At 62.9% G+C, this 56283-nt stretch carries 54 protein-coding genes, 1 tRNA gene and 2 pseudogenes (1 of these 57 running past the window's edge); 28 read left to right on the forward strand and 29 right to left on the reverse strand.

Annotation, left to right across the window (positions count from 1 at the left end; translation table 11 throughout):
* Nucleotides 1-292: 292 nt before the first annotated feature.
* Nucleotides 293-1324, reverse strand: a complete 1032-nt coding sequence (locus tag EAF64_RS21155; RefSeq protein ID WP_193767748.1) for a hypothetical protein — start codon at nt 1322-1324, stop codon at nt 293-295.
* A gap of 307 nt (nt 1325-1631) precedes the next feature.
* Between EAF64_RS21155 and EAF64_RS17630 the strand changes: the two genes are divergently transcribed.
* Genes EAF64_RS17630 through EAF64_RS17640 form a run of 3 tightly spaced genes read left to right on the forward strand, consistent with a single transcriptional unit; the run spans nt 1632 to nt 5781 of the window.
* Nucleotides 1632-4535, forward strand: a complete 2904-nt coding sequence (locus tag EAF64_RS17630) for a glycosyltransferase (protein WP_129070298.1) — start codon at nt 1632-1634, stop codon at nt 4533-4535.
* Nucleotides 4532-5296: a glycosyltransferase gene (locus EAF64_RS17635; protein ID WP_129070299.1), complete on the forward strand. Its 765-nt coding sequence runs from the start codon at nt 4532-4534 to the stop codon at nt 5294-5296. The genes EAF64_RS17630 and EAF64_RS17635 overlap by 4 nt, the downstream gene beginning before the upstream one ends.
* Complete coding sequence (locus EAF64_RS17640) at nt 5293-5781, forward strand: GtrA family protein (protein WP_129070300.1); 489 nt, start codon at nt 5293-5295, stop codon at nt 5779-5781. Before EAF64_RS17635 ends, EAF64_RS17640 begins: the two co-directional genes overlap by 4 nt.
* Nucleotides 5782-5786: 5 nt before the next feature.
* On the opposite strand, the gene EAF64_RS17645 is transcribed toward EAF64_RS17640, so the two are convergent.
* Nucleotides 5787-6728: a glycoside hydrolase family 5 protein gene (locus EAF64_RS17645; RefSeq protein ID WP_193767749.1), complete on the reverse strand. Its 942-nt coding sequence runs from the start codon at nt 6726-6728 to the stop codon at nt 5787-5789.
* Nucleotides 6729-6771: 43 nt separating this feature from the next.
* Entirely contained in the window at nt 6772-6948 is a 177-nt protein-coding gene (locus tag EAF64_RS21160) for a hypothetical protein (RefSeq protein ID WP_193767750.1), read from the reverse strand.
* Nucleotides 6949-6984: 36 nt separating this feature from the next.
* On the opposite strand from EAF64_RS21160, the gene EAF64_RS17650 reads away from it, so the two are divergent.
* Together EAF64_RS17650 and EAF64_RS17655 are read left to right on the forward strand one after the other, a co-directional pair.
* On the forward strand, nt 6985-7821 hold the full coding sequence (locus EAF64_RS17650; RefSeq protein ID WP_129070302.1) for a deoxyribonuclease IV: 837 nt from the start codon (nt 6985-6987) through the stop codon (nt 7819-7821).
* Between the two features lie 81 nt (nt 7822-7902).
* Nucleotides 7903-8697: a class I SAM-dependent methyltransferase gene (locus EAF64_RS17655; protein ID WP_129070303.1), complete on the forward strand. Its 795-nt coding sequence runs from the start codon at nt 7903-7905 to the stop codon at nt 8695-8697.
* A gap of 192 nt (nt 8698-8889) precedes the next feature.
* Here the strand turns inward: EAF64_RS17655 and EAF64_RS21165 are convergent, their stop codons facing one another.
* From EAF64_RS21165 to EAF64_RS17670, 3 genes are all read right to left on the reverse strand, one after another.
* Nucleotides 8890-9072 carry a hypothetical protein gene (locus tag EAF64_RS21165; RefSeq protein ID WP_193767751.1) on the reverse strand — a complete coding sequence of 61 codons (183 nt, stop codon included), beginning with the start codon at nt 9070-9072 and terminating at the stop codon, nt 8890-8892.
* A gap of 62 nt (nt 9073-9134) precedes the next feature.
* A complete protein-coding gene (locus tag EAF64_RS17665) occupies nt 9135-9626 on the reverse strand; it encodes a hypothetical protein (RefSeq protein ID WP_129070305.1) in 492 nt (163 codons plus the stop codon).
* Between the two features lie 37 nt (nt 9627-9663).
* The gene (locus tag EAF64_RS17670; protein WP_129070306.1) at nt 9664-10317 is read right to left on the reverse strand and encodes a DUF7095 family protein; all 654 of its coding nucleotides are present in this window, start codon (nt 10315-10317) and stop codon (nt 9664-9666) included.
* Nucleotides 10318-10411: 94 nt separating this feature from the next.
* Between EAF64_RS17670 and EAF64_RS17675 the strand changes: the two genes are divergently transcribed.
* A complete protein-coding gene (locus tag EAF64_RS17675; RefSeq protein WP_129070307.1) occupies nt 10412-11113 on the forward strand; it encodes an alpha/beta hydrolase in 702 nt (233 codons plus the stop codon).
* Here EAF64_RS17675 and EAF64_RS17680 read toward each other — a convergent pair whose 3' ends face one another.
* Complete coding sequence (locus EAF64_RS17680) at nt 11114-11581, reverse strand: DUF4442 domain-containing protein (RefSeq protein WP_129070308.1); 468 nt, start codon at nt 11579-11581, stop codon at nt 11114-11116.
* A gap of 103 nt (nt 11582-11684) precedes the next feature.
* On the opposite strand from EAF64_RS17680, the gene ncsA reads away from it, so the two are divergent.
* Nucleotides 11685-12695: a tRNA 2-thiolation protein NcsA gene (gene ncsA / locus EAF64_RS17685; protein WP_129070309.1), complete on the forward strand. Its 1011-nt coding sequence runs from the start codon at nt 11685-11687 to the stop codon at nt 12693-12695.
* Nucleotides 12696-12868: 173 nt separating this feature from the next.
* On the opposite strand, the gene ftsZ is transcribed toward ncsA, so the two are convergent.
* The 3 genes from ftsZ to EAF64_RS17700 form a co-directional block, all read right to left on the reverse strand.
* The gene (ftsZ, locus tag EAF64_RS17690; RefSeq protein ID WP_129070310.1) at nt 12869-14086 is read right to left on the reverse strand and encodes a cell division protein FtsZ; all 1218 of its coding nucleotides are present in this window, start codon (nt 14084-14086) and stop codon (nt 12869-12871) included.
* 3 nt (nt 14087-14089) lie between these two features.
* Nucleotides 14090-14272 carry a ribbon-helix-helix domain-containing protein gene (locus tag EAF64_RS17695; RefSeq protein ID WP_129070311.1) on the reverse strand — a complete coding sequence of 61 codons (183 nt, stop codon included), beginning with the start codon at nt 14270-14272 and terminating at the stop codon, nt 14090-14092.
* A 231-nt stretch (nt 14273-14503) separates the two neighbouring features.
* A complete protein-coding gene (locus EAF64_RS17700) occupies nt 14504-15061 on the reverse strand; it encodes a double zinc ribbon domain-containing protein (RefSeq protein WP_129070312.1) in 558 nt (185 codons plus the stop codon).
* 150 nt (nt 15062-15211) lie between these two features.
* Here EAF64_RS17700 and EAF64_RS17705 point away from each other — a divergent pair.
* Together EAF64_RS17705 and EAF64_RS17710 are read left to right on the forward strand one after the other, a co-directional pair.
* Nucleotides 15212-15285: transfer RNA gene (locus tag EAF64_RS17705), tRNA-Tyr, on the forward strand.
* A gap of 139 nt (nt 15286-15424) precedes the next feature.
* Complete coding sequence (locus tag EAF64_RS17710) at nt 15425-15949, forward strand: halocyanin domain-containing protein (RefSeq protein WP_129070313.1); 525 nt, start codon at nt 15425-15427, stop codon at nt 15947-15949.
* Nucleotides 15950-16032: 83 nt separating this feature from the next.
* On the opposite strand, the gene EAF64_RS17715 is transcribed toward EAF64_RS17710, so the two are convergent.
* Nucleotides 16033-16854, reverse strand: a complete 822-nt coding sequence (locus tag EAF64_RS17715) for a winged helix-turn-helix domain-containing protein (protein ID WP_227739041.1) — start codon at nt 16852-16854, stop codon at nt 16033-16035.
* A 183-nt stretch (nt 16855-17037) separates the two neighbouring features.
* On the opposite strand from EAF64_RS17715, the gene EAF64_RS17720 reads away from it, so the two are divergent.
* Nucleotides 17038-17340, forward strand: coding sequence for a HalOD1 output domain-containing protein (locus tag EAF64_RS17720; protein ID WP_129070314.1), 303 nt, complete (start codon nt 17038-17040; stop codon nt 17338-17340).
* 1 nt (nt 17341) lies between these two features.
* Here the strand turns inward: EAF64_RS17720 and EAF64_RS17725 are convergent, their stop codons facing one another.
* The gene (locus tag EAF64_RS17725) at nt 17342-17530 is read right to left on the reverse strand and encodes a hypothetical protein (protein WP_129070315.1); all 189 of its coding nucleotides are present in this window, start codon (nt 17528-17530) and stop codon (nt 17342-17344) included.
* Between the two features lie 298 nt (nt 17531-17828).
* On the opposite strand from EAF64_RS17725, the gene EAF64_RS17730 reads away from it, so the two are divergent.
* Genes EAF64_RS17730 through EAF64_RS17750 form a run of 5 tightly spaced genes read left to right on the forward strand, consistent with a single transcriptional unit; the run spans nt 17829 to nt 21963 of the window.
* Nucleotides 17829-18488 carry an HAD family hydrolase gene (locus tag EAF64_RS17730; RefSeq protein ID WP_129070316.1) on the forward strand — a complete coding sequence of 220 codons (660 nt, stop codon included), beginning with the start codon at nt 17829-17831 and terminating at the stop codon, nt 18486-18488.
* A 16-nt stretch (nt 18489-18504) separates the two neighbouring features.
* Complete coding sequence (gene cbiB, locus EAF64_RS17735) at nt 18505-19413, forward strand: adenosylcobinamide-phosphate synthase CbiB (RefSeq protein WP_227739042.1); 909 nt, start codon at nt 18505-18507, stop codon at nt 19411-19413.
* Nucleotide 19414: 1 nt separating this feature from the next.
* Nucleotides 19415-20299 (forward strand): adenosylcobinamide-GDP ribazoletransferase, encoded by an 885-nt coding sequence (cobS, locus tag EAF64_RS17740; RefSeq protein ID WP_227739043.1) that lies wholly within the window; start codon nt 19415-19417, stop codon nt 20297-20299.
* Nucleotides 20284-20874: an NTP transferase domain-containing protein gene (locus EAF64_RS17745; RefSeq protein ID WP_129070317.1), complete on the forward strand. Its 591-nt coding sequence runs from the start codon at nt 20284-20286 to the stop codon at nt 20872-20874. The genes cobS and EAF64_RS17745 overlap by 16 nt, the downstream gene beginning before the upstream one ends.
* 36 nt (nt 20875-20910) lie before the next feature.
* Nucleotides 20911-21963, forward strand: a complete 1053-nt coding sequence (locus EAF64_RS17750; protein ID WP_129070318.1) for a threonine-phosphate decarboxylase — start codon at nt 20911-20913, stop codon at nt 21961-21963.
* Nucleotides 21964-21994: 31 nt separating this feature from the next.
* On the opposite strand, the gene EAF64_RS17755 is transcribed toward EAF64_RS17750, so the two are convergent.
* Nucleotides 21995-23263 carry an RNA-guided endonuclease TnpB family protein gene (locus EAF64_RS17755; protein WP_129070319.1) on the reverse strand — a complete coding sequence of 423 codons (1269 nt, stop codon included), beginning with the start codon at nt 23261-23263 and terminating at the stop codon, nt 21995-21997.
* 57 nt (nt 23264-23320) lie between these two features.
* On the opposite strand from EAF64_RS17755, the gene EAF64_RS21170 reads away from it, so the two are divergent.
* The 3 genes from EAF64_RS21170 (at nt 23321) to EAF64_RS17765 (ending at nt 24933) form a co-directional block, all read left to right on the forward strand.
* The gene (locus tag EAF64_RS21170) at nt 23321-23458 is read left to right on the forward strand and encodes a hypothetical protein (RefSeq protein ID WP_193767752.1); all 138 of its coding nucleotides are present in this window, start codon (nt 23321-23323) and stop codon (nt 23456-23458) included.
* A gap of 67 nt (nt 23459-23525) precedes the next feature.
* Nucleotides 23526-24242, forward strand: coding sequence for an adenosylcobinamide amidohydrolase (locus EAF64_RS17760; protein ID WP_129070320.1), 717 nt, complete (start codon nt 23526-23528; stop codon nt 24240-24242).
* Nucleotides 24243-24270: 28 nt separating this feature from the next.
* On the forward strand, nt 24271-24933 hold the full coding sequence (locus EAF64_RS17765; protein ID WP_129070321.1) for a cob(I)yrinic acid a,c-diamide adenosyltransferase: 663 nt from the start codon (nt 24271-24273) through the stop codon (nt 24931-24933).
* Nucleotides 24934-25057: 124 nt separating this feature from the next.
* On the opposite strand, the gene EAF64_RS17770 is transcribed toward EAF64_RS17765, so the two are convergent.
* Nucleotides 25058-25990, reverse strand: coding sequence for a sodium:calcium antiporter (locus tag EAF64_RS17770; protein ID WP_129070322.1), 933 nt, complete (start codon nt 25988-25990; stop codon nt 25058-25060).
* A 131-nt stretch (nt 25991-26121) separates the two neighbouring features.
* Here EAF64_RS17770 and EAF64_RS17775 point away from each other — a divergent pair, with 131 nt between their 5' ends.
* Complete coding sequence (locus tag EAF64_RS17775; protein WP_129070323.1) at nt 26122-27660, forward strand: cobyric acid synthase; 1539 nt, start codon at nt 26122-26124, stop codon at nt 27658-27660.
* On the opposite strand, the gene EAF64_RS17780 is transcribed toward EAF64_RS17775, so the two are convergent.
* Nucleotides 27657-29891: a histidine kinase N-terminal 7TM domain-containing protein gene (locus EAF64_RS17780; RefSeq protein WP_193767753.1), complete on the reverse strand. Its 2235-nt coding sequence runs from the start codon at nt 29889-29891 to the stop codon at nt 27657-27659. The genes EAF64_RS17775 and EAF64_RS17780 overlap by 4 nt on opposite strands.
* Nucleotides 29892-30116: 225 nt before the next feature.
* On the opposite strand from EAF64_RS17780, the gene EAF64_RS17785 reads away from it, so the two are divergent.
* The gene (locus tag EAF64_RS17785) at nt 30117-30887 is read left to right on the forward strand and encodes a nucleotide-binding protein (RefSeq protein ID WP_129070325.1); all 771 of its coding nucleotides are present in this window, start codon (nt 30117-30119) and stop codon (nt 30885-30887) included.
* 11 nt (nt 30888-30898) lie between these two features.
* On the opposite strand, the gene EAF64_RS17790 is transcribed toward EAF64_RS17785, so the two are convergent.
* The 5 genes from EAF64_RS17790 to EAF64_RS21175 form a co-directional block, all read right to left on the reverse strand.
* Nucleotides 30899-32146: an RNA-guided endonuclease InsQ/TnpB family protein gene (locus EAF64_RS17790; protein ID WP_129070326.1), complete on the reverse strand. Its 1248-nt coding sequence runs from the start codon at nt 32144-32146 to the stop codon at nt 30899-30901.
* Nucleotides 32147-32501: 355 nt separating this feature from the next.
* Entirely contained in the window at nt 32502-32738 is a 237-nt protein-coding gene (locus tag EAF64_RS17795) for an HTH domain-containing protein (protein ID WP_129070327.1), read from the reverse strand.
* Between the two features lie 46 nt (nt 32739-32784).
* Nucleotides 32785-32973 (reverse strand): hypothetical protein, encoded by a 189-nt coding sequence (locus tag EAF64_RS17800; protein WP_129070328.1) that lies wholly within the window; start codon nt 32971-32973, stop codon nt 32785-32787.
* A gap of 1438 nt (nt 32974-34411) precedes the next feature.
* On the reverse strand, nt 34412-35017 hold the full coding sequence (locus EAF64_RS17805; RefSeq protein WP_129070329.1) for a hypothetical protein: 606 nt from the start codon (nt 35015-35017) through the stop codon (nt 34412-34414).
* A 1218-nt stretch (nt 35018-36235) separates the two neighbouring features.
* Nucleotides 36236-36391 carry a DUF7837 family putative zinc-binding protein gene (locus EAF64_RS21175; protein WP_193767754.1) on the reverse strand — a complete coding sequence of 52 codons (156 nt, stop codon included), beginning with the start codon at nt 36389-36391 and terminating at the stop codon, nt 36236-36238.
* A gap of 416 nt (nt 36392-36807) precedes the next feature.
* On the opposite strand from EAF64_RS21175, the gene EAF64_RS17810 reads away from it, so the two are divergent.
* From EAF64_RS17810 to EAF64_RS17820, 3 genes are all read left to right on the forward strand, one after another.
* Nucleotides 36808-37659: a hypothetical protein gene (locus tag EAF64_RS17810; RefSeq protein WP_129070330.1), complete on the forward strand. Its 852-nt coding sequence runs from the start codon at nt 36808-36810 to the stop codon at nt 37657-37659.
* A gap of 112 nt (nt 37660-37771) precedes the next feature.
* On the forward strand, nt 37772-38074 hold the full coding sequence (locus EAF64_RS17815) for a hypothetical protein (protein WP_129070331.1): 303 nt from the start codon (nt 37772-37774) through the stop codon (nt 38072-38074).
* A 44-nt stretch (nt 38075-38118) separates the two neighbouring features.
* On the forward strand, nt 38119-38550 hold the full coding sequence (locus tag EAF64_RS17820; RefSeq protein WP_129070332.1) for a hypothetical protein: 432 nt from the start codon (nt 38119-38121) through the stop codon (nt 38548-38550).
* A gap of 33 nt (nt 38551-38583) precedes the next feature.
* Here the strand turns inward: EAF64_RS17820 and EAF64_RS17825 are convergent, their stop codons facing one another.
* Complete coding sequence (locus EAF64_RS17825; RefSeq protein ID WP_129070333.1) at nt 38584-38955, reverse strand: rhodanese-like domain-containing protein; 372 nt, start codon at nt 38953-38955, stop codon at nt 38584-38586.
* Nucleotides 38952-39512: a class I SAM-dependent methyltransferase gene (locus EAF64_RS17830; protein WP_129070334.1), complete on the reverse strand. Its 561-nt coding sequence runs from the start codon at nt 39510-39512 to the stop codon at nt 38952-38954. Before EAF64_RS17830 ends, EAF64_RS17825 begins: the two co-directional genes overlap by 4 nt.
* Nucleotides 39513-39719: 207 nt before the next feature.
* On the opposite strand from EAF64_RS17830, the pseudogene EAF64_RS17835 reads away from it, so the two are divergent.
* Nucleotides 39720-40046, forward strand: a pseudogene (locus EAF64_RS17835) (rhodanese-like domain-containing protein); the annotation flags it as partial.
* A 210-nt stretch (nt 40047-40256) separates the two neighbouring features.
* Here the strand turns inward: EAF64_RS17835 and EAF64_RS17840 are convergent.
* A complete protein-coding gene (locus tag EAF64_RS17840) occupies nt 40257-40613 on the reverse strand; it encodes a hypothetical protein (protein ID WP_129070336.1) in 357 nt (118 codons plus the stop codon).
* A gap of 101 nt (nt 40614-40714) precedes the next feature.
* On the opposite strand from EAF64_RS17840, the gene EAF64_RS17845 reads away from it, so the two are divergent.
* Nucleotides 40715-42463, forward strand: coding sequence for a cation:proton antiporter (locus EAF64_RS17845; protein ID WP_129070337.1), 1749 nt, complete (start codon nt 40715-40717; stop codon nt 42461-42463).
* 96 nt (nt 42464-42559) lie between these two features.
* Nucleotides 42560-43600, forward strand: coding sequence for a zinc-dependent alcohol dehydrogenase family protein (locus EAF64_RS17850; protein WP_129070338.1), 1041 nt, complete (start codon nt 42560-42562; stop codon nt 43598-43600).
* 75 nt (nt 43601-43675) lie between these two features.
* On the opposite strand, the gene EAF64_RS17855 is transcribed toward EAF64_RS17850, so the two are convergent.
* The 5 genes and pseudogenes from EAF64_RS17855 to EAF64_RS17875 all read right to left on the reverse strand — a co-directional run bounded on the left by EAF64_RS17855 (nt 43676) and on the right by EAF64_RS17875 (nt 50571).
* Nucleotides 43676-44002 (reverse strand): hypothetical protein, encoded by a 327-nt coding sequence (locus EAF64_RS17855; protein ID WP_129070339.1) that lies wholly within the window; start codon nt 44000-44002, stop codon nt 43676-43678.
* A gap of 314 nt (nt 44003-44316) precedes the next feature.
* Nucleotides 44317-44921, reverse strand: a pseudogene (locus EAF64_RS17860) (alpha/beta hydrolase).
* Between the two features lie 53 nt (nt 44922-44974).
* Nucleotides 44975-45955, reverse strand: coding sequence for a VOC family protein (locus EAF64_RS17865; protein WP_129070384.1), 981 nt, complete (start codon nt 45953-45955; stop codon nt 44975-44977).
* 58 nt (nt 45956-46013) lie between these two features.
* Nucleotides 46014-47309: a hypothetical protein gene (locus tag EAF64_RS17870; RefSeq protein ID WP_129070340.1), complete on the reverse strand. Its 1296-nt coding sequence runs from the start codon at nt 47307-47309 to the stop codon at nt 46014-46016.
* A gap of 1468 nt (nt 47310-48777) precedes the next feature.
* Nucleotides 48778-50571 carry a globin-coupled sensor protein gene (locus EAF64_RS17875; protein ID WP_129070341.1) on the reverse strand — a complete coding sequence of 598 codons (1794 nt, stop codon included), beginning with the start codon at nt 50569-50571 and terminating at the stop codon, nt 48778-48780.
* A gap of 384 nt (nt 50572-50955) precedes the next feature.
* On the opposite strand from EAF64_RS17875, the gene EAF64_RS17880 reads away from it, so the two are divergent.
* Nucleotides 50956-51918, forward strand: a complete 963-nt coding sequence (locus EAF64_RS17880; RefSeq protein ID WP_129070342.1) for a dienelactone hydrolase family protein — start codon at nt 50956-50958, stop codon at nt 51916-51918.
* 145 nt (nt 51919-52063) lie between these two features.
* Here the strand turns inward: EAF64_RS17880 and EAF64_RS17885 are convergent, their stop codons facing one another.
* Nucleotides 52064-55582, reverse strand: coding sequence for an ATP-binding protein (locus EAF64_RS17885; RefSeq protein WP_129070343.1), 3519 nt, complete (start codon nt 55580-55582; stop codon nt 52064-52066).
* A 672-nt stretch (nt 55583-56254) separates the two neighbouring features.
* On the opposite strand from EAF64_RS17885, the gene EAF64_RS17890 reads away from it, so the two are divergent.
* A protein-coding gene (locus EAF64_RS17890; RefSeq protein WP_129070344.1) for a winged helix-turn-helix domain-containing protein crosses the window boundary here: on the forward strand, nt 56255-56283 show its 5' portion. It continues 499 nt past the right edge of the window; 29 of the gene's 528 nt are visible here — the first part of the coding sequence; the start codon lies at nt 56255-56257; its stop codon lies off the right edge, out of view.

The raw sequence follows: 56283 nt of genomic DNA on the forward strand, positions 1-56283 counted from the left end.
ATACAACAGAAAACAACACGATGGCTCGGATAACATTCTCCGTGACTGAACCCCCTACTTTTCACCCAGTTCGGTATCGAACTGCGGGTCTGCTCGTGTAACTCGACATGGCGACCAACGATCTCTTTGCGGACGAAGAAGCGACAGACCTGCCCTTCGACGAGTGGGAGACTCCCGGGGCGACCGACGGAGACACGAACACGGAGAGCGAGTCCACGCAGGAGACAACGACACAGACCGACGGCTCGGTTCCGTTCAACACGTGGGATACCTTGGAAGATACAGCAGGTGATCAGGTCGGTGTCACGCGCCGAGAAGCATTGCAGCTCGGGGGGTTCGTCGCAGGTACGCTTGGGTTGCTGTTCGGATACAACGCTTGGGACGGCGGATCCGATCCCGTGACATCGAACTCGAAACAGGCAGCCCCCAAGTACGGATACGGAGGGGCACCAGTTGCGACGACTACGACTGACCAACCCGATGGCCCACCGACGCCGACGGTCGAGCCAGCGACGCCGGTCCCGTCCGGGCTCCAGGCGACGATCGACGAGACGAGTGAGTCTGCAGATACGGCGACGCCAACCACCCGAAGACAGACGACTACCCAACCCACGTCGACCTCGACATCGACTCCGACGGCGACGCCAACTGCGACAGAGACCACGACCGCGACACCGACGGAAACGACACAAGAAAGCGCAGTTTCTGGAGGCGGGTTCACCGGCGGTGGAGGCGGCGGTGGTGGCGGTGGCGGTGGCAGTGGCGGTGGCAGTGGCGGTGGCAGTGGCGGTGGCAGTGGCGGTAGTGGTGGAGCCAGCAGTGGTACCTCCACCAGCACACCGACGCCAACGGACACGCCGACTCCGACGCCAACCCCGACGCCAACGGACACACCGTCCTCGACGCCAACGGACACACCGTCCTCGACGCCGACTCCGACGCCAACCCCGACACCAACGGACACACCGTCCTCGACGCCAACGGACACACCGTCCTCGACGCCAACGGACACACCGTCCTCGACGCCAACGGACACACCGTCCTCGACGCCAACGGACACACCGTCCTCGACGCCAACGGACACACCGTCCTCGACGCCAACCCCGACGCCGACGGACACACCGACCGCAACGCCGACTTCGACGCCAACCTCCGAACCGTCGAACTCTCCCGAGGAGTTGCCGGAGGAGGTGTACGGACGCCAGGGATACGGCCAGGAAGGATACGGTGGCGTTGCGCTCAACAGTTCGTAGCAAGCGCGTCCGACGACACTCGCCTGTGCGACCGAGAGAGAGACAGCGTCGATTATCCATACCGATCTCATATCGGCCGATCAGTCGACCCTCTCGTGACATTCAGCTATACCCTATTATTGAGACAATATCTGTTAAGAGTAAAATTATAATTAATTAATTATACAGAAGACTTATCTTAAAACTATACTTTCGCACGAACGTGAACGTGGTTGGACTGTTCAACTGCGCAGCAGGAAACGTGCGGTGTGTGATTCCGAATATCCCACCGGCGAACGGGAATCAAATACGCTGTTCGGTGAGGAATTACTCGGCTAGATGCGATCTGACGTCGGGCCAGCAGCGTCTGTCGAAGGCCTATCACGGCCCGCGAAGCAAATGAATGGGATCACCTTCACCGGCGTGCTGTCGGTCATCGCGGTGTTTTTCGGCACGGTCTGGACGGTCACGAACTTCTACAACTACTACCCGGTGGTCCAGTCGGCCGTGACGACACTGCTGACCGGAACGCGGACACGCGAGGCGGCGTTCGTCGGAACCGACGATATCGGCCTCGAGGAGTATCCGGAGGTCGACGTGCTCGTCCCGGCTTACCGGGAGGAGACGGTGATCCATCACGCGCTTCGTTCAGTTCGAAGCGCGGACTATCCACACGAGCGTCTCACCCTGACCGTCCTGCTCGAACCGGGCGACGATGCGACCCGAGAGGCCGTCGAGTCCGTCGCCGCCGACGTCGAGCTGGACGTGCTCACGGTCCCGTCAGCGTATCCCGGCTCGCCGAACAAACCGCGTGCGCTCAACTACGGGTTCGAGCGAACCGACGCCGAGATCGTCGGTGTGATCGACGCGGAAAACGTGGTCGAGACGGACCTGTTCGACCGGGTCGCGCGGGCCATCGTCGGCGGGAACCGCGATTACGTGCAGGGGATCGTCGATATGGCCAACGAGGACGACGGGTGGAAGAACCTCATCTTCCGGGCGGAATACGGCTACTGGTACCGATTCCTCGTGCCGGCGTTCAAGCGCCTCGGATTCCCGATTCCGCTCAGCGGGACGACCTGTTTCTTCAGACGATCCGTACTCGAAGACGCGTCGACGCGACGACGCGAACGCAAGGGCAGCCCCTGGGAGGAAGGCGACGAGTCCTGGCTCACCGAACACGGCTTCTCGGGTGTGACGCCGTGGGACCCGGACAACGTCACCGAGGACTTCGAGCTCGGCCTGTCTCTGTGGCTCACCGATCACGAGTTCGGACTCGTCGACTCGGTCACCAAAGAGGAGTCGCCACAGACGCTCGACAACTGGATTCAGCAGCGTACCCGCTGGCAGAAAGGGAAGATCTTCACGTTCGTGGACTTTCTCAGACACCCCGCTGGCTCGTCGTCGGACCGTGGACATCTGCTGTGGCAGTCGTTCCTGCCGCATCTCGGCCCGCTGAACATCACGGGGCTCGTGATGCTCGTAATCGTCGGATCCGCGATCCAGTTCGTGCCACAGTTCGCCCTGGTCGTCGGGGTCCTGTTGCTCTCGTTGACCTTTCTGGCCGTGGGTCTGGGCTCGTTCGGAGTAGGGTACTGGCTTGCGTCGACCAAGTCCGGTGGTGCCAGAGCGATACGGGCATGTCTCGTCGTGGCCACGGTGCCGTTCTACTGGCTCCTCCAGTGGGGTGCGGATATCAGAGCGTTCAAGCAGTTGTATCTCGGCGACCTCGGTTGGGAAAAGACCGTCCACAGGGACAGGGGCCGGTTCGAGAGTCTCCAACACGACGAGGAGACCGAGGCCGAGTCGCTGGGTCACTCGGTCAAGCGGACGCTACAAAAACACGTCCTTCTGACTCCCATACTCCTCCTCGCCTTGGTACTTCGACTGCCCAATATCGGACGCAGTCTCTGGGTCGACGAGGTATACTCGGTGACTGTCAGGGGGTCGATGAACGTCTACGGGATCGTCACGACGGCGGCGGATCCACACCCCCCGCTGTACTACCTCTTCCTGAAACTCTGGATGGTACTGTTCGGCCGGTCCGAAGTTGCTGTTCGCTCGCTGTCGCTTCTGTTCGGGATCGGCTCCGTCGGTGCGGTCTACCTGCTGGCTGGTGAACTGTACGATCGTCGGACCGGGCTGATCGCCGCGCTACTGACGGGAATTTCTACCTTCCAGATCCAGTACTCACAGACCGCCCGTATGTACACGATGCTGGTCTTCTTTGCCACTCTCTCGTTGTACTTCTACGTACGAACGCTCCGGAACCACAACCTCGACAACCGGTTCGGGTACGCCACCGCGACGCTACTGATGCTCTCGACCCACGTGTACGGCTCATTCGTGTTGCTGGCTCAGTTGCTACACTTGGGCACACGACTCGTCGCGTCCACCGACATCCGGGCGGTCAAGAAGTGGTTCGGCACGCAGGTCCTCGCCGGTGCCCTCTTCGTCCCGTGGATGGGGTTGGTCGCGCTCCCCAACTATCTCTTCGGCGAGGGAACGGAAGTCCGGTGGCTGTCCGAACCGGGATTGCTGGAACTTCGCTCCATCCTGCTGGCGTACGCTGGCGTGCCGACTAATTACCCGCAGATCAAACTCACTCCGTTCACGCTCAACGTCGGGATCCTGTTCGGAGTCGTCCTCCTGATCGCGATTCTCTGGCAGGTATATCTTGAGTGGCGTACGGCCGAACGGGTTCGGGGATCTGTGTTGCTCCTGTCACTCCTGGTCACTATCATCGCGATTCCGTACCTCGTGTCGGTCAGCGTGTTTCCGTTCTTGGAGACTCGCTACACGATTGTCGGCTTCGTGGCAGTGGCCATCTTCGTGGCGAAGTCGATCACCGACGTTGACTACCGTCCCGTGCAGGTCATCGCACTCGTCGTAATCGTTTTCCTGTTCGGTGCCATGCTGCCGAGTTACTACACCGCCGACTCGGCCGAGAACTGGGATCGGGCCACGTCCATCCTCGAGGACGATCTCGACTCGGAATCGCTCGTCGTCTTCAATCCCGGCTACACCAGCGGTGCCGTCGACTACTATCTCGGGGAGAATCACTCGGCCGACATGGTCCAGTACACCTCGTCACAGGCGTTCAGCCGTCGAATCGCCGAGAAGCAGTACGATCAGGTCTGGGTCGTCAACATCCACGGTGAGAATCGAGGTGCTGTCCGGCGGGCGCTCCCACGGACGTACCAGAACCACCGGAACGAGACGGTCGGTGAGATCCGTCTCACACGATTCGGATCGAGCGCGACGGCCGACCACGTCAATCGTCTCGCGGAGGGAGAGCCGTGACCCGCGACTCGGTCGGTGTCGTCGTCCCTGCCTACGAACCCGACGTGTCACGACTCCGTAACTACGTCGAGGCGATAGAGGGGTCGCTCTCGCCGACGGCGATACTCGTCGAACTCGACGCACCTGCGACAGGGCTACGGGACCGACTGGCCGACCTTCCCGGTCGCGTCGAGACGGCCCCACATCGCCGTGGAAAAGGTGCTGCGATCACCGCTGGCTTCGAGCGACTGGACACGGACGTATTGGCGTTTGTCGACGCCGACAGGTCGACGCCGGTTGCCTCTCTCGGCGAAGTCCTCGATCCGGTGGTGAGCGCACGCAGCGATCTCGCGGTCGGTTCGCGGCGACATCCGGATGCCGAAATCGTCAGCCAGCAGACGGTCCTGCGGCAGCTACTCGGCGACTGTTACGCCTGGATTGCCGGCAGACTGCTCTCGGTCTCTCTGCACGACTACCAGTGTGGCGCGAAGGCGATCCGTGCGGATGGCTGGGAACGGGTCCGCGAACACCTCTACGAGCCGGGATTCGCGTGGGATATCGAACTGGTCGCGATCGCCGGTGCGCTGGACCTCTGTGTCCGGGAGGTCCCAGTCGAGTGGCGAGATCGGGCGGGTTCGACGGTCGATCCGGTGCGCGACGCTGCGACGCTGTTTCGGGCGCTCCTCGCGGCCCGGTACCGAGCCGACCGACTGCGTGAAAACGGTCGACAGACCACCAACGAGGTCAGAAACCAGGGAGTGCCACCCTTGGTCGACCGATGAGCGGTCGCGACCGGCTCCGGCGTGTGCTCCCAGACCGAATCGAGCCGCTCCTCTCGGGAACACTGTTCGGTCGATTCCTTTCGGTCGGAATCGTCGGTGCGTTCGCCGACAACGCGACCCTCGCCGTCGGTGCGCTCGTCCTCGGTCTCCCGGACCTGCCGGCGAAGGCCGTCGGCGTCGAAGTCGCAATTATCGTGATGTTCGTCGTCAACGAACGGTGGACCTTCGCCGGCCGGGGTGCCCCCGGTCTCGGTCCACTCGCACGTCGCTTCGGCAGATCACATCTCGTCCGCTCGGGTGGTGTATCGCTCCAGATCGCCGCCTACTGGCTCTTGACGCGTCGACTCGACGTCACCGTCGTCGCGGCCGGGATCGACGTGTGGTTTCTCGTCGCCAGCGTCGCCGCGATCGGTGTCGCGATGCTCGTCAACTACGCGTTCGAGGGGCTGTTTACCTGGCGGCTCCAGCGTGGCGAGTCGACCTGACGCGGCTACGCCCGGTCGGCCAGGTCAGCCAGGTACCGTTTCGTGAACGCGCCCATGTACCGATCGCCGCTGCGGAGGGTGCCGTCGGTATCGAACATCGTCGGACTCCAGAGCGAATCGGCACACCACGCCGTCCAGCAGAGGTTCTCTATTCCCTCGAAGTACTCCCGGAGTGGCTCTCCGTATCCCGACGTGCTCCCGACCATGTGGTCCGGCTTGTCCTCGTCGTCGACGTAGCCCCACTCCGTCACGAACAGTGGATACTCGTCCGCGACCGCGGCGAGCGCGTCGAGATCGTGGTTCTCGAAGTGCGACGGATAGATGTGTGTCGCGTATACGATGTCGTCGCCTCTGAATGGATCCTCCGGGGCGTATTTCGTGTACGTCGACCAGCGTGGCGACCCGACAAGGAGCGGCGTTTCGGGCGCGTGTGCGCGGACGAGGTCGATCCACGGCTGCGCCGTCCGTCGCCACTCGGCCCAGTCGCGACGGCCGTCGCCGAACGGTTCGGTCGGTTCGTTGTACAACTCGAAGAGGACGTGTTCGTCGTCGGCGAACGCCGGTCCGACCGCGTCCCAGAACCGCCGTACCTCCCGGTCGATCTCGTCGGTGTTCCAGGGTTCGACCCGGTGGAAGTCGACGATCGCGTAACAGCCCTGCTCGCCCAGGAAGTCGACGACCGGTCGCATGTACTCCTCGATAGTCCGGTCGAGTCCGATCGAATCGATCGAGTGCTGGAACGGTACCCGAACCACGTCGGTGTACCAGCCTTCGGTCGGATCGGTGAGACGGTCGAGCGTCTCCAGAAACGTCGTATCACCCATCTGCTGGTACTGTGTCCCCCACCAGGGATCGACCGTGTTCAGCCCGTGGAGATTGACTCTGTTGCCTGCCGGGTCCTTCAGCCATTGATCATCGACGTGGGGGCGTGGCGGTGTGGGTTGCACGTGTGAGTCTGACGACTCGGACTCGCCCCTCGGGGATGCCTTGCTATTCGGCGACCGTCTCGACGTCGAGCCGAGTGACGGTGACAGCCCTCCCGCAGCGACGGCGGTCAGGTACTGACGCCGGGAGGGACTCGTCACCGTTCCGTGCATCCCTGTCGTACTCCGTGATCGAGACTGTTATTTTCACCGACCGTTTCGAAGTCACGGTCCCGTCGCGCATCGAAGCCGCTTTGGGACCGAGACACCCAGTGTCGATATGCTTAGAGTCGGTGCACACACCTCTATCGCGGGCGGCGTCGACAACGCCGTCGAGGAGCAACTGGACTACGGCGGGAACTGCGGGCAGATCTTCTCGCACTCGCCGCAGGTCTGGCAGGACCCGAATATCGACGCCGACAACGCAACGCAGTTCCGCGAGCGTTCCGCGGAGCGAGACGTTGGCCCGTGGGTGATCCACTCCTCGTACCTGGTCAACCTCTGTACCCCCAAAGACGACCTCCGGGCGAAGTCCATCGATTCCATGCAACAGGAGGTCGACGCCGCCGCCGAACTCGACGTCGACTACGTCAACGTCCACCTGGGAGCCCACACTGGAGCCGGTGTCGACCAGGGGCTCTCCAACGCCGCGAGTGCGCTGGACGAACTCGACGTGCCCGACGACGTGACGATCCTGATCGAGAGCGACGCGGGCAGCGGGACGAAACTCGGCGGGCAGTTCGAACACTTGGCGACCGTCCGGGAACGCACCGAACGGGACATCGAGTTCTGTCTGGACACCGCCCACGCCTTCGCGGCGGGCTACGACCTCTCGACGCCCGAGGGGGTCGACGACACGCTCACCGAGTTCGACGACGTGGTCGGCCTCTCCGATCTGTCCTGTGTCCACCTCAACGACTCCAAACACGAGTGTGGTACGAACAAGGACGAACACGCCCACGTGGGCGAAGGCCTGATCGGCGACGACGGCATGCGCGCGTTCGTCAACCACGAGGCCATCCGGGACGTGCCACTGGTGCTCGAGACGCCGACCGAAGACGGCCGGAGCTTCGAGTGGAACATCGACCGCGTCAACGAACTGCGGGACAGCGAGTAAATCCACACGAAGGTATTTTGTTCCTACGTCCGTTTTCGGTCGAACCAGTCGGTTTTTGACGGGGTCGGGCGTAGCCCGCCTGTGCGCGAGTTCAGTGCCGAGTATCTGGAGACGACGCGGGCGGGGATGTGGGCCGACTCCCGGGAGGCACTCGCCGACCTCGACCTTCCGGCCCGTGACCGAGTCCTGGACGTGGGCTGTGGGACGGGCGAGTTGACGCGCGTCCTCCGCGAGGAGAGCCCCGCCGAAGTGGTCGGCCTCGACGCCGACCGGGGACTGCTCGCGAGCGTCGATCCGCCTCGACTGCAGGCCGACGCGCTCTCCTTGCCGGTGGCCGACGACAGTTTCGACCTGGTGGTCTGTCAGGCGCTGCTCGTGAACCTGCCGGACCCGGCCGCGGCGGTCGCGGAGTTCGCTCGTGTGTCCTCGGAGTTAGTCGCGGCCATCGAACCGAACAACGCCGCGGTGTCGGTGACCTCCTCGGCCGACCCGGAGGCACAACTCGCACGGCGGGCGCGTGAACTCTACCTGCAGGGAGTGTCGACCGACGCCACGCTCGGCGCGGACGCGGCCGGCGTCTTCGAGGAAACCGGCCTGACCGACATGACCACGACGCGGTACGACCACGAACGACGGATCGAGCCACCCTACTCCGAGCACGCCGTCGAAGCGGCCCGCCGGAAGGCCAGCGGTGAGGGGCTGGCGGTCGACCGCGAGACGATGCTCGCCGGCGACGCCACGCCCGAGGCGGTCGACGACCTCCGGGAGGCCTGGCGCGCGATGGGCCGGGACGTCGTCGTCCAGATGCAGGCCGACGAGTACCACCGCCGCGAGGTCGTCCCCTTCTTCGTCACCGCCGGTCACGTCTCCGAGTAACTACCAGAAATCGTATACTTGTCTGCCGGCTGGCTGATGCTTTTAGATAAGAACTCTGGTATTTATTATACCAGATTCCGTATGTTTCTGCGGGCGTAATACGGCCCCGGCAGGCGTGTGGTCCCGCGGCTCTCGACGCTCCCTGTGGCCGGGATCTGTCTCACTCGCCGTTCGCACAGTCGGTCCGTGCGCTCACTCGTCTTCTTCGCCCTCTTCGCCATCGTTCTCACCGCCCTCCTCGTCACCCATCCCGTCTTCCGCTCCCTCGCCGTCCTCGTCGTCACCGTCACCCTCGCCTTCGGGGCCGGCACACCCCGCCAGTCCGAACAGGCCGAGCGCACCGAACCGGGCGAACCGCCGCCTGGACAGTCGCATACGACTGGGCGGTCCACGAGGACGTACTTAGTTCACCTGCCGAGAGGTGCGGGTCCGTGTCGTCACACTCGGTCGGTCGTCACCAGAAAATCCGACAGGAAGTCCTCGCCCCAGCCCCGCGCACCCTCGACGCACTTGGCCGCGTAGTAGGGGATCGGTTCCGGGTCGTCCAGGCCGCCCTCGCTGGTCGCGATCAGGCGCTCGTCGAGGCGCTCGACGGTCGTCGCGTCCGCCGCGTCGTAGGGAAGTACGTCGCTCGGTGGCACGTCGACCAGGTCGTAGCGGTACTCGCGCTTCCGGTACTCGGTGAACTCCGCGTCGGGCACGTCCGGAACGAGGACGGCGTTGAGCCACGCCCCCGGTTCGGGTGCGACGTTCAGGATCGCCGTCTCACCGCCCTCGCCCTCGCGGTGGGCCGAAGCCTTGTCGAACCGCCGCCGGTAGCCGTGGACTTCCACCGGGATGGCGTCGGCCACCGTGCCCTCGGAGAGCGTCGCGGCGAGCGTCGGTTCGTGGAGGAGGCTCCCGTAGACGAGGACGCCGCGGTCGGTCATACCCCCACTGATGCAGGGAGCGACATGTCCGTTTCGTTCACACCACGTCGCCCCGGACGGTCGCCCCCTCCGCCTCGGCGCGGTACTGTTTCACTGCGTCGGCGGCCGTTTCGGCCTCGCCGGCCTCGAGCCCCAGCATCTCCAGCGCGCCCGACAGCGGCGGGAAGGCGAACTCGCTCTCCCGGAGCTTCCGGAAGGCTTCGTCGCTCCGCTGACCCTCGGCCCACAGACAGACCCCCCGCGGATCGAGGATCTGCGCGTAGTCCTCGTGGGCCATCGCGCCCTCCAGTCGCTGTCTGACGTTGTCCTCGAAGGAGGCGTTACAGACTTCGAGGTGGATCGGTTCGTCGTCGTCGATCAGGTGGGCGGCCAGGCACTGCTCGGGCGCGGCGTGGCCGTTGGCGTTGGCGCGCAGGTACTCCGGGTGTTCCTCGGCCCAGTCGGCGTCGACGGTCTCGCCGACGCCCTCGATCCCGTGGGACTCGCGGAACTCCTCGGCCCGGTCGGAGTCACGCCCGAAGAGCATGTCCTTGGTGACGTAGACGTCCAGTCGCTCGACGGGGTCGAGGCCGAGCGCCACGTCGCCGTAGACCCACACCTCGCGGACGGGCACGGGCATCGGCTCGGTGGCGACGGTCTCGACGAGGTCGGCCACGCGGTCGACGGCCGCCCGGCGCTCGAAGTCGGTCATCGGTCCCACTACCGACGCGACGGGCAAAACGGTTCCGTGGCTCGACGGCCGTGTCGGGACGGGGATACTTAGCACAGGCCGCCCACGCAGGGGTATGCGCCGCGAACTGTTCGGCCCCGAGGACGGGCGCGACCTCGTGGTCGTCCTCGGCTGGGGCAACGAGTTCGAGTTCGAGACCGTCCAGTGGTTACTCGACCGGCTGACCGACGCGGGCTATCGCGTCCACGGGTTCCAGATCCCGACGGTCGTCACCGACTTCGAGGACGAGTGGCTGGACCCCGTCGCCGAGTACGTCGCCGATTTCGACGAGTATCGTTTGCTCACCCACTCGACGGGTGGCCTCATCGGCGAGTTCCTCGACGATCCCGCGCCCGTCCACGAGGTCCACCTGAGCCCGTGGTGGGGGTTCCACGACGACCTCGACAACCCTCTCGTGAACCTGGCGATGAAACTCCCGCTCGCCACGCCGATCCTCCCGACCGGTATCGACAAGGCATCGCTGGGTACCCACACCACGGACCACCAGATCGAGGCCACACCCGACAAGGCGGCCCCGACCTTCCTCCGGGAAGCCCGCTGGGGGCAGGACCGACTCCCGCCGTTCGACGACGACACCGTCGTCTTCTACACCCCCGAGGACCCCGTCGTCGGCGCCGACGCTATCGAGGCCCGGACCCCAGAGCGCAACCGGATCAGCTACGAGGGCGGCCACGAACTGTTCGGCTCGGCCAGCCGCGAGGACCACATCGACACCGTCCTCGCGGCGCTCGACACTGGCGTCGACGCGCTCGAGTAGTCAGGCTCGCTTGTCGTCGTTGGTGCTGACGCGGAGCGTCTTCTCGACCGTCGCGTGGACCACGCCGCCTTCGTCGACGAGATCGACCGTGTACTCGCGGTCGATGGACTCTTGCTCTTGGAGTGCCTGCCGGATCGCCGCGACCTCCGCGTCGGTGATCTCGAACGTGGCGTAGAGGTCCGACTCGCCCGGCTTCTCGAACTGAATCTCGGCGGCCTTGTCCCAGACCACGTAGTCGTCGCCGAGGCGATTGATGAGCATCAGCATATAGATGGGATCGACTGCGCCGTACATCGACCCGCCGAAGATGGTGCCGACGTAGTTGCGTGTCCGCAGGTTGCGGGGCACCTTCACCTCGACTTCCGACCAGTCCGGTTCGATGTGTGTGACCCGTCCGCCAGTCCCGCGATACGCGGGGAACAGTCGAAACGCCAGCTTCCAGAGCCGTACCCGCAGTCGGTCGAACATATCCGTCCGACCGGCCACACCCTGAAGTACGTTTCCGAACCGGTCCCCGCCGGCAATTGCGTTTCCGAAACGGTCAACCCCGCCGATCAGCAAGGGTTCGGCAATGGACTGTGACAAGTGCGGCGACGAGGCGGTGATGCACGCCGCCTACTCCGGCCTGCACATGTGCGCCGATCACTTCTGTCGGTCCGTCGAGAGCCGGACCCGTCGGCGTGTCCGCGAGGACAACCTGCTCCCCGACGACGCCAGCCCCGACGACCCCGAGACCTGGCTGATCGGACTCTCCGGCGGCAAGGACAGCGTGGTCCTCACGCAGATTCTCCACGACACCTTCGCCGAGGACCCGCGGGTCGAACTGGTCGCGCTGACCATCCACGAGGGGATCGAGGGCTACCGCGACGAGTCGCTTTCCGCCTGTCTCGACCTCACCGACGACCTCGATCTGCGCCACGAACTCGTCACCTACGAGGAGGAGTTCGACCTCCGGATGGACGACGTGGCCGTCGAGGACCCCATGGACATGGCCCCCTGTGCCTACTGTGGGGTCTTCCGCCGCGATCTGCTCTCGAAGTACGCGGCGGAGTACGATGCCGATAAACTCCTGACCGGGCACAACCTCGACGACGAGGCCCAGACCGCCCTGATGAACTTCTTCGAGGGCGACGTGGAACAGATGGCCAAACACTTCGACGCGAGTCTGGGGGCGTTCCCGGGTGCGGCCGACGGGGACGGCGACCGCGACGGCACCCCCACCCGCGTCAGCACCGACGGCCCGTTCGTCCCGCGAGCGAAACCACTCCGGGACGTGCCCGAGAAGGAGGTCGCCCTCTACGCCCAGCTGAAAGATCTCCCCGCCCACATCACCGAGTGTCCCCACGCGAGCGAGGCCTACCGCGGCGAGATCCAACAGCTCCTGTTCGATATGGAGGAGCGCCACCCCGGGGTCCGACACTCGATCATGGCCGGCTACGAGGACCTGGCCGCGATGGCCGCCCGCGCCTACCGGGACGGCGGCGGCCCCGAGTACGGCGAGTGCGAGCGCTGTGGCGCGACGACGACACGCGCAGTCTGTCGGAAGTGTTCGCTGGTCGAAGCCGTGCAGACTGCCGATTGACGGACGGAGTCCGTCAATCGAACCCGCGCTCACTCCGTTCGCACGGACGCCGACTAGTCCGCCGTGCGTCAGACGCTCGTCACACGGGAAACCGGCGGCTACCCGGACGTAAACGTACGTTTTCGTGAGAAAAGCGGAAAGTTAGTGGGACGCTTCGCGGGTGGGCCGGTGGCTCAGTTCGTCCGGATGACGTCGAGACCGTTTTTCGTCTCGCTGGTCTCGTCCTGGCCGCCGTCGGCCCAGCCGTCACTCTGCGTACCGGAGGCGTTGCCCATGCCGTTCTCGACGTGATCGCTCGCGTCGAACGTGCCCTCGAACTCGGCCTCGTCGGCGTCCATCGCCTGCTTGGACTTGTTGGCCTGCTTCTGGGCCGTCGGACCGAGGATCTGGGCGCTCTGGACGCCGGTCATGATGGCCATGACCCGGACCTTGCCCTTGTACTCCTCCTGGATGCGCGCGCCCCAGATGACGTTGGCGTCGGCTTCCAGGCGGTCTGTGATGTTCTGGGCGATGCCCTCGGCCTCCTTCAGCGTGAGGTCGGGACCGCCGGTGATGTGGACCAGGCCACCCGAGGCACCGCGGTAGTCCACGTCCAGCAGCGGGTGGTTCATCGCGTCCTTGACGACCTCCTCGGTCTTGTTCTTGTCCTGGGTCTCGCCGACGAGCATGACTGCCACGCCACCCTTGTTCATGATGGCGGACATGTCGGCGTAGTCGAGGTTGATCAGCGACGGCTGAGTGATCGTCTCGGAGATGCCCTTGACGGTCTCGGCGATGATCTGGTCCATCACCGAGAACGCCTTGCCGATGGGCAGGTTCGGGACGTAGTCGAGCAGGCGGTTGTTGTCCAGCACGATGATCGAGTCGGCCTCGTTACGCAGTTTCTCGAGGCCTTCCTCGGCCTTCACAGTGCGGGCACGCTCGACGTTGAACGGCGTCGAGACCATCCCGACGACGATCGCGCCCTGCTCTTTGGCGATCTTCGAGACCACGGGGGCCGCACCGGTCCCGGTACCGCCACCCATGCCGGCGGTGACGAACACGAGGTCCGCCTCGCCGAGGACTTCCTTGATCGTGCCCTGTGCCATCTCGGTCGCGCGCTCGCCCATGCTGGGGTCGCCACCCGCGCCGAGCCCGTTGGTGAGACTCTTGCCGACCAGGATCTTCGTGTCGGCCTCGATCATCTCGAGGTGCTGGCGGTCGGTGTTGATCGCGACGGTTTCGGCACCGTCGACACCGATGTTGTACAGCCGGTTGACGGTGTTGTTCCCGGCACCGCCGGCGCCGACGATGACGATCCGCGGGTCACCGAAGCCTTCCGCGCCAGCGTTGTCCTGCTGTTTCTTCTCTTTCTCGTCGTTTTCGAGTGCCGACTTTACGAGGTCCTGCATCGTCTACACCTTGGCCCAGGACCGCTTGCGTTTGTCAGAGGAGTCCCGGGTGTCCTCCTGTTCGTTTAGCATGTCGCGGACGGCCGAGCGAATTGCCTCGCTCCGATTCGGGTACTCCCCGGAATCGACCATTCGTTCGACCTCTTCGATCTGCTGTTTCGGAATCCGTAGTGTCACACGCTCCATTTTTGGTTCCCCTGTTAGGGTAAGACGGTGGGGGTATGTCACCGCGCCCCAGTGTTTTACACACCGGAAACCGCACCACGGCAGCCGATTGTTGTGCGTCGCGCCCGGTGTGTAAGACGCACCGTCTTACGCAGAGTTTACATCAGACTGTTGGGTTATAAAGGTTTCCCCTACCGTAAGACAAGTGCGTCTTAACGGAGTAAACGCCATCCTAACGCCGTTTACGGCGGATTATGGTTGGTCTAACACGTCCGCTGCCGGGGTCCGGCGGCCACAGCCGGGGCAGAACGCCCAGTCCGAACGCAGTTCGTCGCCGCACTCACAGAACACGCGGCGGGCAGCCTTCTCGCCGCAATTCGGGCAGTAAACGTGGTTAGCGCCCAGGTCTTCGCCGCACTGCTGGCACGTGTTACGCTCGTCCGCCGCCGCGTCTGACACGTCCTCGTTCTCGTCAACGGGCGTCTTACGCTCGTCGACGCTCACGTCGTCGGACTCGGCGGAACCGCCGTCGAGATCGATGTTTACGTTGATATCCTGTGGCTGGCGTGGCGTAAACGCCGTCTCCAGCCGGTCGGCGATCATCGCGTCCACACGTTCCGCGACGAGGTCGTCGAGGCTATCCTCGGTGGACGTCGCCGAGGCGCTCGACGCCGAACGCTCCGGGGTGCCGTCGGTCTCCCCGTCGAGATACGTCCGGAGGGCATCCCGCATGACCTCGCTTTTCGACGCGTCGAACTCCTCGAGTTGCTCGATGAGTTCGTCGTCCGCGCGGAACGTTATCTTACTCATTCGACCTGTCATACACCAAGTCAGGCAAACTATTTCAATCTTCCCGACTGTCTGACGGTCGTCAGTCGCCGCGACGACGAACTCTGGGCCCGCGGGCGATTCCCGAATGATAACGGTTAAGTCCGACAGTGGTCCTACGTTGTGATGCGACCGCCCTTAGCTCAGACTGGTAGAGCAGTCGACTGTAGATCGACTTGCCCCCCGTTCAAATCGGGGAGGGCGGACTGCTTCTCGCGGCTGTCGACGAGATCTCCCAGCGACTGGTCCGTCACGCTCCCGTCTGCTCTGGGGGTCGAACGTCCCGTTCTCAGATATCGGGAGCCCGCTCGGACATACTTACGACCCCGGATCGGTGGAACGGACATGGACGAGACCACACGCCGTTGGCTGCTTCGGGCCGTCGGTGCCGGCGTGGTCGCCGGAACTGCAGGGTGTAGCGCCAGCAGTGGAAGTGCCGCCGGCAGCGACGTTCCGACCGTTCCGGGCAGCGAGTACCCGACGATCGACGAGTGGCTGTCGACGTCCGACGTCGGCGGTCCGGCGACGAACTACCACGGCGAATTACTCGACTGGACCGACCGGGACACGGTGACGATCTCGGTTGGTGCCGACGGAAACGAAGGGAACTTCGCGTACGGGCCGCCGGCGGTGGTCGTCTCGACGGGGACGGTCGTCGAGTGGTCCTGGACGGGGCTCGGGAACCCCCACGACGTGGCCGCACACCCCACCGACCAACTCGGGGCGTCCGACTACACGTTCGACTCCGGTGGCCTGAAAGACGGGTCGGGCGTCAAGTTCACGACGACGATGGACCAGCAGGGGAGCGCGCTGTATCACTGCACCCCCCACCTCTCGCTCGGGATGAAAGGCGGAATCGTCGTGGAGTAGAGTCGGCGGGCGATCCGATACCTCTTCGAGCCACTCACGACGGTACGTTCCCCTGGTTTCCGCCCGGGACGGCGGCGTTGCACTCACTCCAGAAGCGCTCGCAGGATCCGGAGTTCCTCGGCTTCCGAAATCGTCTCGGCGTCCATACAGGCGTGAACGACCTTGTGGACGAGGTCGGGGTCGTCGAACGCCGATCCCTCGCTCCCGCCGTCACGGGCCGCTTCGAGGGCCGCGACCCGTCCTTCGAGGTCGGCGAGGGCGGTCCCGACTTCGGCTGTCGCGGACCTCGGGTCGTCGCCGTCCACCCCCGTCGGTGCCGCCTCATCAGTATCCGTCGAGGGGGGCTCGGCCGTGGAGCCACCGTCCGTCGTGACGCCAGGGGCCGGCGGTTCGTCGAAGACGGCGTCGACGAACGACTCCCGTTCGCTCCACTCGAAGCCCTCGATCCCGTTCACGCGCTTGTTCACGGTCGCGCGCGACACGCCCACACGCTCGCCGATCTCCTGCTGTGTCGCCGTCGGCTCGGCTGCGACGATCGCCAGGACGTCACGTTGTTTCTCGGAGAGAGCACCCGGTTCGGGGTAGCAATCTGACTCCGAATCGGCGGCCCCAGCGTCGACTGTCTCGGCCGTTCCGTCGCCGGCCGCGTCGGTCGGTCCGCCGTCTGCGGCGTCACCACCCTCACTGCTGTCGGCTGCCGGAGGGGTCGACGCGTCCGGCGATTCCTCCTCGGCGGCGGGATCGCCGTGTTCCTCGAAGACGTGCTCGACCAGATCCGGCGTCGCGCTCGGGACCATCGACGCGAGGTCGTCGACCGACGCGTCGGGATTCTGCCGCGCAACGTCCAGGATTCGCCTGTGCCGCATCGAACTGGGGCGTGACCCACCCGTATCCTCAGTTCCCATCCTTGTTTTCACTGCAGTTCTTCTGACATGATAACTCTTCTCCGAGTTGCAATTTTCGCCATCCGTCCCGTCGGGCGGTGCCGGCGTCTGACCCAAGAGCGACATGTTAAATAGTACGACGGACAACCACGGAACGAGAGGATTCTGTCGTCGCGTGGCGCCGCAGAACCAACCAGATCCGCTATGACACCCCCTGACGACAGGGAGGTCGCGTACGATGCGGAGACCGGAACGTACCGGACCTCCTACGACCCGTCGACGCAGAACCCGAGCATCCGCGTCCTCGAAGCCGTCGGCGCGGTCAGAGACGCCGAACCGACGACGCTCGATCCGCTCGACGAGTACGTCGACCCGGACGCGCTCGATCACGTCTTCGGCCCGACCACGGAGAAGTCCGGTGTTCACGGCTCGCTATCGTTCAACTACGAGGGACTGCTCGTCGTCGTCCACAGCGACGGCGAGATAGAACTCCGGGAACAGGTCTGACCTACGCTCGTTTCTCCGGTGGACGCCCGCCGCTGTCGAGCCACTCCGTCGACCGGATGTCGTAGCCGCCACAGTCCGGGCAGACCTGCGGTTGTCGCTCGAACGTCGCGTGACAGGTGAGACACTCGTACTGGGAGCCGTCCGACTGTTCGCGGGACAGGTACTCCTTCAACCGCAGTAGCGTACCCATCCGGATCACCTCGCGTCCCGCACGGGGTGTGTACGAGACCGCACTGTCGTGTGGGGGGTGGGGAAATACCGACCTCGGGCCTCAGTCATATCACGGGATGAAGGACCTGGCACTATTGAATGTACCCGACCGTTCAACCGACGGACGGCGGCCGTATCCCGGCGGATACAGATCCCCGCTACAGATACCGAATCCGAGAGGTTTCTGGGCGGCGTACTCGCCGGTCGGTCGTCACGTGTTTGCGGGTAGCCGTCTGATGACCGCGCCGTTTTTGTGAGTGCCGCGGGTGAATTCTCGCGTGGCAGTTTCGTTCGATCTCTTCGGGACGCTAGTCGACGTCGACCGGTCCTCTGACCCGGCGACCGCGGTCGCGGCGGCACTGTCCGACAGGGACGTCGCCGTCCCCGACGACTGGGCGAGCGCCTATCGGGAGCGCCACATCGACGCGCCCGACGGCGCGACGGTACCACTGCCGGCCCACGTCAGCGCCGCCCTCGCCAGCCGTGGCGTCGACGCCCCCGGGACGGCAATCAGACGCGCCGTCGTCGCGGCGTTCGACCCCGACGTCGAGACCCGTGACGGGGCGGTCGAGGCCGTCCGCGCGGCCGCGGCCAACGGTCCGGTCGGCGTCCTCTCGAACTGCAGCGTGCCCAATCTGGTCTCGCGCGTCCTCACGCGCTCGGCCGTCGACCGCGACCTGCTGGACGCCACGGTCACGAGCATCAGCTGTGGCTGGCGCAAGCCCGACCGCCGGGCCTTCACGGCGGTCGCGACGGCGCTCGACGTGCCCCTCGCGGACCTCTGTCACGTCGGCGACGACCGGCGGACGGACGGCCGCGTCGTGGACCGTGAGTCGACGACTGACGCGTCCGACACGACGGGACCGAATCACGTCCTCCTGGAGGACGTGTCCCTCGCCGAGTTCCCGTCGTACATGGAGGGTCGCGCGTGGGACTGACGGAGGTGACAGAACCGTGCTGAGCGCCGGTGCCGTGGGGCTGGCGCTCGCCCTCGACGTCGCGGTCGGCGAACCGCCGACCACGCTGCACCCGGTCGCCTGGTTCGGCCGCGCAGTCGGGTGGCTGGACCGGGACTGGCCCGTGCCGCAGCTGGCCGGCCTCGTCGGTGCGCTGGGACTCCCGCTGATCGCGGCGGTGGTCGTCTGGACCATCGTCGTGGCCGCGACGGCGCTCGCCCCGCTCGCGGGCGCGACGGTGGCGGGACTGGTGCTGTTCGTCACGACGAGTCTCCGCCGGTTGCTGTCCGCGGTCCGGGACGTGACCGAGACGACCGAGCGTGATCTCGGGGCCGCCCGCGAGCGACTGCGCGCGCTCGCGGGTCGGGACGCGTCGGCGCTGCCGGCCGGGCAGGTCCGAAGTGCGGCCGTCGAGAGCGCCGCCGAGAACCTCGCCGACGGGTTGGTCGCGCCGCTTCTCGCGTTCGCCGTCGGCGCACAGCTCTCGCCGGCGGTCGGTGCGGCGGCGGCCGCCTGGGTGAAGGCGGTCAACACGATGGACTCGATGCTGGGGTATCGCTCGAAACCCGTCGGCTGGGGGCCGGCGCGGCTCGACGACGCGGTGATGTGGATACCCGCCCGCGCGAGCGCGCTGTTGCTCGCGGTCGCGGCGGGCGCACCGACCGCCACCCGCCGCGTGTCGCGCTGGGTCGGGTCGGTCCCCTCGCCGAACTCGGGGTGGCCGATGGGAACGCTCGCGGCGAGCCTCGACGTGCGGCTCGAAAAACCGGACGTGTACGTCCTCAACGCGGACGCACACCTGCCCACGGTCGCGGACGCCCGGGCGGCCGTCCGAACCGTCGCCGTCGCGGGCGGCCTCGCGTACGCGCTCACGGCCGCGCTCGTCGTCCTCCCGGAGGTGCGCTGACGTGTCCGACGACAGTGTGACGCGTGAGGACAGGGCCGACGGCACCGCGTCGGACTCGTCACACGACGACCCGTCGGCGGGAACAGCAGCGACCGCCGAGTCGGCCGACCCGTCCGGCTCGCTCCCCGCTCGGCTCGCCGCCGCCGCCCGTGGGTCGCTGGGCTTTCTCACGCAGTTCCCGGTGGGAACCGACCGGCGGGCCTGGGACGCGTTCCGGCGGACGCCCGCGGCCTTCGTCCCGGTCGGCTACCTCGTCGGTGCGCTCGCCGCCGTCCCCGTCTTCCTCCCGTTCCCGGTCGCGACCGCGGCCGTCCTCTTTCCGCTCGGACTGGTCGCGCTCACGGGGATCAACCACGCCGACGGCGTCGCGGACGTTGGGGACGCGGCGGTCGTCCACGGCGGCGAGGACCCCGTCGCGGCCCGCCGGCGCGTCCTGAAAGACAGCGCGGTCGGCGTCGGCGGGACGCTCGCACTCGCACTCCTCGTGGCGGCGCTGGTCGCCGCCGGGGCCGCGCTCGCAGGTCTCCCACCGCTCGCGGCGCTCGCCGTCGTCGTCGCCGCGGAGGTGAGCGCGAAACTCGGGATGGCCCTGCTCGCGGGTCTCGGGACCGCGACGGCCGACGGCCTCGGCGCACAGCTGACCCGCGTCTCCAGCCGTCGGGACCTCCTGCTCCCGATCCTGCTGGCCCTGCCCGCCGCCGTCCTGTCTGTACCGTCGCCGGCCGCGGCCGTCGCGCTGGGCGCGGGCGTCCTCACGACGCTCGTCTGCTGGCGCTGGGCCGACGCGCGGCTCGGCGGCGTCAACGGCGACGTGTTCGGGGCCGCGAACGAACTCGCCCGCGTCGTCGCGCTCCACGCGGGGGTGATCGCGTGGACGCTCTCCTGATGTGTGGTGGGCAGGGGACCCGGCTGGATGCACCGGTCGAGAAGCCGCTCTACGGGATCGCCGGCCGACCGATGGTCGACCGTGTTCACGACGCACTGGCCGGAAGCGAGATCGACTCGGTCGTGGCCGCGGTGTCGCCACACACGCCCCAGACGGCGGCCCACCTCCGCGAGCGTGGTGCCGACGTCGTCGAGACGCCCGGCGAGGGTTACGTCGCGGATCTGGACGCGGCACTCGCGACGCTTTCGCGCCCGGCGGTGACCTGCGTGGCCGACCTGCCCTTGCTCTTGCCCGCGCTCGTCGACGAGGCCTGCGCGGCCTATCGAGATGCCCCGGCCGACTCACTGACCGTCGCGGTCCCTGCCGATCTGAAACGACGGCTGGGGGTGAGCGCCGACACGACCTTCGAGGAGCAGGGTCAGGAACTCGCGCCGACGGGGCTGAACGTCGTGGGCGGCGACGACGGGACGGTCTGGGTCACGTCGGCGGCGCGGCTGGCGGTCAACGTCAACCGGCCCGGCGACGGGGCCGTGGCGGGGTGGTTGGCTGCACGGCTCGCCCAGCCGAAAGAATGAAAAGTATATTTCGACCGGGGACACTGGATACTGGCGATGGATCCCGACGCGGTAGACTCCCTGCTCTCGGGCGGGTCCGACGACGACGACCCGGTCGCCGACGACGCGCGAGTGCCACACGGCAGTGCCGACGACCGACAGGTGCTCGATTTCAGCGCCAACACCAACCCCCGGTACCCAGAGGCCGTCCCGCGGATCTACGAGACCGCGCTCCCGACCGCGCGCGAGTACCCCGCCGACGACTACTCGTCGTTCCGCGTGCCAGCCGGCGAGTACGTCGGCTGTGACCCCGAGTCCGTCGTCCCGACCGCCGGCGGCCTCGCGGCCATCCGGCTCGCTATGGGTACGGTCGTCCACTCCGGCGAGTCGGTGCTCGTGCCCGTGCCGAGTTTCAGCGAGTACGCCCGCGAGGTCCGCCTCCAGGGTGGCGAACCCGAGTTCGTCCCCCACGACGAACTGCTGGACGCCGACCCGGCCGACCACGCGATGGTAGCGATCTGCAACCCGAACAATCCTACGGGCGAGGCCTACGACCCTGCCCGGCTCCGCGAGTACGCAGACCGCTGTCGCCGGGCGGATACCGTCTTGCTCGTCGACGAGGCGTTCCTCGACTTCACCGACGACCCGTCGCTCGCCGGGGCGGAGGGCGTGATCGTCGCCCGCTCGCTCACGAAGATGTTCGGCCTGCCCGGCCTTCGCGCTGGGTTCGCGGTCGCGACGGGGCAACTCCGCGAACGCCTCGCGGCCGCGCGGCTCACCTGGTCGCTGTCCGAACCCGCCGCCGCCGTGGGTGCTCACTGCATGCGACAGACGGAGTTCGTCGCCGAGACGTGCCAGCGTATCGCCCGCGAGCGTCCCCGGATGGCCGCGCGACTGGGCGACCGCTTCGACGTGTCCGATTCGGACGCTCCGTTCCTCCTCTGTGACGCCGGGTCGAGCGAAGCCGTCGACGCGGCCATCGCCGAGGCCCGCGAACACGACATCGCGATCCGGGACGCCCGGACCTTCCGCGGCCTGGACTCGCACTTCCGGGTCGCCGTCCGGATGCCTGTCGAGAACGACCGCCTGCTCGCCGCGCTGGGCATGTGACATCCTCACCCGCCGTGAACGGCGGGGCTTCCTACAAGGAAGGCTCGCTACGCGAGGAGGTTTCGGAACTGTACGCCGAGAGGGTCGTCTGTCGGGGTTCCCGACTCGCCCCTCGGTGTCCCGAGGTGGTGTCACAGCCACTCCCGTCCCGTGGCGAGTCATCGCTTGCCGGTTTCCAAGGCAGGCTCTCTCCCCACGGGTCGAGGCGGCCGGCGATGTTGGCCGCCGCATTGATGTCCGCTTGGTACTCCGTCACCCAACAATCCTCGTTCGTGCATCGGAACGCCGCCTGCGAACTTCGAGAACCGAGGTGGCCGCAAGCGTGGCACGTTTGACTCGTGTACGCCGGATTCACCGTCCGCACCGGGATGCCCGCTTCGAGGGCCTTGTCCTCGATGCGCCCAGTGAGACGGGCGAACGCCCAGTTGTGGAGACGGCGATTCATCCACGCGCCGTAGTCGAGATGTTCACGGATGTACGACAGGTCTTCGAGAACGATAACGGGATTCTCGAACTGCCGGGCGTACTTGACGGCTTTCCGGGACGCTTTCTCTACGATGTCCGTGAGGGCGTTCTGGTAGTAGTCAAATCGTTCGTCAACACGCCACTCGGCGGCGTCACGCTCTTGCAGTCGCTTGAGCGTGGTATGCATCTCTTTGCGGAGGTGTCGGGCGCGTCCGCCGTCGTAGATGTACGGCTGGGTTGGAGTATCGTTGTCCGTCAGGGCACAGCCCGTCAGGAGTTTGGATTCACCGATGTCGAATCCGACTGGCGTCGGGTCGTCCGGCTCCTCTGGGTCCGCGACCTCGTACTCGACGCTGACGTGCAACACCCACGTCGTTCGGTGTTCTTGCAGTCGGAACTCGCCGACCGTCACGTCGCCGTCGAGCAGGTCGTCCCACAACTCCCGCTGTGTGGGATTGATACGGATCGGAATCCAGAAGACGTTAGCTCTCCCGGCCTGCGGAACGCGCCAGCAGAACTCGTGCGTTCGGTCTTCGGAGTGGTCGAGACGCCACCCCCGATTCGTGAATCGAACAGGGTGGTGGTCGTCCAACTCCTCGGCATTGTACGTCTCGCGGAGTTGCGGGACGTAGTTCTTGAGTGCGTCCTTGGCGTAGGACGCGAGGTCGTAGCCGGTGACGACATCGTTGACCGCCGACTGCGTGTCCGCACCTCTCTCGAACGCATCGGTGAGGGCGCGGCGGTATGTCGCAACGGTACGCTGAAGCCGTCGCTCTTTGTGCGCCGTCGGTGGCGCGAGCGTGGCTTCGAGCGTTTTCGTGGTGGTGGCGGTCATCCGACAGTACGGCCTACGCAACAAAGCACATAAACTGCACGTATATGATAATGATGTATGAGCAAATCGATACGGTTCGAGGTGGAAGACGAACAGTACGAATGGCTGTGCGAACTCAAAGACGAGCGGGGCTACACGTGGAAAGGTCTCATGTTAGAGGGCGCGAAATCACTCGATACCGACAAAACGCAGTAGGTGGACAGACGGCCAAGTGTCGCATTCCTCCCTGCCCCAAAGGGCGGGGTTTCCTGCTTGAAGAAAGATGACGGTCACCGTCGCCGACGGCGTCCTCCAGTTCTCGGGCCCGGACCGCTGGCTGGCCACGGCACCCGGTGGCGGCTACCGGACTGGGCCGGTCGCTTACAACGTCTCCGTCCCCGAGGGTTTCGACCGGACCGACCTCGAGACCTACATCGCCGAGCGCCGCGAGCGAGCGGGCTTCGAGCGTGCAGGCCCAGCCCTGCTGACCGGTGTCGCCCTCGAACACGCCCGCACGGCCCGCCTGGATCCGGTGACCGTCGTCGCCACGGCGGGACTCTCGAACCCGGCCGCACTCCCGATGGAACCGGACTCGGACGCGAGCGATGAGGAGGGCGGGGCTGCGTCGGCCGACCGCGAGACCGGGACGGTCAACCTGCTCGTGGGGACGACCCGCGCCCTCGACCGCGGCGCGCAGGCGACCCTGCTCGCGACCGCCGTCGAGGCAAAGACCGCGACCCTCCAGTCAGTGACCGGCTTTACCGGCACCACCTCCGACGCCGTGGTGGTGGGCTCGACCACCGACGGCGAACCGGCCGACTTTGCGGGCAGTGGGACGCCCGTCGGGGCGGCGACGCGGGCCTGCGTCCGCGAGGCGGTCCGGGCGAGTCTCCACTCCAGATACGCCGACCGCGAGGTTCCCGACAGCGTGGCCGACGCCGACCACGGCGTCCGGACCGCCGAGCGCGCGACCGTGGTCGAGCCCACGGACCGGGAGTGATACGGTCCTCGCGCCCCGACAGCGGAGTATGACAGACGCGACGGATGCGACAGACGACCCGCTCGGTCCCCGCGAGATCGAGCCGAGCGCGCCCGAAGAGTTCGGCCTCGTCCAGGTCTGGTGGGGCGACGGCAAGGGCAAAACCACTGCGGCGCTGGGGATGGCCTTCCGTGCCGCCGGCCACGGCTACCGCGTTCACGTCCTCCAGTTCATGAAGGGCGGCACTGGCACTGTGGAGGACGTGCGCGGCGAGTACAACGCGATGGCCGCGATGCCCGGCCTCTCCTACGAGAACGCCGGCCACTACGGCTGGCACGGATTCATGGACGGCAGCGACGACGACGAACACGACGCCCGCGCGAAGGGGGCACTCAGACGAGCACGGAAGTTGATCGAGGGTGCCGGCGAGGCCGACCTCGACGCCCCCCTCCCGCTCGACGGTGACCCCACGGCGGGCGTCCACATGCTCGTTCTCGACGAAGTACTGTACGCCGCCAACAGGGGGTTGATCGACCCCGAGGACGTGATCGGGCTGATCGAGGACAAACCCGACGACCTGGAACTCGTCCTGACGGGCGGCCACGACCGCCCCGAGTACGTCACAGAGCGCGCCGACCTTGTCACCGAGGTCGGGAAGGAGCGCCACCCCATCGAGGCGGGCCAGGGGGCGCGGAAGGGGACGGAGTTCTGAAAACCGACGGACGGCCGTCTGACGCGCGGCGAACGACCACCACAAGACACATTACCTGCCCCCTCCGCTCCAGTGTCGTGGCGGACGGGCGCGACACGCGCTCCCCACCACAGTCACACGCTCCTCAGACGAGATCCACGACCCACTTGGCGACGGCCACGAGGACCAGCGGGACACCCTCGCCACGCGAGAGTCCGCCGCCGGTCGCGAGCAACACGACCGCCAGTGCGCTGAGTCCGAGCAACCAGACCAGACTCGTCGCCGCGGCCGGGGCGACCGAGAGAGGGACGACGAGGCCTGCCAGCCCCAGCACGCCCAGCAGGTTGAACACGCTACTTCCGAGGAGGTTGCCCGCGGCCACGTCGCCGAGGCCCCGCCGGGCGGCCGCGAGCGAGGCGACGAACTCCGGCGTGGAGGTCCCGAACGCGACGACGGTCTCGCCGATCACCCACTCGCTGAGGCCGGCCACCCGCGCGAGGTCGGCTGCTGCGCCGACCAGCAGGTTCGCGCCCCCCACGATCAGCGCGAGGCCAACGACCGCGGTCAGCGCCGTCCGGAGCATCGCCCCGCCGGCCGCCTCGCGTTTCGCCTCGCCCCCGCTGTCCCGAACGACCACCACGAGCAGGTAGGTCAGAAAGGCCAGGAACAGGCCGCCAGCTTCGAGGCGGGTGACCGTCAGGTCCCAGCAGACCAGCCCCCCGAGGACGGTGCTGGCGACGACGACGCCCCCGTCTCTGCGGACCAGCGTTCGGGAGGCCGCGACCGACCCGAACAGCGCGACCGCGCCGAGGACGAGGCCGAGATTGAGGAGGTTCGAGCCGACGACGTTCGCGACCGCGATGTCGGCCCGGCCCACCACCGCGGCGTCGACGGTCACCGCGAACTCCGGGAGCGAGGTGCCGAAGCCGACCACGGTCAGCCCGATCACGAGGTCCGAGACGCCCAGCCGTCGCGCCAGCGTCGACGCGGAGTCGACGAACCGGAGTCCGCCGTACCACAACGCGGCGACGGCGACGGCCACCACCAGGAGGTCGAGGGCTACGGCAGCGACTGCCATCCTCCCCTCCGTGGCTGTCGCAGCCGTAACCCACGCCCGAGTCTCATCGTCGGAGCAAGGACGGCCGCCGGCATGTAGGCGGCGGTCCGGCCCCGGAAGACTCGTGTGCTAGCCCCTCCAAGCACGGCCGAATGGCGCGGACGATCCTCGTCGCCGGCACCGCCAGCCACGTGGGCAAGAGCACCGTCGCCGCCGGGCTCTGTCGCCTGCTGGCCGACCGCGACGTCGAGGTTGCTCCCTACAAGGCCCAGAACATGAGCAACAACGCTCGTGCGGTGGGCGATCCCGACGGCACGACCGGCGAGATCGGCGTCTCCCAGTACGTCCAGGCCCGGGCCGCGCGCGTCCCGGCGACGACCGACCACAACCCCGTCCTCCTGAAACCCCGCGGTGACGGCGAGTCCCAGCTGGTCCTGCAGGGCGAGGCCGTCGCCCACTACAGCGCCGGCGAGTACTACGCGGACCACTGGGACGACGCGCTCGCGGCCGCCCGCGAGTCCCACGCCCGCCTGGCCGCCGACCACGACGTGATCGTCGCGGAGGGAGCGGGCTCCATCGCCGAACCGAACCTTCGGGACCGTGACCTCGCGAACGTCGAGACGGCCCGATTCTCGAACGCGGACATCCTCCTCGTCGCGGACATCGAACGCGGTGGCGTGTTCGCTTCCCTCGTGGGCACTATCGAACTGATGCCCGACGACCTCCGCGAGCAGGTGGCCGGCGCGGTGATCACGAAGTTCCGTGGCGACCGCTCGCTGCTCGCGCCCGGCATCGCGGCGTTCGAGGAGCGGACCGGCGTGCCGACCCTCGGCGTCCTCCCGTACGACGACCCAGGCTTGCCCGAGGAGGACAGCGTGTCGCTCCCGTCGGTCGGCGAGCGGGCCGTCCACGGCGGTGACGACGGGGTTCCAGACGACCGGGCCGTGACCGTCGCGGTCCCGCGGCTCCCCCGGGCCTCGAACATGACCGACCTGGAGCCGCTGGCCCGCGAGCCCGGTGTCCGGGTGGGATACCTGCCACTCGATGCGTCCCTCGAGACAGCAGATGCCGTCGTTCTGCCGGGGACGAAGAACACGGTCGACGACCTGCGCGCGCTCCGCGAGGCCGGGTTCGGCGCGGCGTTGTCGGCGTTCAACGGTCCGGTGGTCGGCCTCTGTGGCGGCTACCAGCTGCTCGGCGAGCGGATCACCAACGCGGGCGTCGAGAGCACCGACGACCTCGATTCGCTGGCGGGGTTCGGCCTGCTCCCGGTCGAGACGCGGTTCGAGGCAGATAAGCAGGTCGAACCGGTGACTCGGGAGTTCCGTGGTGTCGGGCCACTCTCGGGGGCCGCGGGCGCGGTCACCGGCTACGAGATCCACATGGGACGGACGCGGCTGGTGGGCAAGGCCGCACGCCCGTTCCCCGGCGACGACGGTCGCGACCCCGACGGTGCCGCAACCGACCGCGTGCTGGGGACCTACCTCCACGGCCTGTTTGAGAACCGGGGCCCACGCGAGGCGTTCGTCGAGACGGTCTTCGCGGCGGTGGATCGGGACCGACCGAGCGGGAACGGGAACGGAACCGCGCCCGGGACCACCGGACCGGCTCCCGGCAGCATCGACGCGGCCGCGGACCGGGCGGCGGCGCTTCTGACGGAGTACGTCGACCTCTCGCCGTTCGACCCCTAGGTTCGGTCGCCGTCGCTCGCCTCGAAGAAAGCCGAGATGAGCGTCCGTTCGGCCTTCCGGAGGTGGTTGTGGAAGGTCGCGGAGGTGATGTCCATGCGCTCGGCGACTTCCTCGGCGTTGTGTTCGCGGGGCCACTCGAAGTAGCCGGCTCGATACGCCACCTCCAGCGCCTGGGCCTGCCGGTCGGTCAGGTCGGGATCGAGACCGCCGTCGACGCCGTGTTCGTCCAGCGGCTGGTCGAGTTCGCGCTTGGCGACGAGGTCGGCGTCGGGCTGGACGCTCTGGACGCGGTCGACGACCGTTCGCACGTCCACGTCGGGCGCGACCTCCGCGGCGACCCGGACGCCCTCGTCGGCGCGGGCGAAGCGGACGTTCGCGCCGTGTTTGACCAGCGGGACGAGCAGCGACTCGCCGGCGACCGTACACTCGACGACGCCCTCGTCGTCGTCGCGTTCGAGGACCTCTACCTCGGTGACGCCGGGTTCGTCGGCGAGCAGGTCCGCGGCGACTGCGGGATCGGCACCGTCGATCCGCTGGTAGACGACGAGTCGGTCGGCCGCCGCCAGCACGATGCCGTCGAGCGTGACGGTACAGTCCCACTCGGCGGCGGGCGCGAAGGCGGGGTCGCGGCCGGCGACGAACTCCAGTTCGATGACGCCGTCGGCGGTCAGGAGCCGCCGGCTGGCGGTCGCGTCGATGGCGTGGCCGACGATCTCACCGAGTTCGTCGAGTACGTCGAGTTCCCGGTCCTCGAAGCCGTCCTCGCGGTCGGTGGTCAGGGCAAGCGCGCCGTAGACGGTCCGCTCGAACGACAGGGGGACGACAGTCCCGTGGCACGCGCCGTCGGGGTCGCCTTCGGTCCACTCCGTCGCCGCGGGCACGCCCGAGTCGGTCGTGGTGGGCAAAATCGCGGGGTGCTCGTCGTCGCTCGACGTGTCGCCGACCGCCGTGTCGCCTCCGTCGACCGGTTTGCCGCCGTCGGTCGCGTGGTAGGTGTACAGTTCCTCGGGCGCGTCGGCCGGGCGGTCACCAATCCAGACGGCCCCGTACTGATCGGCCTCCACCAGGCGGCCACAGACCGCGCCGGCGATCTCTTCCCGGGTGGTCGCGCCGACCAGCGCCTGGTTCACGTCGCGGATGAGCGCGTTGATGCGGTCCAGTTCTTCGAGTTCGTCGCGCTGGCGACGGAGCCGTTCCTCGCGCTCTTTCCGCCCGGTGATGTCCGAGAAGATGACGGTGTGCCCGATGTCCCGACCCTCGCGGTCGGTGATGGGGGACGTTCGGACCTCGTAGGTGCTGTCGGCCAGCCGGAGTTCGCCCAGTGCGTCCTCGGTCTCGAAGCCGACGGCGTCGGTGTCGACCAGCCGGTCGACGTGGTCGCCCAGCACGGCGCGGGGTTCGCAGTCGAACAGGTCGCCGGCTGCGGGGTTGCAGTAGACCACGCGGCGCTGGGCGTCGAGGATGACGACCGCGTCCTCGAAGTCGCTCAGTGCGGCTTTCCGGCCCAACTGTCGCGTCGCGGGCACGATGTCGAACAGCCGGTGCCGAAAGAGGGCGTAGCCGAAGGTGACGCCGGTGATGCCGCCGGCGTACGGCACCAGGTCGAGCCGTGGCCCGGGCAGGGGCGACGCCGCCGCGGTCGAGAGGACGCCCGCCAGTACCAGGGCGGCGATGCCGACGACCAGTAGCGCCGACTGGTCGGCGTAGAGGTAGTCCGAGAGGACGACGAGTCGGAGCAAAAGCACCGCGCCGACCCCAGTCAGTGTGAAGACGTAGGCCTCGATGGCGTGGAACCCGGGGCCGAACTGCTGGGCCATCAGCGACAGGCCCTGCGTGACGACGACTTCGTTGACCGGCCAGACCAGGCCGTGGAGCCCGTTCGACCAGATCAGCAGACTCCCGACGACAGGGAACGTGGCGAGCGTGGCGACCGACCGGGGTGTAACCAGCTCCTCGTACCCGGTGTACGCGAGCGCGAAGACGAGCCAGCAGACCGGAGCCGACAGGGTCGCGACCCACTGGACGTTCTCTATCGCGATCCGGAGCGACCGATCCGTAATCAGCATCCCGACTCCGTGGGTGACGGTGTAAGCCGTCAGGACGGCCATCAGCGCGGTGAATTCGCGAGCGCCCGGCTCGGCCCGTCGACCCCAGGCGTACACCGCGAGCGACCCCGTCGTCACTCCCGAAACGGCGAGCAACGCGACGTGGAGGGCGACGACAGTGAGCACGCTACCCACCTCGTCGCGGGAACTGCCGCCGTGTCATTGGTCCGGACATCTCCGGCGTGCAGTATTAACTTTCCGTCGCCACAGTTTCGAAGAAGACGCTGACAGAACCCACAGAGGGGAGCCTGACCGTCTGTCGTCCCGGAGCCGTGAATCGCCAGCTATCCACGCGCTGGTACGACCACCGACCCGTAGATTTAAGGGTGAAACCGCGGCCACTCTCGCCCAATGGTCGAGGCGTTCGCGGTCGCGAGCGGGAAAGGAGGGACGGGCAAGACCACCAGTACGCTCGCGCTGGGGATGGCGCTGGCCGAGGAGTACGACGTGACGGTGATCGACGCCGACACGGGCATGGCGAATTTGCTCTTTCACGCTGGCCTCTCGTCGGTCGAGACGACGCTACACGACGTGCTGGTCGAGGGTGGTGCGCCGGTCGAGGACGCCGTCTACGATCGCTTCGGGATGTCCGTCGTTCCCTGCGGGACGAGCCTGGCGGGCTTCGAGGCGGCCGAACCGGAGCGCCTGCGCGACGTGGTCGCGACGCTGGCGGTCGACACCGACGTGATCCTGCTCGACTCGCCCGCGACGCTGGGCTCGAAGTCCGCCGTCCTGCCGATCGTGCTGGCCGATCGGGTGGTGGTTGTCCTCCAGCCTACCATCCCCGCGCTCTCGGATGGCCTGAAGGTTCAGGAGTACGCCCACTCCTACGGGACCGGGACGGCCGGGACGATCTTCAACAAGGTGACTGACCCGGACGACGTGCAGTCGGTCGCGGCGAAGTCCCAGCGGTACTTCGACGGGCCGACGCTCGCGACAGTTCCCGACAGCGACGCTGCCCGGGAAGCCCGCCGCGCCGGTGAGCCCCTGCTCGCGTACGCGCCGGCCGCCGAGGCCGCCGACGCCTACCGCGGGGCCGCCCGCGAGATCGACGTGCGCTCGGGCACGGCCGACGACGTGGCTGATCGGTTTCTTAGTACTGTAATCCCGGAACCACGGTAAGCTAACCCGACCTAAGACGACGGGTTTTCAGCATGGACTCGCGCTTTGGCCGAGCGCTCGGCAGGAGGATCGTACTCTCCATTCGCGTTCAACGTCCCGCTGTTCAAGTGTACGCCTACGGGTGCGCCTTCGCCGTTTCCATTTTGGCTACGGCGAAGGTACCGCAATCCAATATTTTTGGCTACGTTGTAGTCCGCATGATTCTCGTACCCACAATTTTGGCAATTGAATGACTCTCTATCACGGTTCTCAGGATGAGTGAACTCACGCGTCGAACAACGCTTGGACGTATCTGAGGGATCTACTTCCACCACCTCAACCCCCTTGATTTTGGCTTTGTACTCCACGCAGTTCTGCAAGCGTTCAAACGCCCACTTGTGACCCCATGATGCTCCACTGAGACGGTCACGAATTCTCGTCAGGTTCTCGAACGCGATCACCGTACAGCCGTTCTCAATCGCCTCACGGAGAATCTCGTTTGCTATCTTGTGCAGCATCTGCGTGAACCGCCCCGTCTCTTTCTGTCGCACCGCTTGAATATTCTCGTGAGCCCAACGGGTTCCAGACTGTTGTAGGTCGCTACAGCGCTGTTCGTACTCTCCTCGCCAATGATCAAACTCACCGCCAGTCCAGAAGGTGCCCACACTGCTAACGGCAAGGTTGTTCACACCGAGGTCAACGCCGAGGACCGTGGGGTGCTCGGTCGATGCTAGTTTCGATGTGTCGGACTCCACCTCCGCCTTTGTGCGGACATGAAGATGCCACTCACCGCGCTTAGAGTGTAGTTCTGCCCCCGTGATTTCGTACTCGTCCGAAAATAAATATTCTCGATGTGGGGTTTCTCGCTCTGGATCTGGCAGTACGTACTGGGCCTTGATTCGCCCTCCTACAGTTGCAAGTGACGCGAACCCGTCGTGAAAGGTCGCACAACGTTTATCATATACGACAGCGGGACTTGAGAACTGTGGCTTTCCAGCGTATTCGCCCTGTACCCATCGAGCAACGGTTCCTTTGAGTGCATTAGCTGCCTTGTTCCGAGCGGCTTGGACATGTTGGCTATGGAGTCTTGTCAGATCGCGCAGATCCTGATACGTCTCTTCGTGCAACGTTGTTTTGCTAGTTGTTACAGACTCCCCCTCGAAGGCATGATCGACGACATAGTTTGCAGCCCGGAGAAATTCATCTACGGTTTCACGTAAAAGTACGGCGTCATCACTGTCCACCGCGAGTTTAACACGGACAGTACGCCGAACCTCCATACCAGGGGTTGGTTCGTTTTCTCTTATAAGCATTCGGCCACCACTGTACCGCATTCTGGTGGTTTCACACAGGTTTGATCGAGGCGATCCGCGAGCAGGCCCGCGAGGAAGCCCGGCAACGCGCGGCCGAGTGGGGCCTCGACGAGGTGTGTGAGTGACCGTCTCGTGCCGCACAAACAATTAAACCGTTTCGTATCGTTTGGCATAGCGTATGGCGACACGCCAACAGACGATGGCCTACCACTCGTGTGGCTGCGGTGAGCAGTTCGATACCACAGAAGAACTGCTGGAGCACGCCCGGAGTGAGCACGGACTCTGGGTACACTGAGGCGGGCGCGGACGCCGATGCCGATTTTCAGTTGTCGACGTGAACCGGGATCCACCAGACACGGCTCCGACCACCGACCTTCTTGCTCGTCACGTCGGTCTTCTCCGAGAGCGCGTGGAGTTTGTTCAGTGCCGTCCGACGTGAACAGTCCAGTCGGTCGGCGATCTCCGTCGCCGTCAGCGGCTCCGCGTAGTCCTCACGCGACGTGAACACGTCGAGCACGTTCGATTCGGTGTACTCCGTCTCGCGGCCTGCGTCGGGCATGTGCGCGACCACTCCGTCTGGGAACTTATTTCCTTCGTGTAAATCCTCAGGAACGGCGGTCGGTCGCGGAGCCGTCCCGTCGGTGGCTGAGTTTCTCGCCGACGATGCCCGGCACGGACGTTCCACAGTACGTACAGGACCACGACCGGCCGGCCGTCCCGTCCTGCCGGTCGAGTTCGTCGACGGACTGGAGCAGTGCACCGCAGCCGCCACACTGATGTGCGGGTGAACTCACGGCTACTCGTTAGTAGGACGGCCACGGATGTGAGCTAACTCATAATCAAACATTGGCTGCTGATTCACCTATGATGACTACTTACTGAGAGGCGAGCTCTTATTTCTTTTTAGAATTATCCCCGTTAATAGAAGAGATGGACTGATGTCCGTTGGATAAGAATCCCCAACGAGAACTGTTTTGGCAGCCTTGCCAATAATCAGTATGGTATTGACCTGTGCAGACAGGCCGAGTCAACTGCTGTGTGGCACTTCACCTACCGGGCGTGGGACGAAGAGACTGCCGGAACAGAATGGTCGGGAGGGTGGGTAATCTCCCCTCGCCTTCTCTGGCGTGAGCAGCAGGCTAATTAACACCCGGAAAATGTAGAGAGCCACAGAAACAGGAAAAATAAGATGACCGGGTTGAAAATGTTATGAATGACGTTCTTGAACCGCTCTATCCTTTTCTGATAGGGCGTTTTGATCTCCAAAAGGCGCAAATAAAATTCCACCAGCGGGTGAGCGATGTCAAGAGTGACATCGCGGCTGGTTACCAGACAGAGGTGATTGTCTTTACTAGAGTGATGTGGAGCGATGACGAGTCGGTCTGTCGGTGAGCTTGATCATGTTGTCTCTTACTACTCGATGGATGTCTTTTTTACTGCTCAGTGAAGAACTGCTGCACTCCCAAGTCTGTGGCACATCTATCCCGAAATTGAAGACGAACTCCTCCAGCGCCAACACAAGATGGACACGGTAGAAATCACGATGGTGAGACACGATTGATCTTGATTATACTCCCGCGCTTGGAGACCAGTTGGCGGAGTGCATCGGCCAACTCGTTTATTTCGCTACAGTATGATGCTCCCCCGCAAGATAAACCAAACGGTTAGGTCGACAACACAATTGGTGGCGAAGTCGCAGGCATAGCTGGTTCTTCTGTCCGGACCCGATCGAGAACGTGCGGTGTTTGCTGTCGCGGTAGTATAGCGGGGTGTGAATGTCAACTGTAACGTCGAATGTCTGTGCCAACAGCCGGTTGCAGGCCGATTCAGTTGCAAAAGCATCTCAGACGCGGTCAAACTGATCATCCACTCTATCCGCGTCAGGTCTATGAAGATTATACAACAGTACCTTCGCTATCACATTTTGTGATTCGGTCCCAACTTCTACACTGTCACCACGAACGATTTAACAAGTCCGTGCCAGTGTTCGCAAACTCATTATCAAAACAATTTGAGTGAGGACTATGTAAAATTCCTCCCTCAGATAGGTGCCATTGTCCGAACCACTGAAACTAAGCTCGGGAAACAGTGGTGATAACGCTCACCGACTCACCTGCCTGGCTTTGGCTATCTTGACCATATCGAGACGACTACAGCGACGACAACCGACTCTCCCCTAGTCCGGCAACTGCTGTGAGATCGTTGGATTGCCCCTCGCTACCTTTGTAATCATTACCGGAACGGTTTGTATGCAGCATGAATTTCGGCCACCGCCACGTGCTCTCCTACGTCCCTGGAGACAGTCGTCGGACCGCGGTTAGTGTTGTCTACAACAAACACGTAGGTACCCGCTTCAAGATTGATTGAGTCCTTACCATCGCGAACACCCTCATCTGCAGTCAGAGGTTGGAATTTATTTCGTGTTTTGAAATTATCCCACTCTGAGTCAAAGAGATTATCTGATTTAGAGAGGAGATATGCGTCAACTTTTGGCCCCTCTCGTATTGTGAATTTGTAAGCGAACGTAGCCCTACGCTTGAGAACAAACCGGTGCGCTCGCCATCGGTACCCATGAATACGGGCGATTTCCTTTGTTATACGCAGTGCTCTAGGCTCAGGCTCGGAAGTTGTAGTCTCCGGTTCTGGGGTCGGGTCTGCTTGGGGGGTGGTGATTTCCTCACTTTCTACAGGGGTAGGCGTCTGTCCAGAGGTATCGGCTATCTCTTCAGAATTCTCCGGACTGGGCGTATTCTCGTCCGGTGTGGTGCCGATACATCCGGTTGTTGTGAGTGCTATTCCGGCAGCACCTAGCACCCAGCGCCGTGATGGCTCAGACATCTATGATTTTTATGTTGCTCAGTGATAAAAGGGATATCGTTTGGTTCGAGAGACTGTAGCATACTTACCTCCTAAGATTGGCGACAGTTATCCGGTCGGTGGGGTGGTTGGCCTCGGAGCCAGCTTCGGAGACTACAACTGCGGCATCGGTTGAGCGAGCGGTTTTGGCGATTGTTACGTATGGCGTTATCAGCTGGTGACAGCCATTCATCAGCTCGTCGTTAAATAGCAACCAGCATGCGTGAGCAAGTTTTGTAAAAGATAATTTAAGACTTCCAGATAATAACAGCGCCAATTCAGTGTGGAGGTGTCCGTGCACACTGAAAAGACACGAAGGATCTATCTAGTATGAAAATTATGTACAGATAGTGGCAGTAAATAATAACGCCACCCATGCTTGATGGCTAGGAATTGTACATAGTAGGGAAAATCAAAAAACACTGAAATACCGTTGACCGGGGGGTTGGAAATCTCCAGGCACTGATTCCAAGATTGCCAAGAAATATACGGCTAATAGCCATAGGTACAACTGCATCAAGTTCTGGGGTGCCATTGGCACCGATGGGTGCGATTCGCGCATTGATGTCGTTGGGTTGCGTACCGCGAGGACCAGGTCCACTCCCAAACAGCAAGAGCCTATGGAGCGACGGTACAGTCGTGGCGTCTATCTCAGTCTCCGTCATCATGACGATAGACACGAACTAAATCACACCTGTGCTGGCGAAATCGTGACCCGATTTAATTACGAGTCCTACTGATTGTATGTTGCTGTCAATTCAGGAGTGGACAAATCACTTAAAAAACCCGACTGACGGGAACTAAGATTTTCGCTCACGTGTTTTTTCCTGAATTTCGCGATGGTGCTGACCTACTAAAGATACCTACCAGCGAGACGCTCTCGATTTTAGATACGAACGTTAAGAAATTCGGGATAGTGTCAAGCGTATATTTTTGAGGTAAGACGACGCATTTCTTCGTCCTCACACTGTTTCAGCAAGGCTGAACGAGAAACTGCCGCCGGATGGATTGAAGCTTCTGCCTTCGAATGAAATCGGCTAATCTGAACACTAGGTACGGCGAACAAAACTCGCGAACGGAGTTGTCGAAATGCATTAACAACTCAATTTCAGTAACTACTATAGAGGGGTGATTTCAGCGTTTTATGTTTTATGAACGTCCCCGTCGTTTCGACCGTTCGACGGGAGCGGCTGACCCCGTTCAGGCGGGGCGGACCGGCGTCTCGCAGTCGGGACACGCCGCGTACCGTGCTTCGCCGTCGGCCCGCTCGTACCGGATGAGCAGGTTGCGCGACGGGATGGACGTGCCACACCGGGGGCAACTACCGAGAGACTCGTGGGTGGCGGTTCGGGACATCGAAAGGAGCGTGTGACAGGGGAGGGCTGGTCGCCCTCTACCTAACAGTATTAGCCGGAGGGATATGTACCCGAGCCACGCGGAGTGAAAGTGAAACTGCCGGACGTGGCGGCTTCTCTCTGGAATAATAAGCGACATGAACCGTACCGCGTTCGACTGGTTCGGCCGTGTGCGCCGGACGTGTTCCGACCGGTTCCCGCTCGCCACGAACTGGCTGACGACCGGTCACACCAGTCCGCGCGCTTGTTTCCGACTGGCTTCGCTCCCTACCGTTTCCGGTCCGGTCGAATGCAGACGGCACCAGTGTACCCACCGGATAGCTATCGAGGCGTTCGGCTCGCTGGCGAATCGTAGCCCCTTGCTTGCCCGTGTGAGCTAGGTTCATACGGGATATCGTTGAACCGACGGGCGGATCGATGCAACGGAGAACTCTGCTCCGGCACGCGGGTGCCGGCGTGCTCTCGCTCGGGGTCGTGAACGGCGCGACAGGAACCGCGCTGGCCGGTGGGTTCGACGTGTCGTTCCAGGTCGGAGATCACGAGGTCGGTGACCACGACGAGTCCGTCCACGTCGACTGTGGGACGCCCACGACCGTCGAGGGCCGTATCGTCGGTGACGAGTCCTGTCTCACGGCGGACCTCGTCGACTACGGTCGAGAGGACGGCGAACTCCAGTTCAGCGTCGAGACCGTCGAAGACGCCAGCGACTGCACGAACCACCACGTCGCTATCGAGTACACGATCCGCGCGTCGGACCTCGACGACCCTCCGGCCGGCGTCTGCGTGTTCCACGATAGCGACCGCGTGGCCCGCGTCGACTGCACGGCCGACGAGGAACACGACGGCGACACGAACGAAGACGACACCGGAGACCGCGACGACGAGACCGACGACCCTCCGAAGTTCGAGTTCGACGACGACGAGAGTCCGGAGTTCGAATTCGAGGACGAAGACCCGCCCGAATTCGACTTCGGGAACGAGGTGGATGAAGGCCCAGAGTTCGACTTCGGGAACGAGGTGGACGAAGGACCGGAGTTCGACCTCGGGAACGAGGTGGACGAAGGACCGGAGTTCGACTTCGGGAACGAGGCAGACGATGGACCGGAGTTCGACTTCGGGGACGAAGTGGACGAGGGCCCGGAGTTCGATTTCGGTGACGAGGCCGACGAGGGCCCGGAGTTCGATTTCGGTGACGAGGCCGACGAGGGCCCGGAGTTCGATTTCGGTGACGAAGTGGACGGGGGGCAGGAGTTTTCGTTTTCGGAGTGATCGCTTCGTTCCACTCGCTTCGCCGGCGTCTGACCCCGTTTCGGGCGCACGTCTGCTCTGACGAACGGATTCGGGACGGCTCCTTTGGCCGGGTGGAACGAAGAAACCGACGATGAACCGGACCGCGGACTCACGTGACCTCGCTGCCGATCTCCGCGAGCGCGAGGTCGCCGCGGACGCGGGGCTCGCGAAGAGCTTCACCGACCGCCTGCTCGTCGTGGACGCGACAACCGACGGTGGCGTTCCCGGGGACGCCCGCGAGCGATTGCACGACCACGACTGCTACGGGGCCGACGAGGTGTACGATACCGGCGACCGCGACGCCTCGTCCGCGGGCGCGGTCGGCGACGCCACCCGCCACCAGTTCGCCGACGTGCAAACGCGGGGCGACCACCACTCCTACGTCGTGGAGTGAGGGCAGCCGCTTGCACTTTTCTCCCTGGCCGACGAAGGCCGCCCGTGACACGGTTCGACGCCGAGACGCTGACGGATCGACGCGACCTGTTCGCCGACGCCATCGAGGCTCACCGCGAGCGCCGGAGCCCGTTCATCACCATCGAACCGGAACCGACACCCGCGGAGATGGCAGCAGCCGACGACGAGGATCTGCCTGAAGATGCACCGGAACAGACCGTTCCCTGGATCCAGCTCGCCGACGACACCGTGAACCTCGACTGTACGGACGCCGAACTGGAGCGGGTGAAGACCCTGCTGGAGGAGTACCCGGACTTCCGGATCGACGACCTGACGAGTCCGGCGGACGCCCACGGAACCAACGTCCGGATCACGGCCCGCGCCGACCCGGAACGTCTGGGTGCCTTCTTCGACCGGATCTTTCGAGAAGTCTACGGCCGCGAGGAGGACTACCGGGCCTGGGTCGTCGAGATTTGACCGTCGCCGGTCCAGCAATCCGTTTCGGGTCCATCACCGCGGCGCGAGGCGTCGAACGAGTGCAGCCAGCCGGTACAGCACCGTGTTCCGCTCGTACTGTCGCCACCCCGCGTAGCCACCGGTGAGCGTCGTCGCATCGTAGCCTTCTGATTCCAGGTAGTCCGTGGCCGTCCGGGCGACGATGCCGGCCTTGCAGACGGTCACGATTTCGGCTTGCTCGGGTAGTGTGTCGAGATGGGGGTCGAGTGCGTCGACGGCCCCGTCGCGCAGGTCGTGGTACACCGGCGCGTTGTAGCTTCCCCGGATATGGTCCCCCTGGTACTCGGAATCGGGCCTGATGTCGAGGACGAACACGTCGTCGTCGGCACGGCGCTCGTCGAGTCGGCCCGGCCCGATCGAACTCATCGTCTCGTGGCGACGACCAGGAACGTTTCCGGCCGCGTCGCCCCGAACTCGACCGCGAAGCCGGCGTCGTCGAGTGCCGTGGCCGCCTCGGTCTCGGAGAAGCGTTCCGAAAGCGGCGGGCCGTCCTCACCGGTCCCATCGGCCGACCAGTCGACCACGACGAGACGGCCGCCCGAGGGAAGGACCCGCGCGAGTTCGGCGAGCGCGCCGTCCGTGGCGAACTCGTGGTAGGTCATGGTCGAGACGGCCGCGTCGAGTTCGGCGTCGTCGAACGGGAGGTCCTCGATCCCGGAGGTGACGAGCTCGACGTTCTCGGGGACGCCCTTCTCCCGGTAGTGGTCGTGCATTTCGTCCTGAATGTCGACCGCGTACACGCGGTCGGCGTGGGGCGCGACGTCGTCGGTGTAGAAGCCAGTCCCGCTCCCGAGGTCGACTACCGTCTCCGTCCCCGTCAGATCGAGTCCCCAGAGGAGTTCCTCGCGGGAGACCGACCGATAGCGCGCCGCGGTGTCCTCGAGTTTCGCCGCTTTCCCGGCGTCGAACGTGTGGTGTCCCATGCGACCGTAGTTGTGTACGTATCGTGAAATAATTGCTGGATTCCGCCGGATTTCTCCTGTCCGCTTCGGCGTGTATTATCGGTCGTTTTCCGTTCGCCGTTGCCAGCGCGGCTCGAAAGGGCGCGGATTCGTGCGGCGATACGAGCGCCACCACTCGTTTCAGTTTCAACACGTTTATGGCCGAACCGCCCTCTGATATTGGACAAGATGAGCAATACCGATATCGAGGTTGCAGAGGTCGCACGTCGGATCGAGGCCGACGACGCGGCGGATCTGTTCGTCCTGGACGTTCGCAAGGAGAGGGACTACGCACAGCGACGGATCCCCGAGAGCACGAACGTTCCCGTCTACGAGGATCTGCTACAGTACGAGTACTCGGGACTCGAAAACCATCTCGACGAACTTCCGGAAGACGAGGAGATCGCGGTCGTCTGCAAGGCCGGTGTCACGTCAGCCCGTGCCGCCGAGTTCCTGCGCGCGCACGGCTTCGAGGCGAAGTCCGTTCGAAACGGAATGCACGCCTGGGGGCGTCTCGATCCCGACGTCCAGTAGATCGGCTGGCGTCCGGCCGAAGTACGTGAGGCCGGGCTCGATAGATGCGATGTGTATCTCGCCGTTCTGTCGGGCGAAGCGAGAGGAGGCTCGGTAGACAGACCGTCCGTCGGCGGACGGTGACCGGAAGATAGCGTCGTGGATCTCGGCTCCTCTCGTGTCGAGTGACCGCGGCAGGTGGTCACTCGGCCGTCACGGTGTCGCGTTCGTCTCTACCTCGTGGCGTTCGAGTCGCCGACGGAGCGTCCTCGCCTTCCTCGTCGCGAGTGCGGCGGCCGGCTCGGCCCGGTAGTGCAGGACCGACTCGGCATCGGTTTCGTCGGCGGCCTCGTCGGGCGTGGCGTCGGCTGTCTGGACGACGGCGACGAGCGCGCCGTTTGTCGTCCTGATCTTCGTGCCGACGGATGTCTCGGTCGCGTGGAGTCCCTTCACGGCGTCGTGGATCGCGTCGAGTGCGTCGTCGGCGTCGACGGTCACCGCGAGCGTCGCGAACTCCGGATCGGTGAACGTACGATCTGCGGTCTCTGAAGTCTCGGGCTGATCGGTCATGATGTTTCCTCCCTTGCCCCCTCCAACGTTCGACGCGAACCGAATTAATCGTCCCGGCGGACCGGCCCCGCGCTTATCGGACCCAACGTGGAACCGGGCCTATGGCCGGAATCGAGGGTCAACTCTGGGCGCTGCTGGCGCTGTTCGGGATCGCTGCCGCCGTCGGCGTCCTCGCGGCGCAGCACGCCCGAATCCAGTACACCATCGGACTAGTCGTTACCGGGTTGCTCGTCTCCGCGGTCGGACCGCCGGTTCCCGACCCGATCACCTCCGAATTCATCCTGCTGGTCTTGCTCCCAGCGCTGATCTTCCGGGACGCCGTGACGATCGACGCCGGGGCGCTCCGTGCCAACCTCGCGCCGATCCTGTTGCTGGCCGTCGTCGGCTTCTGTTGCTCGATCGCCCTCGTCGCGGTCGCGGGTCGCTCCCTGTTCGGCTTCTCACTCGTGGTCGCGGTCCTGTTCGGGACGATCCTCATGCCGACCGACCCCGTCTCGGTCGTGGCGATCTTCGAAACACTCGACGTCCCCGACCGGCTCGCCGTCCTCGTCGAAGGGGAGAGCCTCCTCAACGACGGGGTCGCGATCGTGGTGTACTCGACGGTGCTAGGTGTCGTCGAGGCCGGGCCCAGCAGCGCCGATTCCGCCCCGTTCCAGGGCTCGCTCGAGCTGGCCCTGGACCTGGGCTCGGGGATCGTCGTCGCGTTCGTCGGCGGTGTCGTCGTCGGGGCTGCGGCCGGCTATCTCGCCGCGGCCGTCGTCGCGTTCGCCGACGACCGACTGACCGCCGTAATCGTCTCCGTCCTGACCGCCTACGGCGTCTACCTCCTGCTCCATCAGTTCGGTGCCAGCGGCGTGATCGGCACCCTCGCCGCGGGACTCGTCCTCGGACTGGAGGACGGGCACGCCGATATCGCCCCGGAGATACACTTCTCGATCGGGTTCGCGTGGGACATCGCGGCCGTGCTGGCCAACACGATCGTCTTCGTGTCGATCGGACTCATCACGCCCGTCGACCTCCTCGCCACCTATGCGCCCGGGATCGCCGTGGCCGTCGTTCTCGCCTTGCTCGCCCGGGCGCTGGTCGTCTACCCGTTGCTCGAACTGCACGCTCGGTGGGGGACACAGCCGATCTCCCGGCCGTTCCAGCACGTCCTCACCTGGTCGGGCATCCACGCGTCGGTCTCGGTCGCCCTGGTGCTCGACGCACGGGAACAACTCCCCGCCGCCCTCGGTGACGAGTTCACTGCCCTGCTGTTCGGGGTCGCCGCCTTCACCCTCGTCGTCAACGGCACGACCATGCCACGACTCGTCTCGTGGCTCGATCTCGGCCGGGACGACCCGCGCCGGCGGCTCTACGACGCACTCGCCGGCCGACTCCACGGCGTCGACGCGGCCCTCGAAACCGCCGACGCCCTGTTCGCGGACGACGAAATCCCCGAGAGCATGTACGCCGATATCACGGCTGCCTACCGGGCCGAACGGGCGACACTCGTCGACGCGATCGAACGGTTGCTTCGCGAGTACCCCGCCCTCAGAGACCACGAGCGCCGGCGGAGCGAACGGCGCATCCTCCTGGCCGAACACGAGGCGATCAAGCGGGCGATCCAGCGCGGTGAGATTCGTGGGGATGTCGGCGAGCGGTTGCTGGCCGATGTCGAGCGCGACCTCGACCGCGTCGTGACCGACGAGCGGTCGGCGCGCCGTCCCGCGCCGCCGGCGACTCCGCCTGACTGGCAGGAACTCCTCGACGCGGCGTCGGTCGATCTCGATCTCGGGAACGAGGTGGTCGATCCCGACCGGAACCCTCCCGAGTCGGACTCCGAGGACTCGGCCGACGGGAGTCCCTGACCGGTGACCTCCGCTGCCGAACGACGACGCCAACCCGAGCCGTCACGAATCCGGCGCTGACCGTACTTCTTTGTCCCCGCCGGCCCTGCACCGGATATGCGCGCAGCAGTGTTCCACGGGCCGGGCGACGTTCGCGTCGAGGAGGTACCGAAACCGGAACTGACCGAACCGACGGACGCGCTCGTCCGGGTCACCCACACCGCGATCTGTGGCTCGGATCTGTGGTTCTACAACGGCGATAGCGACCGCGAGCAGGGCTCGCGAGTCGGCCACGAGCCCATGGGCATCGTCGAGGAGGTCGGCGAGGACGTACGACGTGTCGAACCCGGCGACCGCGTGTTCGCACCGTTCGTCATCAGCTGTGGCCAGTGCGAGTTCTGCCGCAAGGGACTGCACACCTCCTGTGTGAACGGTGACTCCTGGAGCGGCGAGAATGGCGGCGCACAGGGCGAGTACGTTCGGACGCCCCACGCCGACGGCACGCTCGTGCGAGTGCCGGATCGCTACGCCGACGACGAGGACGCCCTCGAATCCGTCCTTCCGTTGACGGACGTGATGGGGACGGGCCACCACGCCGCCGTCAGCGCCGGCGTCGAACCCGGGAGTACCTGCGTGGTCGTCGGCGACGGCGCGGTCGGCCTCTGTGGCGTCCTCGCCGCTCGCCGACTCGGGGCCCGCCGGATCGTCGCCGTCGGTCACCACGAGGACCGCCTCGCCCTCGCCGACGAATTCGGCGCGACCGACACGGTGCTGGGGGGCGAGGGTGACGAGGTCGAGCAGGTGCTGGACGTGACCGACGGCGGCGCGGATCACGTCATGGAGTGTGTCGGGGCCGCTTCGTCGATGGACACCGCAGTCTCGGTCTGTCGGCCCGGCGGGACGGTCGGCTATGTCGGCGTTCCCCACGGCGTCGACGCCGCCGGACTGGAGCTGTACGACTTCTTCGGCGACAACGTGACGCTCCGGGGCGGCGTCGCGCCAGTTCGGGCGTACGCCGAGGAACTGCTGGCCGACGTGCTCGGCGGGACACTCGATCCCGCGCCGATCTTCACGAAGACGGTCGATCTGGATGGCGTGCCGGAGGGCTATCGGGCGATGGCCGACCGCGAGGCGCTGAAGGTACTTGTCACGCTCTGACGCGGTGTCGGTTGCTATCGAGCCCCGGGAAAGGGATCACCGCAGTAGCGTCACCCGTGCCCAGGCGCGGGACCGTCAAGCGACGCCTTCTGCGACACTCACGAGACCGTTACCCACTTCCACGAGCGCAGTCTCGGACGGCGCGCTCCCGACCAGACAGTCGGCGCTGGAACTGTCGGCACCGTCGACCCGAACGTCGACGTGGTAGACCGCGCGTGGGAGCCGCGTCTGGATGCTCGTGACCGCCTGTGGGGTGAGGGTGTAGGTCCGCTGGAACGCGATTTCGTCGTCGGCGTTGTGAAACTCGACGGTGACCTCGTGAGTGGTCTCGCTATCGTAGTTCCGAAGGACGAGGGTCTCGTCGGAGACGAGCAACCGTTCGTCGCCAACCGACGGATCCACTGCGGATCGATGTTGGAGGGGCGAGTCGGGCAGCATAGTTGCAAAAACGGTGTGACACCAGTAAAAACGGGATTCGGTGTTTCTGGCTCTGAAACTGAGCGTGTGTCCTAAGGGGAGTGCGGGACTCGAACTGGGCTGTAGAGCACGGTTCCAGCGGGCCGACTCGCTCTCGGGGATTCGAACGCCCTCGCACCGATTCTATCAGTTGTTCGACTCGACGACCAGCGTCACCCGTCGCTCCCCGCGTTCGGTCGTCACAGTCACGTCCAGCGCCACCGCGAGGACACAGTCTACTCACCTAACAGTGCTGTGACTCAGAGTAGCTCCTCAATGAACGAATTGATCATCCGGATTTCATCGTCATTGATTTCGTGACCCAGATCATCGTAGAGCCGACTCTCTACATCACCGTCCATCTGGTCGAATACCTGCACGGAAGCGCGAACCTGGTCGGCGGTGACGTAGGGATCGTCAGTACTGCAACCGAAGAAAACTGGTGTTCGATCAAGGTTCCCCTCTGGCTCTCGTTCGGTTTCTGGCCCGAGTAGACTTCCCGACAACACAATGAGGCCACCGTAGCGACGAGGGTTTCGCATAACGAATTCACTCATGATCGATCCACTCTGAGAAAAGCCGAGCAGGAGTGTGCGCTCAGGTGGGATACCGGCGTTGCCAGCAATCTTTACTACGCTCGTGACACGTTCGAACACTGAGGACAACCACGGCTCGTTTTTTCGAACGATACAGCACCCGAATATTGATACCACGAACTATGGGCCGCCTGCGGGGCCAGATACATCACACCGTGATGTAGGAACTCGTCGATGAGCCGCAACATATACTGTGCAGAGGATCCTCGACCGTGGAGCAGAATGACTGCGACCTCACCTGCCTGAGGCGGTGCGCCGGCCGTTTCGATTGGTTTTCCAGCGTGTGGCTATGTGGATGTGGCTGACTCGGTATCTTCTCCCATCAGTCCCTCCCCGAAGCGGACGCAAGTGGAACCGGCTGTAGCTGACCTTCGATCATCTCACGATCTTCTTCGAGCCACGGTGGGAGAAACAGTGAGTTGCCGAGCGCATCCAGATTGCTATCCACGGTGAGTCCCGGCGCTTCCGTGGCGAGTTCGAATAGGATACCACCGGGTTCGCGGACGTAGAGCGAGTGGAAGAAATGCCGGTCCTTCACCCGTGAGACATCATAGTCACGCTCTCGGAAGAGGTCGTGCCACTCGTAGAGTTGGTCTTCGTTGGGGACGCGCACAGCGACGTGCTGGATTGACCCTGCACCTTCGCGACCAAACTCCATATGACGGTCGAGGAGATCGATGACGGTGGCACGATCTCCCGGAGCCCGATACCGCACGCGATCACCCTCTTGATCGATAAGTTCTAGACCCAGTGTCTCCAGTGCGCTCGCAGTAATGTAGACGTTCGTCGAGAGAAGAGTCACACCGTGGATACCCCGGATCGCGTGTGCTTCCGGGACTGGGCCATCCGCCCACGGTTCCACGGATGATGTCCCAGTGACAAGTTCGAGTTGGGTACCGTCAGGATCTGTGAACCGAAGTACCCTCTCCTCGAATCGCTCAAATGGTCCCTCAACGTTGATGCCGTGCTCTGTAAGTCTGTCATGCCAGTACGATACCGAGTTCGGGGGTATTACCAGTGCCGCGGTGCTGATCTGGGGTTTGCCGGGTCGTCCATCCTCCTCTGCAGGATACGGAAAGAAGGTTAGGGCAGTACCAGGTGAACCAGTCTCATCACCGTAGAAGAGATGTCGTGTGAATTTCTCGTTGAAATTCACCGTCTGCTTGACCAAGCGGAGACCGAGTACACCCGTATAGAAATCAACGTTCTGCTGCGCATCTCGAACGATACCCGTGATGTGGTGAATGCCGGGCGTATCGGTGAGCGTCGATTGTAGCCTAGTCGCGTTGGGAGCGGTAAGAATAACGCGGTCGTCCGAATGCGGCCGTGATGGACGATACTCTAATCGGTGTGTTTTCTCTTTACGACACGCCACTTACGCCTACCCACTGGAACTTGCCATCCCGGCCAGCGAGTACGAGTCCGTAATCAGCGACCGTCATCCGATAGAGATCCGCTGAAGCGTCGATCCACCGGACGTTCTGGTCTGGCTTGAACCCGTCATTGACGCAGTTTGTAGAGAGTCGCCACATCTGGTCTCGTCGAGCATATTGGGGCTTGATTCCGAGCTCGATACACAAACGCATCATGTCGCTGGCTAACTGCGCGCTTGAAGTATAGTAGACTCCTCGGTCGTTTCCATCACCAGCCATGAGCGTCTCAAAAAGTAACTGACGCTGTCGCTGGTCCGTTTGCCAGACGAGAGCAGGCAGTCGTTTCTGCTGGCTGCCGACTCCACAGAGTGACTCGAAGAGTGTTCCGAACACTGTTGAGCTAAACTCAAAGGACCGGCTATCAACACTTCCCTGCAGCCCCATCCGTTTCAATAGCCCCGCAATTGTTTCTCGGTGAGTTGTGTTTTCCTGCGCAATCTGTACCTGTGCTGTATCGCTACTCTGTGGCCAGTAGACGTTACCCTCTGTAGCGAACCATCCAATGAATTCGATGAAGTCATCGCCGTCGAATCGGTATGGTCGCCCACGTGCGTTCGGCCCTGCAACGAGTGAAACGTCATCGGCAATCGATTCGATGGCGGGTTGGTACTGCTTGAACGTCTCGGGGTCGAAGTAATAGCCCGTGTGGCTGTTCTGTCGGATGGGATCACATCCATCTGGGAGGGCTGCCCGAAACGTATGTCCGTGATCCTCACTCCAGACTCTGATCTCATAGTCGGTCACCAGGTTTGTGATGTCTACACCCTCTAGTCGATAGCCCGGCCTCTGTCGCCACCCATTGATGAACCGGTATATGCTCTTCTCGTGAAGTTCGCACGCTCGCTGGAAGCGCGTTTCTCCAACTGAATCTGTTTGGAAGGGAATACGGTGATCTGGTGCGACTCGAAGATTCGACCGGCGTGTCTGAATATTGATGAGTTCTGCTGGCGGTGCAACCTGTTGGATCGACGTGATCGGCTTCAGTTTACAGAGCTCTGTCACTGGGTCAAGAGCATAGACGACCGTACCGATTGTAAGGTCAGAGACTGCCCGAGGTCCGTCCGTGGTTAGTACTTCAGTGTCGTCAGTGAACCCACCTTCTGTGAGCTCGATACCCGGCATCTGCTCGGCAGTAGATTTCTCGGTTAGATCTCGCTCCTCCTCGAAATCCCCTACAGAATTCTGGGGGTTCTGGTGACCCTTTCGTTTTCTTTCTTTTGACACGAAGTAAGGTGGTCCCGTTCTGGGTTATAAAATAGCGGCCGGCTCAGGGTGGTCGAATCAGTGGTGTAATCTTGACTCTCGTCACCGCTAGATAATAGTGAATATCCGATGAATTTGCCTAGACTGGGACTCGATCGACTGTGGTCGGGGACGACCCACAGGGGACATCGCTGAAGCGGTCGAAGGAAGACTGCACAGGCTGATTGACGAAGACGGACGAGTCCACGCTGTCTGAAATATATGAAACACGAGGTATTGTAAGGGTAGCTGTAACCCACGTACGTAGTCCGGGGTTACAAATATACAGAAGCCATTTGATACACAATCTGATATACCCACTGGTCACCTCAAACTTCTAGATCCGTTCGAAGCCCGTCCGAGAACGACCCTGCCCGGCAATCCAGATCTTCGCCTGTTCTCACCCAGTCAGTGGGAACCCAGCTTCTAGTCGCCTATCTCTCAGAGCCGTTCCTTTCTAGCGGTGATTCGGGCTACTGTTACACTCCGTTTCAATGACAGCCGCGATGTTGTTGAACCACAATCGAACGTGTGTCAGGATTACAACTTGGACTACTCAGCGATCAAGTCAAACTCTTCAGAAACAACATAGTCGGCTCGGCTCTGTTGTAACGGTCTGCAATTACCAGATATAGTCTGCTGTATGGGGATCATCTTCCTAGATAGATGCGTGAATAAGTCGAAACGTTATAGACGAGGAACGCTGGCTCGAATACGGGACGAGTCATTCAAGACCCCTCTGTCGGTTTTCTCAACGGGCTAAAACTCGTTGCGTACCGCCATGGACTCTGCGGTGCATACAAACCCAATCCATGGGCGATGGCTTTCAGTGGCGGGACCGCGGTTACATGCAAACTTGTGCACTTAGTCATTATCGTGCGATACTATGATGAACATGCACCTATTGAAGCCTGAATCACCGCGGATCGTACTGGATGAATACCCTCCGTCGCTCCGGCACGCACGCGAACTCTCTGCAACCGTTTTGAATATGGACTGCGGCGAAGTCCGCCACGGTTGTGTTCCCGTACTTGATTGGGAAAGCCAATCCACCCACAGTTGTGACACTCCGAGGGCCGTTTCAGTACCTCGGCGTCTAACTCCACCACCGCTGCGTGAACACGCTCACGTGTCGCGTGGTAAACCCTGCGTGTCAACCAAGGGGAAGTGGTCTCTTGATGATTTCCAGATCAACGTCACCAACCACATGCTTACCCCGCTGTTCCAGGAATCACAGAGCGCATGGTGTGGCGTGACTGCAAGCTGTATCCGTCACCCGGCCAACAAACACGAAGCAGAGGGTGGTGGTCATGTTGGTTAAGACGCAGTGCTGTTGGACTTTTGTGCGATAGCAAGAAACAGCGTAACAGGAATTCTAAAAAAAAGGAACGCCTTCACCAACGCTGCGCGAAACCCAGAGGTTGTATACAATAGTCCAGATTGTCAATCATTACCGGAACCCGCCTGTTTCCCCGTCTGCAATCCGTTCGAGCGTCTCACGATCCAGTTGAGCGATCATTTCATCAGGCATTGCATCCGGTAGTTTACCGTACAAGTCAGCCGACACACCAGAAGGGAGTTCGGAGCCACCGCTCTCGATTGGAGCGGCTTCCCATTCGCGCTGGAGCGAACCGCCATCTGTCATCCCATCTCTACTTGACGCCGCTCTATCGGCATTGGGCTGGGTTGGATACATTTCACCGTTCCAGTCGCCTTTACTAGTCACGTCGGTGAGTTCGAGCCTAGAACCCCTTTCTAGGCTGTCGGTCGCTTCGGCAATCGCCTCCATTTGCGTCGCCTGTGCTTCGGTCTCGGTTTCGAGTGACTCTACCTCAGCAACCATCTCGCGGGCCCGATCGTCCAACGTGTCCAGCATCGAACTCACTTCTTCAGTGCTAGCGGCCTGGTTGTCAGTTGCAGTCGCAACTTCGTCCATCGATGCAGACGCGTCATCGACCCGTGTCTTGATATCATCGAGAACCTCGTCGGTTTCCTCTATTTTGCTTTGCCCAGCGGTCACAGATCCTGCTACCGTCTCAAGTTGGTCAGACGCCTCTTCGATTTCGTCGGTGACACTCTCAAGAAGTGACTCGACCTCGCCGGCTTCGTTCTGGGTCTGCTCAGCGAGCGACTTCACTTCATCGGCTACAACAGCGAATCCACTCCCGGCCTCACCGGCACGGGCGGCTTCGATGGAGGCATTTAATGCCAGGATGTTCGTCTGATCTGCAATGTCGTTGATCACCTCGACGATTTCGTCCATCTCGTCGACGACTGCAACGAGCCCATCGATTCGCTCTTGAAGATCAGCTTGTGCCTCCTCTATATCCTCCATTGCCGCGACGGACTCAGCGGCACGTTCCTTCCCTGTCTGCACCTTCTCCGAGGCTTCTCGGCTAGTTTCATTCGCTGACTGGCTCGACGCTGCAATCTCCTCAACCGTTGCACTTAGGTCCGACACTTCGGTCGCGACCGACGCCGAGCGTTCATTGAAGTCCTCGATAAGCTCTCGCAGTTCTGCCGTATTCTCGCTGACCGTTACTGAAGACTCCTGTGCCGTCTCAATAGACTCTGAGACAGTCTCGCGCATTTCCTGTGACGCTTCAATTTCGTCGCGAAGAGACTCGGTAAACGAGTAAAGGTATGTGTCGTTGACCACCTGCATATCAAGGTTGAGGATACGGACGAGCGACTTGAGCGACTCTTTGGCCGTCTGTAGCTCCGAAACTGCCTGCACACTCGTCTCCTCGTCAAATTCACTCTGATATGTGCCGGCTATGTCCTCACAGAGCGCGTCGATCAGCGTCGTCGTAATATTGCTAAACATCCCAGCAAAATAATGAAGTGGCATGTCGAGCTTATCATGGAGCATCCCAATCCGGGTTCGATGTCTAAAATAGTCCGGCCCATAGTCGCCATTCACGACCGTGTCGTAGTACCCAGATACGATTGAATTCAGAGCATCAGCATTGCGAGGCGACCGGTCAGTAATTTCCTTTGTTTCTGGCGTCGCAAAAACGGGTTTCAGAAATGCGTCGACAAGTTCCTCTCTGTTCTCGTCGATTATGGGTTGTAGTCGCTCAAGTCGCTCAGCATCGTCAGGGCCGAAGTTGACGAATTCCTTGCGCCAGTTGATTTCTGTCCTGTCCAGATCAAGAGCCGACGCGATCTCGTCAGTAGTGTAGTCGGTCCCGAGAGACTGTCCAGAAGCCACGGAGCCACGCTGGTCAAGCCGTCTTTCCATGCGCGTTCTGCCGCAGAGTAGAACAATAAGATAATGGGATCGGTTATCAGAAACGAAAAGCCAACACTACTAGAGTTACATTTGTTCAGGGTAACCGACCTCGTTTTCTCTTTATGCGATATTCTGTCTCAGGATCACGCTGTGTGTCCTGTATGGAGCATAGAAAAATGTATAAAAATGCTAAAAATTCCGGCGAACAGCATTCAGTAAAAGAGTGACAGCGTTCCATCATTGATCGCGTCCCTTTTAAATATAAAGACATATAATGACACTCCCCGGCTGATTGTAGATTTGACCACCATAAGTAACAAACAATTTATATAAACTATGTCAGATACTGGGCATCGCTTACCTTTATAAAATCATAGCCATTGCATACAACAAATGCGTATCAAGGCTCTGGCAGTATTCACCGTTGCGATGCTACTGTTGAGTGGTTGTTCTGGAGTGTCGCCAACTGAGTCAACGGCAGAGGAGATGGATCCGACAACGCAGGACCCGCAACCGGAACAGGAGACAAACACTGCAGAAGCCTCGTATACCCAAACTCCTCACACAGGGTGCCAACCAGGTACAATCAAGAAGGATGGTACCTGTCAACCAGTCACGTCTAATTCAAATGCTGATATCTTCGACGTAAAGAACCTCAACCCCATTACAACCGAGAATACCACGATTGACGGAACGCAGGGCTATCTCGCGCGCCCGGATGCTGAGGGAGACCATCCGGCAGTCGTCATGGTACACGAGTGGTGGGGCCTCAATCAGAACATCCGACATATGGCCGATATCCTTGCCGGCCAAGGATATGTTGTCTTCGCAGTAGATCTGTACGAAGGACGCGTTGCGAGCAACTCCTCATATGCAGCTGAGCTCTCAGGCGAGGTTCGGGAAAATCCCGATGAGGCGGTCCAAAAGATGCGCCAGGCGACTGCCGGAGTACGTAACCTCTCGTCTACCACCAATCGGGTGGCAAGCTTGGGGTGGTGTTTCGGCGGCGGGCAGAGCTTACAATTGAGCCTGAGCGAAGCCGAGTTAAACGCGACGGTCATCTATTACGGGACGCTCGCGACGGACCGCGACACGCTCCGGCAGATCGACGAGCCAGTCCTCGGCATCTTCGGCTCCGAAGACCAGGTTGTCGGTATTGAGAGTGTTCGTGAATTCAATCAGACCCTCGGTGAGCTTGGGGTTGAGCGCGAAATCTACGTGTACGAAGATGCCCGGCACGCCTTTGCGAACCCAAGTGGGGAGTCCTTCCGACCAGAAGCGACCAGAAATGCTTGGAGCAAGACCTTACGCTTCCTCAATAGGACCCTGCGAGCGGACGTAAACAGCAACGGGTAATCCAATCATATTCTACGGTAGCCTGATCCGTTGTGATTTTTACAGCACCGATCCGATATTTAGTTCGTTCCATAAGGAATAAATAGGAATCTCAGTGTCCTACACCGCCCAGCCGTCGAACACGCACGACCAGATCTTCTCCAGATCACTCCTCACGCACTTTCGAGAGCAACTGTTCCAGGGTATGCATCTGGGTAAACCCCGGCTCGTCGATCCTGAATTTCTGTACCGGACTGCTCTCAGAATACGTCTTTTCGACACGCTGGTCACCCTCCAGGGGATCGTTCAGCGCCTGGAGAATCTCGTGTGCTTCCGAATGTGACATCGCCACCCAGATCGCTTCCTCTGGATCACAGGCAGCCATCTTATCGTAATCACTCGGGGCCGCTCGCCGAAGGTCGTGATTGACGCGTTCGATCTCACAGACCACGACGATCTCACCATCCACGTCCAGTCCCGCAAGATCCAGGCGATGCTGCTCGAAATCCGAACTGGCCTCCGCAGCATCAGTATCACTACCCATGAACCCAGCCACCGGAACCGATCCCTCCCGGAGTTCGTAATAGGGTCGGACCTCCACGACTGGCGACTCTGAATCTTCCCGGAACTCTTGCTCTACCCATTGGCGCGTCACCTCGACACCAAGTACGTGCTGGGTAGACTCATCGAGATCGCCCTTACCATGGCCATAATGAACGCCGTGTTGATTCTCCTGGCCGATCAGCTTTCGTCCCTCCGGGCGAAGCGAATACAACCGATGGGGTCGCGTCGTATCTTGGCTCAGCAATCCTGCCTCAAGAAGTTCGTCGACCTCTGCAGATTCTACGCCGACATACTCCTGTAAGCGGATCATCGAATCCGAGAGCAGATCGTAGCCGGGTGCCTCGTAGGTGAACTGACTCGCATTGTGGACCGCCTGGAGGAACATGAGGGCCTGATCGGACCACTCACTCTGGCGGCGCTCGTTTTCGTCGAGTCTGAGATTCACGTCGGTGATCGGGATATCATCAGGGTCCACCTCAGAACGGGAGTGACAACACTCGATTGCCTGTTCGAGTCCAGCATCATCAGGCGAATAACGCGTCTCACAATCAGCACACAGCAGTGCATGGCCACCCTCTTCGTAGCTGACCATCCCCGGCAGTCGCTTGGTATGCGGGAGGGCGCTGTCTACTCGCACCGGAACAGTCTCTTCGTCGGTCTCGTCCGTCACTTGGCTCGCGTCCTCGGCCGTCTGCGGTTCTGTGAGCTCCAGTCCGACCGTTTCTATAGTACGGGCTTCGAGATCGTCACGAGCGGACTCGAAGCCTGAGCGAGTCTCCCCAGCAAGCGGCATCGACCCCTTCGGATGGCCGGGTGGAAGCGGCAGGGACTGCACGAGGAATGGCTCGGGGGTTTCACCGAGGAACTCCCCTGGTAGTTTCACGAGCCACTCACCACGACGGAGGCCATCGAGGCGATCAGCAATTGTCTGAGCATCCGTCTCCCCGGTCGCCAATCGTTTGGCCAACTCGAAATCAGACGGGACGCTTCCCGAGACCACCGACTGGACGTTGTTCAACAGTTCGTCGGCGGCACTGGCATCAGCACCGGCGAGTTGGCTCGGAAACTGCATCGCCAACGTGACCGAGACATCGAACTCCCGTCCCTGGGCCAGGAGCTCCTTCAACAGCGAGGCGTTGGCGATACTCGCTGCTTCCTCGATATAGAGATTGACCAGTGCGTGATCGGTTTCGGGGCCACTCGAACGCGTCCGACGCTTGAGTGCCGACCAGGCATTCGAGAGGATCGCGAGTGCGATTGCTCGCTGGGCTGCCGTCCGAATGCCGCCCGTGTCGACGATGATGACCACGTTCTCGTCGAGGTACTCCCCGAGATCGAAATGCGGAGTCTGTGGAGTGTCTTCGGCAGCCCCGTCTTCGTCGTGGGTCGCATCATCATCGCCAGTCGGCTCATCGACAGCAACGTGATTAAACATCCGAGCGAGTCTGGCATCGATCGTGATCTTCTCGATACGACTCGCGACACCAGCCATGATCTTCGAGAAGGTGCGAGCGTCCGTATCGAGTTGCTTACTCAGGGAACGTTCGAGTTCTGCATCCGAGACGGCAGGCGGACTCCCGTCCTGTTGCATTTTCTTGACGGCGAGGTGGAGTTCACGATGGGAGAAGGCATCCGAGCCATGGACTGGATCGAACAGCGCGTGAATCAGATACCGAATCAAGTCTGGTGAGCGAACCGCCCGCTCGAATCGCTCCATGCCCATGATCTGGCCGAGCAACTCGATGTAGTGATCCGCAACGTCCTGGACGGCCGTGGTTCGTGGAATGCCCGCCTCGAGTTGTGGCCTGATGTCGAAAAACGAGAGGGCAGGCACCGTCTCACTGCAATCGAAATAAACGACGTCGTCCAGTCCATCGAATCTCGCATGGTGGGCCAGCAGATACTCTGCAACAGCGTTGCCGCCCTTTGGGAGAAAGAGAACGCTTGGTCCATCCGTTGTGGCGTGATTCGAGAGGACGCCACTGAGATTCAAGACTGACTTCCCGGAGCCAGTCGCACCCAGAATCGCCTGATGCATCGGCTGGAGTGCAGGCGGGACGGCAACAGGACTGTTCCTGGGAGTCTTATCGGCAGTGAGTGGGAGGCCAATCTTGAAGCCCGGTTGCTGGTAGTTCCCGAGGACGGACTGGGGTGGGAGCCGCAGTCCAGTTTTTGCGGCTGATGTCGGGGCCACTGCACGACTCCCTTCGCTGGTGAGTGCATCGCCATCTAACAGGCAGAAACTCCCGACCTCGGCGGGGTCAGCGACGATGCCTGTACTCCCTGTCTGGGTTCCCGGGAGTCGCTGTGTGAGTGTCTCGTAGGTGGGGTGCTGGATGGTTCGGTCTGTAATCTGCTCGAAAAGAGTTTGGCCATAGTCTCCAGTCGAGACGGATGCCCGGATGTCGTAGGTCGTCCCACTCACCTCGGCGAAAGCGCTTTCGAGGGTTCGAATCAAGTTTTCTGATTCGGACTCTTCCTCACTCATTGCGACTGTTCGGGCATTCATGATGAACGAATGGCGACCGTCCTTCTCGACGAGGGCCTCTAGTCGCGTTTGATCGGTTGCGGTGAGTCGGATATCCTCGGGATCGGGATAGCCAGCCAGTGCGTTGATCGCCTGATCGAGGATGCCGACGGAACCCGTCTCGATAGCTCTGCTGTAGGCATCGAGTTCGTTCGTGAAATCGTCATAGGGCGTGAGGAGTGCCTGGTAGAGAACTCGGATATCGCTTCTCGCCATCGTCTCCGCGATGGTTGCGAGTGGAATCGTCTTCGTCTGGCCCTCGTGTGTGCTGTTCGATTTGTCCTTCCTGTATCGGTTTTCGGGACCGTAGAAGTCCGTGTAGGGTGTGAGTCTCGTCTGCCAGTCTCTGGGCGATCTGGGCTGGCCCTCGAATTCGAGTCCAGCGATCGATCCATGATCGGGATCAGCGAGTGCGTCAGGATGGAATTCGACACGCTGGAATTCGTAGCTGTTGGGAACGGCTTCTCGTAGCAAGCCCTCGAGTGCATCGAGTTTTTCGGGATCACTACCCCCGAACAGGTAGGTTATCTCACCGTGTCCGTGGGTATAGAGTAACACTTCGATCGTGGTGTGAGCCGGCGAGTCGAAGGGCAACCAACGACGAGCGCTATCATCGAAACAGAGTCGGTGGAGGCGCTTCAGGTGCAGCGGGAGGTTCCAGGGGTCAGCGTGGTCTGTCGTCGGCCGGATCTGGATATAGGGGCGCGCGTCATCGGCGAGAACGGGGAGGGAGTCTGCACTCGGTGGCTGTTGGGACGTTGTGGGGGATGAAGGTGGAGTCGTCATGACGCTGGTCGATGATATCCCCTCGAATGTGGCTCTTATAAGCCAAGGGATTGCTTTGGCAGGTTTGGAGACGTCATGGATGGGGAGAGTGTCTTGGTGGCGATCATGTGTTCAAGTAGCGTGACTCGGTGTGTCGGCGAAAGGAGAGTGTAGTTCGGGGTGAGCAGGGGCGTCGATTATGATGCACTGAAGCCCTCGTGCGCTCCAGTCCCGCGACCGCGTCTGCGCTCCAGTCGGTGCTTGACGGGTCGGGGTTCCCGGAGCGCACTCGCCCTTCATCCACCAGGCATGGGTTGGGCCGGCTCAGTATGGATGTCCGGTGGTTGTGTGTCCTCCTGACTGTCTTTCTTGTCCTCCACGTGCTCACGGTATGCACCCGTTCGCACTGCATACCCCGGTTCTAACGAATCAGAGCTTGACGCACTCACAGATATTTGGGAGTGCCAAAGATATATTGAGGAAAGCCACGTATAGATGGTCATGACCGAGTTCGATCCGGCTCCAGAGTC

This window comes from Halorientalis pallida (assembly GCF_004118325.1).
GTDB classification, from domain to species: domain Archaea; phylum Halobacteriota; class Halobacteria; order Halobacteriales; family Haloarculaceae; genus Halorientalis; species Halorientalis pallida.

What these genes read in the sequence shown, in the direction of transcription:
- EAF64_RS17725 (WP_129070315.1), bottom strand. Translation starts at nt 17,530, where the DNA reads ATGGGTACGCTACTGCGGTTGAAGGAGTACCTGTCCCGCGAACAGTCG.
- EAF64_RS17785 (WP_129070325.1), top strand. Translation starts at nt 30,117, where the DNA reads ATGGTCGAGGCGTTCGCGGTCGCGAGCGGGAAAGGAGGGACGGGCAAG.
- EAF64_RS17675 (WP_129070307.1), top strand. Translation starts at nt 10,412, where the DNA reads ATGCGCCGCGAACTGTTCGGCCCCGAGGACGGGCGCGACCTCGTGGTC.
- ncsA (WP_129070309.1), top strand. Translation starts at nt 11,685, where the DNA reads ATGGACTGTGACAAGTGCGGCGACGAGGCGGTGATGCACGCCGCCTAC.
- EAF64_RS17840 (WP_129070336.1), bottom strand. Translation starts at nt 40,613, where the DNA reads ATGACCGATCAGCCCGAGACTTCAGAGACCGCAGATCGTACGTTCACC.
- EAF64_RS17750 (WP_129070318.1), top strand. Translation starts at nt 20,911, where the DNA reads ATGGATCCCGACGCGGTAGACTCCCTGCTCTCGGGCGGGTCCGACGAC.
- EAF64_RS17720 (WP_129070314.1), top strand. Translation starts at nt 17,038, where the DNA reads ATGACACCCCCTGACGACAGGGAGGTCGCGTACGATGCGGAGACCGGA.
- EAF64_RS17695 (WP_129070311.1), bottom strand. Translation starts at nt 14,272, where the DNA reads ATGGAGCGTGTGACACTACGGATTCCGAAACAGCAGATCGAAGAGGTC.
- EAF64_RS17815 (WP_129070331.1), top strand. Translation starts at nt 37,772, where the DNA reads ATGAACCGGACCGCGGACTCACGTGACCTCGCTGCCGATCTCCGCGAG.
- EAF64_RS17775 (WP_129070323.1), top strand. Translation starts at nt 26,122, where the DNA reads ATGGCGCGGACGATCCTCGTCGCCGGCACCGCCAGCCACGTGGGCAAG.
- ftsZ (WP_129070310.1), bottom strand. Translation starts at nt 14,086, where the DNA reads ATGCAGGACCTCGTAAAGTCGGCACTCGAAAACGACGAGAAAGAGAAG.
- EAF64_RS21175 (WP_193767754.1), bottom strand. Translation starts at nt 36,391, where the DNA reads ATGTCCCGAACCGCCACCCACGAGTCTCTCGGTAGTTGCCCCCGGTGT.
- EAF64_RS17630 (WP_129070298.1), top strand. Translation starts at nt 1,632, where the DNA reads ATGAATGGGATCACCTTCACCGGCGTGCTGTCGGTCATCGCGGTGTTT.
- EAF64_RS17710 (WP_129070313.1), top strand. Translation starts at nt 15,425, where the DNA reads ATGGACGAGACCACACGCCGTTGGCTGCTTCGGGCCGTCGGTGCCGGC.
- EAF64_RS17850 (WP_129070338.1), top strand. Translation starts at nt 42,560, where the DNA reads ATGCGCGCAGCAGTGTTCCACGGGCCGGGCGACGTTCGCGTCGAGGAG.
- EAF64_RS21160 (WP_193767750.1), bottom strand. Translation starts at nt 6,948, where the DNA reads ATGCGCGACGGGACCGTGACTTCGAAACGGTCGGTGAAAATAACAGTC.
- EAF64_RS21165 (WP_193767751.1), bottom strand. Translation starts at nt 9,072, where the DNA reads ATGCGACTGTCCAGGCGGCGGTTCGCCCGGTTCGGTGCGCTCGGCCTG.
- EAF64_RS17700 (WP_129070312.1), bottom strand. Translation starts at nt 15,061, where the DNA reads ATGAGTAAGATAACGTTCCGCGCGGACGACGAACTCATCGAGCAACTC.
- EAF64_RS21155 (WP_193767748.1), bottom strand. Translation starts at nt 1,324, where the DNA reads ATGAGATCGGTATGGATAATCGACGCTGTCTCTCTCTCGGTCGCACAG.
- EAF64_RS17670 (WP_129070306.1), bottom strand. Translation starts at nt 10,317, where the DNA reads ATGACCGACTTCGAGCGCCGGGCGGCCGTCGACCGCGTGGCCGACCTC.
- EAF64_RS17770 (WP_129070322.1), bottom strand. Translation starts at nt 25,990, where the DNA reads ATGGCAGTCGCTGCCGTAGCCCTCGACCTCCTGGTGGTGGCCGTCGCC.
- EAF64_RS17665 (WP_129070305.1), bottom strand. Translation starts at nt 9,626, where the DNA reads ATGACCGACCGCGGCGTCCTCGTCTACGGGAGCCTCCTCCACGAACCG.
- EAF64_RS17760 (WP_129070320.1), top strand. Translation starts at nt 23,526, where the DNA reads ATGACGGTCACCGTCGCCGACGGCGTCCTCCAGTTCTCGGGCCCGGAC.
- EAF64_RS17825 (WP_129070333.1), bottom strand. Translation starts at nt 38,955, where the DNA reads ATGAGTTCGATCGGGCCGGGCCGACTCGACGAGCGCCGTGCCGACGAC.
- EAF64_RS17810 (WP_129070330.1), top strand. Translation starts at nt 36,808, where the DNA reads ATGCAACGGAGAACTCTGCTCCGGCACGCGGGTGCCGGCGTGCTCTCG.
- EAF64_RS17805 (WP_129070329.1), bottom strand. Translation starts at nt 35,017, where the DNA reads ATGTCTGAGCCATCACGGCGCTGGGTGCTAGGTGCTGCCGGAATAGCA.
- EAF64_RS17650 (WP_129070302.1), top strand. Translation starts at nt 6,985, where the DNA reads ATGCTTAGAGTCGGTGCACACACCTCTATCGCGGGCGGCGTCGACAAC.
- EAF64_RS17795 (WP_129070327.1), bottom strand. Translation starts at nt 32,738, where the DNA reads ATGCCCGACGCAGGCCGCGAGACGGAGTACACCGAATCGAACGTGCTC.
- EAF64_RS17790 (WP_129070326.1), bottom strand. Translation starts at nt 32,146, where the DNA reads ATGGAGGTTCGGCGTACTGTCCGTGTTAAACTCGCGGTGGACAGTGAT.
- EAF64_RS17875 (WP_129070341.1), bottom strand. Translation starts at nt 50,571, where the DNA reads ATGGAAAGACGGCTTGACCAGCGTGGCTCCGTGGCTTCTGGACAGTCT.
- EAF64_RS17755 (WP_129070319.1), bottom strand. Translation starts at nt 23,263, where the DNA reads ATGACCGCCACCACCACGAAAACGCTCGAAGCCACGCTCGCGCCACCG.
- EAF64_RS17830 (WP_129070334.1), bottom strand. Translation starts at nt 39,512, where the DNA reads ATGGGACACCACACGTTCGACGCCGGGAAAGCGGCGAAACTCGAGGAC.
- EAF64_RS21170 (WP_193767752.1), top strand. Translation starts at nt 23,321, where the DNA reads ATGAGCAAATCGATACGGTTCGAGGTGGAAGACGAACAGTACGAATGG.
- EAF64_RS17640 (WP_129070300.1), top strand. Translation starts at nt 5,293, where the DNA reads ATGAGCGGTCGCGACCGGCTCCGGCGTGTGCTCCCAGACCGAATCGAG.
- EAF64_RS17680 (WP_129070308.1), bottom strand. Translation starts at nt 11,581, where the DNA reads ATGTTCGACCGACTGCGGGTACGGCTCTGGAAGCTGGCGTTTCGACTG.
- EAF64_RS17845 (WP_129070337.1), top strand. Translation starts at nt 40,715, where the DNA reads ATGGCCGGAATCGAGGGTCAACTCTGGGCGCTGCTGGCGCTGTTCGGG.
- EAF64_RS17880 (WP_129070342.1), top strand. Translation starts at nt 50,956, where the DNA reads ATGCGTATCAAGGCTCTGGCAGTATTCACCGTTGCGATGCTACTGTTG.
- EAF64_RS17765 (WP_129070321.1), top strand. Translation starts at nt 24,271, where the DNA reads ATGACAGACGCGACGGATGCGACAGACGACCCGCTCGGTCCCCGCGAG.
- EAF64_RS17715 (WP_227739041.1), bottom strand. Translation starts at nt 16,854, where the DNA reads ATGGGAACTGAGGATACGGGTGGGTCACGCCCCAGTTCGATGCGGCAC.